Here is a 57,671-nt window from a genome sequence, read left to right as displayed (position 1 = left end):
GCTCCGCTCCAGCAGCACCAGGGCCGCGGTCGCGACCACGCCGACGATCACCAGCACCAGGATCAGCACGAAGCCGCGCTGCCGCTGGTGGCGGCTGGCCCTGTCGTCTGATCGACCCAGGAGATCGCGCATGAAGAGTCAGAGCGCCAGGTCGTTGATGCTGAGGATGGCCGTCAGGATGGACATGACGATGCCCCCGACGGCCAGGCCCAGGACGATGATCAAGGTGGGCTCCAAGAGGCCGACCAGGCGCTTGACCGAGGTCTCCAGCTCCTGCTCATAGGCATCGGCCACATGGCCGGCGGTCAGGTCGATGCGGCCGGTCTCCTCCCCCACCTTCAGCATCTGCACCGCAAAGTCTGGGAACAGCCCGGTCGCGGCCAGCGGCTCGGACAGGCCGAGGCCCTGGCGCACGCCGGTGACCACGGTGTCGAGCGCGTCCGCCACCGCGCGGTTCGGCACCACGTCGCGCGACAGTAGCAGCGCGTTCGGCAGGTCGACGCCGTTGCCGGCCAGGGTCGCCAGCGTCCGGCAGAACCGCGCCGTCACCAGGATCCGCAGCAGGCCGCCCAGCACGGGCAGGCGCAGCAGCATCCGGTCCCAGGCCAGGCGCGGGCCGGACAGCGTCAACGCCTGGCGCAGCAGCAAGAGGCCGGCGAGCACGGTGAGCAGGATCAGCCAGCCCCAGCCCTGCAGGAAGCGGCCGAGGGCGACGACGATCGCGGTCGATACCGGCAGCTCCGCCCCGGCGTCGCGGAACACGGTCTCGAACTGGGGCACGACGAAGGTGAGGAGCAGAGCGATCGATGCCAACGCCACGATGACCAGCAGCACCGGGTACAGCATCGCCGAGGTGACGGTGGTTCGGATCTTCTCCGATCGCTCGCGCAAATCGGCGAGGCGGTCAAGCACCTGGGCCAGCTTGCCCGAGCTCTCGCCGGCGCGGATCATGTTGACCGCCAGACGCGGGAAGGCCTGGGCATCGACCGCGGCGCTCAGGCTGTGGCCGCCCCGCACGCTGTCGAGGATCGGCTGCGCCAGCCGGGCGACCGCGTCACCGCGTTTGCCGGTGGCCGTGCCGGCCATGGTCATCAGAGCCCGCTCCAGCGGCTGGCCGGCGGTGAGCAGGATCGCGAGCTGGCGGAGGAAGGTGGTCACCTCCTTCGCCCGGACCCGGCCGCGCCGCGGCTGCGCCCGGGCGCCGCGGACCGGCCTCGCCTCCAGCGGGAACTGGCCGAGCTGCTGCAGGTGCCGGATCGCCGCGGCCTCGTCCGCAGCCTCGAGCTGCCCCTCGACCAGGTTGCCGGCCCCGTCGGCGGCCTTGAAGGCGAAGAGCGGCATCTATCCCTCCTCGGTGACGCGGCGCACTTCCTCCGGCGTCGTCTGCCCGGCGAGGGCCTTGGCAACGCCGTCCTGGAACATGCTGCGCATGCCGGCGGCAGAGGCGATGCGGGTCAGCTCGGCGGTCGAGATCCGCTGGTGCAGCGCCTCGCGGACCGCGTCGGTCAGCTCGAAGAACTCGAAGATGCCGATCCGGCTGGTGTAGCCGATGCCGTCGCAGGAAGGGCAGCCGACGGCGCGGTGCAGGATGGTGTCGGACTCCGCCGGACGCCCGAGCTGCGCCAGCTCCTCGGCCGAAGCCCGGTACGGTTCGCGGCAGGCGGCGCAGAGCTGGCGGACCAGGCGCTGGCCGATCACGCCGCGGATGGTCGAGGTCAGCAGATAACCGTCGACGCCCATGTCGAGCAGCCGGTTGATCGAGCCGGTGGCGCTGTTGGTGTGCAGCGTCGACAGCACCAGGTGCCCGGTCAGCGCCGCATGGACCGCGATATTGGCCGTCTCGCCATCGCGGATCTCGCCGACCATGATCACGTCCGGGTCGTGGCGCAGGCTGGAGCGCAGCACCCGGGCGAAGTCGAGGCCGATCTGCGGCTGGACATTGGTCTGGTTGATGCCCGGGATCTGGTATTCGATCGGGTCCTCGACGGTCAGGATCTTCCGGCTCGGCTGGTTCAGGATCCGCAGCGCGGCATACAGGGTCGTGGTCTTGCCGCTGCCGGTCGGGCCGGTGACCAGCAGGATGCCGTGCGGATGCGCCAGGTGCCGGCGGATGCCGGCCTCCTCGGCAGGGGCGAGGCCGAGCTCGCCGAGGTCGAGCGCCATGCCCTTGGTGTCGAGCAGGCGGATGACCACGGCCTCGCCATGCATCGTCGGCATGGTGGCGACGCGCATGTCGACCTTCTGGCCGCCGGCGGTGAAGCGAGCGCGGCCGTCCTGCGGCAGCCGGCGCTCGGCGATGTCGAGCCGCGCCAGGATCTTGATCCGGCTGATCAGCGCCGGCCCCAGCTTCGCCGGCGGCGCCTTCATGTCCTTCAACAGGCCATGGACCCGGTAGCGCAGCTTGAGCTGCTCGCGATAGGTCTCGAGATGGATGTCCGACGCCTGCAGCCGCATCGCGTCGGCGATGATCTGGTTGACCAGGCGGATGACCGGCGCCTCCTGCGCCAGGTCCTTGAGCTGCTCGACATCGGGGTCGCCCGCCGTGTCGGCCTCGATCTCGGCGCCGTCGGAGATCCGCTCGACGCTGGACCGGCCGCTCTCGTACCAGCGGGCGAAGACATCGGCGAGGTCGTCCTCGGCCGCGACCACCGGCACGACCGGCCGGCCGAGCGCCATCGCCACCGCCCGCAATGCGAAGCTGTCACCGGGGTCGGCCATGGCCAGGGTCACGCCGCCCTCGCCTTCGGCCAGCGGCAGGACCCGGGAGTCCTTGAGGAACCGGGCCGGCAGCTGGTCGGCCAGGACCGGCGCCTCCGGGAAATCGCTCAGCCCGGCAAGCGGCAGGCCGTGCAGGATCGACAGCGCCTGGGCGTAGTCCCGGCCGGACACCAGCCCCAGCCGGGTGACCAGCGTCGTCGCCGGCTCGGACGACGCCAGCCGCGACAGCCGGGCGACGTCGTCGGGCCCGAGCTTGCCGAGCTCGACCAGGATGTCGACCAGGGACCGGACCTGATCCATCAGCGATCCCTCGTCATTGCAGCGACCCGCCGGGATCGGCCGCATCGCCGACCGGGCGCGGCGCGAACAGCACGTGCTTGGCGTCGCCGGCCGGGCTGGTCAGGCGCACCGCCGTCGGGCTGATGGTCTCGACATGCCAGCCGCCGGCGTCGTCGCCCTGCCGGGCGGTGACGACGGGACCGCCGGCCCGCGGCTTCAGCAGGACGAAGGGACCGTCGGGCTGCTGCACGATGCCGACCAGCACGAACTCCGTCCGCTCGACCGGCGGCGCCACCGGCTCCGGCACCGCCTCGACCACCGGGGCGGGCGCCGGCTCGGCGACCGGCTCGGGCGGCGGCGGGCGCCGGGTCGCGGCGAAGAGCGGCCGCGCGGTGGTCTCGGTCAGGGTCTCCAGTGGAACCAGCCGCGCCGGCTCTCCCGGCGAGGCCGGCGGCGGTTCCGCGAGATCCGGGACGGCCGGGGCATCGGCCCGCCCGACCGCGGCGACCGGTGCCGCGGACCCGTCGGGCAGCAGCAGGGCGACGGGAACCGCGACGAGGCCGGCGGCCAGGGCGATCCAGGTTAGAGGATGCCAGCTCACATCGCCCCTCCCGGCCGGTAGCCATAGACGTCGAAGGTGACGGACAGGACGGGGTCCGCCGCCAGATCCTCGGCCCGGATCTGCAGCGCGTCGACGAACAGGCTCGGCTGCCCGGCCTCGAGCGCATGGAGGATGCGCTGCAGCGGCCCGATCCGGGTCGACAGCGCCACCCGCAGCCCGATGCGCTGATACGCCCCTTCGGCGCGGGCCGGCAGCACCAGCGCGTTGTCGATCTGCGCCTCGGACCGGGCGGCGACGTCGGCGACCAGGCGCTGCAGCTCGGCGCCGCTGATCGCGGCGCCGGCGCCGCCGAGGAAGCGCGCGCCCTGCCCCAGCCCGGCCTTCAGCGCATCCCGCCGGGCGGCGAGATCGGGCCGCGTGGCGGCGACCGCCTCGAAGCGGGACGCGTTGTCGCCCAGTGCCACGGCCTCGGCATCGGCCCGCCACAGGCCGGACAGCGCGATGCCGAGCCCGGCGAGCGGGATCGCGACCAGGGCGATCAGCAGGGCCAGGGCCAGCCAGCGCGTCGGAAACCGGGCCATGCTCAGGGCTCCAGCTTCGGCTCGATGCGAGCGCCGACGCTGAACCGGTCGCGGCCGGTCTCCCGGTCGCGTGTGCTCGGAGCCAGGAAGCGGGTGTCGGCGAAGCGGCCGGAGCCTTCGAGCACGCCGATCAAAGCAGAGGCGTCGGTCGCGCTGCCGCCGGCCCGCAGCGCGGTGTCGGCGATCGACAGGTCGGTCAGCCACACATCGTCGGGCAGCAACCGGCTCACGGATTCCAGCACGATCGACGCCGCCGGGACGGACCGGCGCCTGTCGTCGAGAAAGCGCTGGCTGTCCGACAAGTCGGCGATCTCCTGCCGCATCTGCCGCACCTCCTCCGCCGCCGGCCGCGCCGCCGCGATCCGGGCCTGCAGCGCTATGATCTCCTGGCCGCGCTGCCAGCTCTGCCAGCCGATCCATCCGCCGGCGCCGACCACCGCGGCAGCGAACAGGGCGGCAACGGCCAGTGCCGTGCGCCGCAGCCGGCGGCGCCCCGTGGCCACGCGGTCGTCGCCGGGTGGCAGCAGGATGCGCTTGCCTCCGGGCGTGTCCAGCTCGATCGCCGCGACCGGCACGTCGAGCCCGGCCAGCGCGCGCCGGGCCGGCTCCACCGCGGTGTCCGGCACCACGGTCAGCTCGACCTCGATCTTGCGCCCGCCCTCGACGCGGCGCAGCACCTGCGCGGCGAGCCACACTTGGTCTCCCGGCCAGGGCATCAGCCGGTCCATCTCCCGGCGCAAGAGCTGTGGCAGGGACGACGTCGCCGCCGTGGGGAGAGAGAGCTCACGGGACAGGCTGCTCTCAGGTGGCAAGGACAGGACGACCGGACTCCGCCGGTTTCGCGCGGCCCAGTCGGCCAGGTTCCGAACCTTGGCACCGACCTCCACCACCCAGCCATGGCCGGCCAGCCTTGCGATCGGCAGCCGGTGGCGGTGGTCGATAACGCCGGTCAGCCGCGCGGGCAGGAAAGTGGAAAGTTCAGCCGCCCACCATCCGAGCGCTCGGCGGACCGGAAACCCGAATGACTGTGGAGCATGGGGAAATTTCATCGATCAACAGGTGCGGGCAACCCGAGGATGGGCCGATATCGTGGGAACTTTATCGCCGCGTGACGCCGGCGGATATACCGAACACGGGGGCACCTCAAGGTTTTGCCGCCAGAACACTCTAGGCCGGACAAACAGGGAACGCTGGCCGGACACGACAGCGCTGAACCTCTCAAGCCGAAGGTGCGGAGGGAGTCCACTTCGTATGAACCCTCTGGACTCGACGCCTATGCTGGGGTGGTCTCGGGCGACCGGCCTCATCCGGAGCTATTATGCCCCGGTTCAACCTGCTGGCCGATGAGAGCGGCATCGGCTCTTCGATATCCCCACCGACCGCGCTGCGCTGATCCGGCACTACCCGCTCACTCCCGGTCAGCATCCGGTGAGGACCGCAGGTGGATCTATTCGGAGGATCCGAGCTTGGGAGGAGCACGACCGGCGTCGCGTTGGTTGGCGATGATCTGCTGCAGATTGTCGATGCCGTCGCGGGTGAAGGCGGTCACACCATCCTCGCCGACGCCGTAGATGTGCAGCCGCCCATCTTCGGGTTCCATGTCGATCGAGAGCTCGTGCAGCCAGTCTTCGTCCTCGCCGAGCATCCGAGCGACATGGCCGATGGGGAAGACGGAGGCGGCGGCCACCACGGTCAGGCAGCCTGGCTCCGAGGTGCCGGCCGCCAATGCCAGGGCAGGAGCTCGTCGATCCTGCTGGCGGGATGCTCGGCGATCCGAGCCAGGACGTCGGCCAGCCAAGCTTGCGGATCGATGTCGTTCATCTTGGCGGTGACGATCAGGCTGTACATGGCCGCGGCGCGCTGACCGCCGCGGTCGGACCCTGCGAACAGCCATGACTTCCTGCCCAGGGCAATGCCGCGCAGCGCACGCTCCGCCGCATTGTTGGAGAGGCAGATCCGGCCGTCGTCGAGGAAGCTGGTGAAGGCCGGCCAGCGCTTCAGCATGTAATCCATGGCACGGGCGAGATCGTTGCCGCGCGAGAGCCTGGCGCGCTGCTCGCGCATCCAGCTTTCCAGCTCGGCGACCAGTGGCGCGCTCAGCTCCTGCCGGACCGCGCGACGCTGCTCGGTGCTCTGGCCGTTGATCGAGCGCTCGATCTCGAACAGGGCATCGATGCGCCGGACCGCCTCCAGCGCCAGCGGCGAGATTGCGCCGGGCGTCCGGCCCCGGGCCGCGCGGCGCGCGTTCTCCGCCAGATCCGCCATGGCGAAGAAGGGCCGGCGCGCATGGACCCAGCATGCAGCCTCCAGGACGGACCTGGCTTGCGGTCAGGCTCGTACAACTTGGTGTAGCCGCCGAAGGCGTCGGCCTGGAACAGCCCGGCATATCCTTGCCCGGCGCGGGGACCGGAACTGCCTCGGCGTCGCGCTGCAGCTCTGCCTGCTCCGGCATCCATGTACGTCGATGTTTAGTGTCGACACCGGGGCCTGGTCTCCGAGGGCATCCACCGCCGCCCGATGCTGGCGCTGCCGATCGCACTGTACCCGGCTGCACTCTTCGTGTTCATGGCCCTGCTGCACGCCACCATGGGCGACGGCTTCGTCTTCAGCCATTTCCAGATCGGCTGGCGACGATCCTTCGTTTATCCCGCGGCCGGATCGCCAACACCTTCACCAATCCGGACCTCGGCGACGTGATCGGCAGCAAGGAGCGCAGCCGACCTACACTGCGATCTAAGCCCTGCTCGGGGTTGTCCTGGTCGGCTGGAGCTTCTGGCGGCGCCGGATCGCCGAGGCCGTCGTCGGCGCGCTGTGCCTGGCCGTGCCGCTGGCCACCGGCGTCGACATTCTCTCGCGCTCCGTCGTCGGCTGCCCGGTGCTCAAGCAAAGCAGCGCCACGATATGTTGCGGCGCTGGCCGAAGGAAATTCAACTTCTCTGGCTGTCTCCAAGATCTTGAGTCTGAGAAAAAATTGGAAGTTTTCGAATCTCCTGGGTAAATCCAGAAGATTCGAACTCCACGATTCCACAATCGCAAGTGATCAAAAAATCCAGCAAAAACATTTTCCCAGAAGGCGCTAATTTTTTGTTTCTTATCTTAATATCATTAATAAAGGTTGCCGAATAGTCACCGAAATTCATGTCGATTCGCAATCTTGCAACATCAAAGAACTTCAATGTAGCTGGCGAGACCCAGAATCCGTGCGGAGTCCATTTGAATATATAGTCCAAGTCGAGACTCATTTGCCAATCGGCATTTGGGAAATTGATCAAGTGTAGCCGACAATCGTGCCAGCCCATCGAATCAAAGTCGGCTTCCGACCAGACCATCTTTTCGGGAGTGTACTGAGAGTGCATCATTTAAAGCCAAGCTCTCGCATAACATCATCAATGTCCTGTTGCGTCATGGGCCTGGTGCCCTGAGCAGATCGATCCTTGTTCCAGTGTGTTTGTCCGGTTTTGAGGTTCACATTCGGATAGCTTTGCTGGACATGTGGTGTAGGCACCCCCTTGTGAGCCGCGCCAACAAGATCATAGTGAGTGCGAACGGCGGGCCGTTGTATTGTCACAGTGTTCTTTGCTATCCTCTGCGCCAGTTGCTGCGCCTGTTCCGCTATTGTTCCCTGAACGGTTTGGGTCTGCTTCGTCAGTCGACCCGTTGCAGGCGGCACCCCTCTAGGAGTGAGCAGGCTTAAAGACAACAAAAATCCGGCATCGAATTTATCATCATAAACCCCATTTTCATAATCCTCCGACTTAAATGTATCGCTCAAATATTGGCCAAATGTGTAATCAGACGCGTCTTCAGAAATACCTTCCGATATATATTTTTCATAGTACTCAGGATATGCCGCTCTCTCGTCGTTCAGAGATCCCGCGCTCAGGGATTCGTAGTCAGAATAGCGATCGACCCCGTTGACCCCATCCGGTGTCCCGCCGGGATCTTTCCTTTCATCGACACCATAGCTTTGACCACCCGGGTCACTAAAATTTATCGGATCGTTATTTGAATACGCGTAGCGATTGGTCCCCACCCCCGGCAGGGTCGGGTCCCACCAGTCGGGCGAAATAAACCGGCCGATCGCCGGGTCGTAGTAGCGGGCGTTGAGGTAGACCAGGCCGACCTCCGGGTCCTCCCGCTCGCCGATGAAGCCCTTGGTCTCCTCGGTCGTCCCCGTCGCCGCCGGCGTCTGCGCGCGCTTGCCGTAGGGCGTGTAGGTCGAAAACTCCTCGTAGCCCCCGTTCCGGTTGGTCACCATCCGGACCGTGTTGAGGCCATCACGGTGCAGGTAATAGGTCGCCAGCGTGGCGCCGCTGCCCACCCGCTTCACGTCGGGATGCGGGTACTTGGTCCAGGTCTCACGCGTGGTCGCAGCATTGTTGGCGCAGGTGACATCGATCTTGCGCTCGATGTCGGGGCCAAAGCTGTCGACGGTCGGCACCGGCGACGTGTCCGGGCAGCCGGCGATCCGCGGCAGTTCTTTGCGCCAGCGCGTCCCGTCCGGACCGTACTGGAACGATACGACTGATGGACCGGTCGCCGTGGGCTTCGTCACCGAGGTAGGCCGATTCTCGCCGTCCCAGACGAAGACCCGCTCCGCGTTAGGCCCCTGCTTGAGATTCCCCGCGCCGTCCCACGTGTACGCCTTGCCGCCAATCCAGATCGGCGCATGCGGCTTCGTCGGCGTAACGTTCGGATCGGCCGCTACGGCCGGATAGGTGTAGGTCCCTCGCGGGCCGCTCGTCATCCGCCCTGCCCAATCGTACTCGAAGCTCTCGTCTCGCGCATTGTCGCTGGAATCCGCCTTGGTCAGGCGGAACATGCCGTCATAGGTGTAGGTCCAGCTCTCCGCGGTAGCCCCGTTGGAAATGTTGGCCGTGGCGATCAGTCCTGTCTTAACATCGCGGCCGTAACGGGCATAGAACCGCGTCCCTGACCCGGCCAGGGTCGTCGTGCGGTCGACCAGCCAAAGCCGCTTGGGGTTGTAGCTGTTGGTCGTGGTGACGCCGCCGGTGCTCTCGTCGCGGGCGTAGTACGTCGTCAGCGGCTGGCCCGACGCGGTGTAGGTCATGGCGACGAAGTTGGGGATTTCCCTGAGGCGACCGGCACCGTCGTATTTCCAGGCCTCACCAGTCGTTCCGATCCGGCCGATCTGGTCCCCGTCCGGATATCCGCGCCCCAGCACCCGGCCGCCGGCGTCGTACTGTGTTGTTGCGGTGACGGAGTCGGTGCCGGTCTGGTCTGTTTGGGTGCAGGTGATCGCCCTGGTCGCGCCGCTTGCCGCATTTGCCCACAGCGTCCACTTCTGCCTCAATACCCTGCCGGCGACGTCATAGTCGGTGCACAGGCGACCGACGGCATTCACCTGGCGCACCAGCTGGCCCTTGTTCGCATAGCCTGCGGCACCGCCGTCGTAGAAATAGTCTGTGACCTGCCCTCCACCCACCGGCTCGTCGCTCTTCCGGACACGCTTGCGCGTGACCCGGCTGAGGGCGTCGTAGGTATAGCTGATCGACGTGAGACGGGAGTCCTTCTGCCACAGCAGGCGATCGGCGATGTCGTAGTGATATGTCGTCACCCCGAGATCCGGATCATTGGCAGCGATCCGCCGCCCGAGGGTGTCGTAGGTGTAGACCCACTGTGCCTGGATGGGGTCGGTGATCCTGACCAGCTGGTCGGCCGCGTCCCATCTGAAGAGCGTATTAACCTGAGTGCCGTCGTCCTTGTACTGCTCGGTCGCGCGCACCCGGTCGAATGCATCATACCGCGTGGCCGAGATTTTCCGATCGTTGGGATCGTATGTCGCTTCCCAGCGGAAGGATTCGACGCCGGGGTTGAAGCCATAGAGGGTCTTGTAGATCTGACCATCCGGAAGGGTCCGGGCGGTCTGCCGGTCCAGCGCGTCATACTGATACCGGGTGCGCGGCGCCGTTCCCCATGTCGAGTAGGCGCCATGATAGACCGGCACTGACTCGGCGATCAGATTGCCTCGGCCGTCATATTCTTTTTCGACCTTGATGACGTTGGCATCGGTGCCGTCGAACGGGGACGAGGTCAGCATTCTGGTCCGGCCGAAGCCATTGTACCAGTGTGCGTTCCAGAGCTCGCCGCTGCCTGCTGGCCCCGGCTGGAACGTGGTGACCCGCTGCCAGGTTGCATTCCCGGTAGAGATATACTCCCATCGCGTGTAGTCGCTTCCGGGCTTGGTCACCTTTGTCGGCCGGCACAGCCAGTCATATGTCCACTCGGACCTCTGGCCGTTGACGTCCGTGGTCGACCAGGGCTTCAGGCATGCCGGGTGGACGCTCGCCTTGGTGATGTGCGGGGCTGCTGTCGATCCGACTTTCCTGACCACCTGCACCGGATAGAGGTGGAAGGTCGAATCATAGATGATATCGGTGCGTATTTCCTGGTCTGTCCTGGGCTTCAGCGACGAAGCGATCTGGTTGCCCCAGCCGTCGTAGCCGAACCACCGCCGCACCCAGCCCCAAGAGCCGTCTGGCAAACGCAACCCGCGCAGCTCAGCCGTCACATTGCCTCTTAGAGGCGGCGCGTCGCTGGTATCCTGATCGTCATAGCGAAACCGCGTGTCCCGCGCCGTGCCGCTGGCGCTGCGCAGCAGCTTTCTTGCGGCCAGGCTCACGATGTATCGACCGTCCGTGATCGCAGGCTTGAAGGTGAAGTCCGTGACCCTGTCGTCAAATGCGGCATCATCGGCATATTGCCCGCTGGGTACGTGGTGCCCCATCTCCCTCAGCTTGGTCACATTGCCGTAGATATCGAATTCGCGCTCGGTTCGTTTATAGTTGTAGGTATAGCTGCCGATCGTGCCCTGAACGAGAGCGGTCGTGCTCGCGATATTCAGAGATTTGTAGGGAACCCGCGCCCCCGTGACGACGGGCGACTCCTTGTATGTTTCTCTCTCCTCCCGCAGCAGCGTGGAGATGTTGCTGGAACCGGCGAAGTAGCTGATCTTCTTCACCTTCCCGGCGGACGCCACCGTCTGCACAAAATCGTATTGGACGCCCGGCGGGACCCAAGGTCCGCTGCTGCTTGCCGGCCGCACGACGAAGGCGCTGGCGAAACCGAGGAATTTCCGCTCGGCCGCGTCCCAGCGGCCGCCGGTGTATCTGAATGTGGTCTGCGCCTGCGGCCCAAAACCGTCCCACTGCTTCACCCAGCGGACGGTCTGCTGGACAAAGGGCAAGTTGAAATTCTTGAAGGTAGCCTGGTCCGAGGATGGGGTGTAGCCGATCCACGTTTGCCCGCCGATCGGGTTGATGGACCAGATCAGCAGGTCGGGCGCGGCCGTCTGCAGGTCCGATCGGACCGGCGAGTACATGACGGTCAGGGTCTTGCCGTAGCGGCGGAGGATGTCGGCCTTGCCATCGCCATTGAAGTCCGCGACGGCCTCGATGTCGTCGCCAATCTTCAGATACCCATTCGTATCGACCCACCTCTGCATCCAGCCGCCGCCTCGTGACAGCAGGATTTCCGCGCGCCAATTGGTGTAGGATGACGGGAAGCCGCCATCCGCGAGATTGGAGACAAGGAGGTCGGAGCGGCCGTCGCCGTCGAAGTCGCCCGAAAACAACCGGCACTCGATGCGGCAGCGGGAATCGCCGAACGGATATTGATTTTGATAATCGACGAGCTTGTCGCCGCCATGGGACAGCGCCGTCACGAGCAGCGGCCTGCCATCCGGCGCCTCCCAGAGCCTGGCGAGGTCGGTGGCACCATCGCCGTTGAAGTCGCCCTGGGTGCCGACGAACCGCCAGCCGCCGCCCATGACGTTGTTCGCCACCCGCTCCATGTAGAAGCGGCTGCCGATCCGGTGCTCCAGCACCGCCGAGCCGGTGCTGGTCGGCGTGATCGTCGAAACCACCAGCTCCTGACGGCCGTTGCCGTTCAGATCAGGCGTCGCGACGACCTTCTCGTTGTCGCCGATGTTGAGAGCGGTTGGCGTCGAGTCGAAGCCTCCGCCCACCCAATACCAAACTTTCCTCTTCTCGAACGAGTGGGCGACGTTGTCCTTGGCGGTGACGACAAACTCCACGCGGCCGTCACCGTCGACATCCGCCAGAACCACGTCATTGCCGCTGACCAGATCGGGCGGATCACAGTCACGATTCTCCCCGACCCCGCTGCAATGCTCGCGCATATCGGCTATGAAAAATGCGGTCCGGTCGTAGTCTAGGCCATTCGCAGTCCATTTGGAAATATAGACAACGACCTTCTGGCTCGAAACATGCGCTATGTCGGCCTTCCCATCGCCGTTGAAATCGGCGGTCCGAAAACTATAGTTTGTGCTGCTTTTTTTCCCTGGATCACAAAAGCCGTCATCAAAATCGAAGCTGGGAGAGGGCGCCCATACCAGCTGGTCTTTGAGCTGCGGACCGTCCCACTGGCGCGCCGACAGCCGGATGCTGAGATTGCAGGTCCGGACGTCGTCGTCTTCATAGTCAGGATCGTTTTTGGCCAGCTTTTCGCTGACGACAATGACGTCCTGTCTGGCGTCGCCGTTCAAATCCGCATAGGTGGCGTTGAAGTCGTCGCCGTCCCAACCGATTTCGCTTTGCGACGGCTGAAACCAGATGCTGGGGTCGGCGTATTTGAACCGCCACTCCAGCGGCTTCACATCGCCGGCGGCAATCGCGCTGGTCCCGAACTGCTTCACCGAGGCCAGTCTTGCCAGGCCGGTAGGCCCGCTGGTCAGGTACTGCAGCCCGTAGTAGCGCTGCACATTGCCGTCCGAGTAGACATTGATCTGCTGGAGCCGCTGGTTCAGCTGGGCCATCCCGTTGCCGATGGCCCGTGTCCGGGTTGTTCCCGCCGTCCGAAAAAATTCGATCCTGAACTTGCTGTCGCTGGTGGCATCCGGCTTGTTGTAGGTGATGGCGTCGGGCCAGCAGACCGGAGCGCTCGAGCACGCGTAACTGTACTCGACCTTGTTGCCATTGGTGTCGGTGACGGAGGTCAGCAACCACCGGTAGCGATCGCTGGGAACTAGAACACTTTGCGCAGCTGCGTCCATTTCCGGCTGGAGAGAAAGGGCTTCCTCCGACTGCGCCTCTGTGACGTTGGCCTCTTCGTCGGTGGGCTCGGTCTGGTCCGGCACCTCCAGGTCGTCCTCGACCACCCAGGCCTCCTCGCCGGCGGGCGGGTCCTCCGGCACCTCCGCCAAGCTCGGATCATCGCCGGTGCTCGGCTCCGGTTCGGCTCCAACCTCGGGACCGGCCTCCACCAGGTTTTCCGGCTCGGCTTCCTCGACCGGAGGGGACTCAGGCGATCCCTCCAAGGGTTCACTGGCCTCGGCCGAATCGGCAGTCGCGCTGGCGGCCGCCAGGGGTTGGGCCGCGGCCGCCGCTGGCGAAGCCGCGGCCACCTCGATCACGTTGCTGAACACCCACTGCGTGCCGTCCGGATCCTGCACCAGCCACTTGTTGTTGCCGACCTTGCCATCGTTCGGCCAATCCTCGACCAGGGTGATCTTCCGATAGCTCTCGATCCGGCTGGCATGCGTGCCGCCGGCCACGCAACTCGGCGCCCAATCCCGCCAGGGATCGGCGCAGGGGATCAGCTCCTGCCCGTCCAGGAGATAGACGTCCGAGCTGTCGAGGTTGGCGACGCCTTTCCCCGGCGACACCCGGACCACGTCCGGGAATCCGCTCAGGCGCCAGCCGGTGCCGACAAAGCCGGCATAAAACCCGCCGGCCTTCATGCCCTGGCTGGAATCGTAGACGAGGCTCAGCTTCGGCTCGATGCCCCGGAATTCGGGAACCTGGATCGGCACCGACGTGGTGTAGCTGCCGTTGAAGGACGCCGGCGCCGGCGCGTTGGCGAGCACCGGCAACGACAGCATCTGCATGGCCGGGTCGTCCGACGGCGTCCCTGCCGCCGCGGCCGCGACCACAGCGGCCGCAGGCTCCTCGGTGGCGGCTTCGGGCTCGGCTTCGACCGTCTCGGGTTCAGCCGAAGCCGGTGGTTCCGTCCCGGTCGCCCCGTCCGACGGGATCAATGCCTCGGGTCCTGCCGGTTCGGGAGCAGGCGCTTCGTCCTGGGCCCGGACGACCGGTGCCCCCGACAGCGCCGCCAGCACCAGCAGCGACACCGAAACCGCGCGCACCTTGCACCATGCCGGGCGCACGACTGCACCCGACCAGAACCGAACATCCGCCCGCATGATCTCTCCCCCACCCGCGCTACAGCGCCGCCTTGCTCCGGGGTCGCCTGCTCTCTGGCAGAATCGGGCCGGATCGGCTGGGCTGAGCGTTCGTCACCGTTTCGAGGCTGTCCGCATATCGCGCCACCGGCCCTACGGCCGAGGGGGCGCTCCGCAATCGCTTACTGGTCTGGGACTGACGCCATTTTCACAATCTCCCCCGCTCGGCATTGCCTGCCGATGCCCATAAAATTGAGGTTGTATCGAGCTTCTGCCGACTGCCCTCCCCGCGGGCGTCCGGCCAATTTCAGATGAACATGAATAAAACTTAATCCGACTCCGAGATCGCGCGCAAGCCACCCTCGCAAATATTCCTGTATGGCATCGATCACGGTCGCCGGAGGCACCGCGCTCGGGATCGCCCGTCATTCGAGACCGACAAGGGCGATGGCCCGCGAGCCTGCCGGAGCGCCCCGCCTCGGTGTGGCAGGGCGCCGTAGGAGCGGGCTGCAGGATGGGCGGTCGGTCCCTGCCCAACCAGCGCATGAGGGTTGCCGGTTGAGTGGGCTCGCCGGCACCTCGCCCGCCGATCGGGCTGATCGCGTTCGGCGGCTCAAGCCTGCCTGAAGGAGCTCCGACGCCGGCCGGTCCATCGTGTCGATCGGCCCGTCCTACATTGTCGAGGTCGCCAGCACGGCACCGTCCCGGCCGTCACCGACCCAGTCACCTCCTCGCCCACCGCGCAACAAGCTTTCCAATGCGCGATAATCGCCCTTATCGTCGCAAAATCATATGCTTAGATGAATTCTGTAATCTGAGCGGCAGGCCGGATTGTTGACGTCGGGGTCGCCCGAGGCGCTGACCTCATCAAGACGCGCGGTTTCGGCGCGCGCGTATTCGCAAAGGGCGAATCGCGGTTGGCCATGCCCATGCAGGCAACTCGAGAGGCGACGCACCCTCGGCGCAAGAATGAGGCCCTGACTCGATTCCGCCGCGAACGGTCTTTCGACCCATGCATTCAGATGACGGCTTCAACCGCACACCAGCCACCTAGGTCGACATCTGCGCGGGCGGCGGATTAACCCCGAATCTCGTCCGTCGCATACTGCGCGAAGACGAAGCATCGCCGCTACATCACGAAGTCGCCGGCCATCACGCCGATGGACCCCGTGAGCTGGATGTGGAAGTCCGAAGTGCCGTCGCCGTTGATGTCGCCGGCAATGGTGGTGATGGTGCCGTTGGAGTGGTAGCGCAGCTGCCCGGCGACGCCGGTGTAGACGGCGGTGCCGATGAAGCTAAAGGCTTGGTCGCCCGCAGTCCCGGTGTCGGCGTCGATCGCCGACAGGTCGATCTTGTCGCCCTGGGCATGGCTGAAATCTGTGATTCGGTCGGCATTTGCCCCGACTGCGCTGTCGGCGGAAGCGGTGTAGGCGAAGCGGTCCGTCCCGGTGCCGCCGGCGAGCGCGTCCTTGCCGCCGGCACCGGTGAGCACGTCGTTGCCGTTCCAGCCCTGCAGCGTGTTCATGCCGCTGTTGCCGATAAGACTGTCGTCGCCGTGGCTGCCGGAGAGGTTCTCAATTCCGGTCAGCATGTCGCCCGCGGCTTGGCCGCCGCTCCCGGTGCCGCTGACGAGGTCGACCACGATTCCTGTGGTGCCAGTATAGTAGCTGGCGGTGTCGCTGCCGGTGCCGCCATCGAGCGAGTCGGCGCCGAGATAGCCATAAAGCACATCGTTGCCGCCGCCGCCGTTGAGCAGGTCGTTGCCGCCGTTGCCGGTGAGCGTGTCGTTGCCGTACCAGCCTTGCAGCGTGTTCGCGCCGCTGTCGCCGATGAGGCTGTCGGCGCCCTGGCTGCCGGAGACATTCTCGATGTCGACCAGCCTGTCGCCCTCGGCCTCGCCGCCGCTGCCGACGCTAGGGACGTCGTTGACGACGATGACGCTGACCACGACCCCGGTGGCGCCGTTATAGTAACTGGCAGTATCGTTACCGTAGCTACCGGAGAGTATGTCGGCCCCAGCGCCGCCGCGGAGCACGTCGTCGCCGGAGTAGCCATGCAAGGAGTCGTTGCCGTCAAGGCCTGACAGCGTGTTGGCGCCGCTATTTCCCGAGATCGCGTTGCCGGACGCATTGCCGGTTCCGTTGAGGTTGGCGAGGCCGCTGAGGCCGCCGAAGTTGAGTTCCTCGAAATTATCGGTCAGCGTGAAATTGGTGGAGGCGAAGACTCGGTCATAGCCTTCGCCGGCATACTCGATCAGGATGTCGCCGGCGGAGTCGACCGTCACCCAATCGTCACCGGTGCCGCCAATCAGGATGTCGTCGCCAACACCGCCATACAGGTGATCGCCGCCGGTGCCGCCGATCAGGATGTCGTCGCCAACATAGCCATCCAGCACATCGTCGCCGGCGCCAGCCTCGACGAAGTCGTTGCCGTCGCCGGCGCCGATAAAGTCGGAGCCATCGAATCCCCGCAGCTCATCGCTCGCGCCGCCGCCGATGATCACGTCGTCCGCTATGGTGCCGGCGACTATCTGCGGCGTGGTGTCGTAGGCGACGCTGAACACGTTCCAGCTGGCCGCCTGCCCTTGTCCCATAATATTGCTTGCGGAGATGTCGATGACATACGTCTTCAGGCCTGGCCCGGTTTCCACCGCGAGATCGGCGAAGGTCAGGGTCGCCGGCGAGTCTGCCTCGCCATTCCAGTGCCCAAGGAGCGGCCCCCCAAGGCGGGAATAACTTACGCTCCACGTAGTGTCGTCGATCCATTCTAAGGTCAGCGGGTCCATATAAATTGCAATTTCGTAGCTGATGACGACGTCGAAGGTGCCGGTCGATTGGTCAATGCCGACATAGAGAGAAAAGGACATGGATATTCTCCTGAATCTTGTGTCGAGCGTACCGGTTGCGGAACGGGACGAAGCGTTGCTTCTTCGCGGCCGCTCGCGTTCCAAATCGTCGCCTGAACAGAAAGAATATCGGCAAACGCGCGTCTTGAAACGTCGACGGTATACCACAAGGCGCGGCGCCGCGGAATGACCCGATTGCGCCGGCCGGCCCGGCTCACGGCTCCGCCCGACAAAAGCTTTAGACTATCTGGAAGCTCAGCCAGTCGACGTCGAGCTCAACCCGGAGCGCTCTCATTGCTGCCGACCGCTTCCCGCCGGCGAACGAACCCGCTCTCGCGGGAGGATGAGCGTTGCAGGCGGACCATTTTGGCGATGGTGGTGGGTGAGTGAGCGGTAAGGCGTGACGACCAGAGCATCCGATCCCGAGCATCGAAGGTCCGGCAACCTTCGGCTCGAGAGAGGAGCACCCCCGATGACCATCCATCCGTCACATCGTCCCGTCAGCGCGCTGCGCGTGCGCGGCTTCACCGAGAAGACGCGCAGCGGCGTCCGTTCGTTCGCGGCCTTCATCGGCCGGTCGCCGGACACGGCGACGGCGGAGGACCTGCGCCGTTTCCAGTTGCACCAGACGCAGACCGGCGAGCAGCCGCAGAGCGTCATCAGCGCGGTCTCGGCCCTGCGCTTCCTTTTTTACCGTGACGCTGGATCGGCCGCGCTTTGCCCGGCGGCTCACCGTCGTGTGCGAGCCGCGCCGGCTGCCGGCCTTGCTGAGCGTCGAGGAAGTGACGCTTCTGCTCCGGGCGGCGCCGGGGCCGAAGTACAAGGCAGCGCTCGCGGCAGCCTACGCGCCTCAAGGGGACGAACCGGACTTCGGCTACTCGCTCAACAGCTTGTCGGTAAAATTCCCCTGCCACAGGCTGGAGTGCCGGCGGTAGCCGCGGGCGGTGCGCGCGTCCTTCCAGCGCCCATGCTGCATCGCCGCCTCGAGCGGCACGCCCTTGCGGTCGGCCGCCGTCATCATACCGGCGCGCAGGCTGTGCCCGGAAAACTCCCCCTCCCCCACCCCGGTCCCCTTGATCACACGCTTGACCAGCCGGGCCACGGTCTTGCTGTCGATCGGCTGCAGCCGGCCGTCGACGCCGTAGGTCAGGTGCCCACCACGGTCGATCCGGCAGAACAGCGGCCCGGGTGCGTCGCCGCGGGCGGCGAGCCAAGCCGAGACCGCGGTGACGGCGCAGAGCGGCGAGCGCGCCACCGTCTGGACGCCGACCTCCTCCCCTCGCCTTTCCTGGTCGGTCTTGGAGCCGGCGACGAACAGCACCAGCCCCTCGGCGGTGAAGCTGACGTCGCGCAGGTCAAAGCCGGCGAGCTCGGAGCGGCGGAAGCCGCCGGCGAAGCCGGTCAGCAGCAGCGCCCGGTCACGCAGGCACCGCTTGGGCGCGGGTGCGGTCTCCGGGTCGAGCCACAGCATCGCCGCGCGCAGATTCTCCTCGAGCAGCGCCGCCTTCTTGTCCGGACGGGCGTCCTTGGTCCGGCGCAGACCGGCGAGGAAGGCCCGGAACTGGGCATCGTCGAGGTGCAGCGGCAAGCCGAGCCGGCGCCGGATCTCCAGCACCGCAGCGCGGCGCAGCTCGAGGGTGGAGAGCTTCCGGGTCTCCGATAGCGCGGTCAGGTGCATTGCCAGCCACGCCGCGTCGGCGCGCTGCGGATCGAGGCCGAAGCCGAGGCACCATTCGCTCCACTGCCGCCAGGCCGCGCCATAGGCCTTCCGGGTGTTGGCCGAGAGCGAGGCCTCGACCAGGGCGTCGGCGCGCTCGGCCAGGCGGCGGATCTCAGCGATCTGCGCCTCGGTGAGGGCGGCGTCCGGCAGCACCGTCATCGTCGCGAGCGGATCCGTCGCGGCACGATCGTCCAGCATGGCCCCCTCCCCTCCCCCGTTCACGGACCCACCAAGGCCTTCGACCACAGCACCTCGTCCGGATGGAACCGGACGAGGGAGATCTTGTGCAGCACCGCCGGCCGCGGCTGCCAGGCCGCGATAGCGTTGCCGACCGCCTCGGGATCGGCTCGCTCGACGGCGTCGATCAGCGGCGCGATGGCGCCGCCGCCGTGCGGATCGAGATCGAGTGTGACGGCGAACGGCACGGAGCCTCCGGGGCGGGCGACCGGACGAGTCTACCCGGGGTCGTGACAAGAACTGTCCGTGGGCCTCCGACATCTGAGTTCAGAACAGGAACGTCGAAGTTGGGGCATCAGGTCTGCTGTTCGTGTGGCTGTCACACCCGATGCCGTTGAGCTCTCGTCGGCGACCGCCGATCTGGCCGTAAGTCCGAGCATCTCAATGACCGCTGGTTGCGACACCCGGTCCGACCCGACGGCGGTCTGCCGCAAGCCTCTACCGGAATTGATCTGGATGGTCAGCGCCTATTCAAAGTGACTCAGTGCCCTGGCCCGAATCTCGGCTACGGTCGCGCGTCCATCGCTGAACAGAGATCGATCGTGTCGCGTCGTCCCTTGCTGAAGGCTGATCGCTGGAATGCGCTGTTCGCAGCGCCGAAGGACGAGAAGGAGTTGATCCGGCACTGCACGCTGGATCCGGCTGACCTCGATCTCGTGATGGCGAAGCGGACGTCGCACAACCGCCTTGGTCTCGCTCTCCAGCTCTGCTTGATGCGACATCCCGGTCGAGCTTGGCTTCACGACGAGGTGCTGCCGGAGGCGATGGTTGCCTTCGTTGCCGAGCAGCTCGGCGTTTGTCCCGAACACCTGGCCGAGTATAGCCGCCGGGAGCAGAATCGCTGGGAGCATGCCGCTGAAGCGCAGCGCTATCTTGGGCTGCATGTCGCCGGCCGCGACGATCGCCGCGCGGCACTGGCGGCGGCTCTCGATGCCGCCGACACCACCGATCAGGGGCAGCCGATCGCCGCGGCAATGATCACGGCCCCGCAGGACCGGCGCGCGGTGCTGCCGGCGGCGGACACGCTCGACCGCATCGGCCGCGCCGCCCGGGTCCTGGCCCGCCGGCGCATGGAGGCGGCGCTGCTCGACGGCTTGCCGGCGGAGCGGCTGGATGATCTGGACCGGCTGCTTGAGGTCGATCCCGCGATCCGGATCACCCGCTTTGCCTGGCTCAGATCCCCACCCGAGGCCCCGGGCGAGAAGAACCTGCTGGCGCTGCTGGAGCGGCTGCGCGTCGTTCGCAACTTCGGCCTCGATCCCCGGCGCCGCGAGCGCATCCATCCCGACCGCTGGCGCCAGCTGGTGCGCGAGGGCGAGGTGACGCCCGTCCATCTCGCGGCCGATCTGAACGCCGGTCGCCGTCGCGCCACGGTCGCGGCCCAGCTGATCGAGCTCGGCTTCCGCCTGACCGACGCGGTGGTGGCGATGTTCTGCCGGCTCGTGGGCCGGCAGTTCGCGAAGGCCCGATCGCGCCGCAATCAGCGCCATCTCGAGACCGGCCGGGCCGCTGGGGAGCTGCTGCGGCTGTTCCGCGACACCCTGCGCGCGCTCAGCGAGGCCAATGATACCGACAGCGACGCCATCGGGCTGTTGCACGAGCGGATCGGATGGCACCGCCTCATGCAGGCGCAGGCGGAGCTGGAAAGTTTCGAGGCCGCGGCCGAACCCGATCCGCTCCTCGATGTCGCCGGGCGGTCGGATATGGTCCGGCGCTGCGCCAAGGCGTTGATCGAGGCCTTCGTCTTCCGATCGGCTCGGCGGCGTGATCCCCTGCTGGCGGCCCTGGAGCTGTTGCGGCAGCTGTACCGCGAGGGCCGCCGGGGAATGCCCACCAAGCCGCCGGTCGGGCATCTGGCAGGCCAGGTCCGCAAGGCGATGCTCGCCGCCGGCAAGCCCCGCAAGCTGTACGAGGTCGCGACCCTGGCGGTGCTGCGGGACCGGCTGCGCTCGGGCGACGTCTGGGTCGAGGGCGGCCGCACCTTCCGGCCGCTCACCGCCGACCTGGTGCCGGCGTCGACCGTCGCGGCCCGCAAGGAGGCGGACGATCTGCGCCTCGGCGTACCGCCCGATCCTGTCGCATGGCTCGCCGAGAAGCGGCAGGAGCTGGCCCTCAAGCTGCAGCAGCTGGCGAATCGTGCCCGCGCCGGCAAGCTCACGGGTGTCCGCCTGGCCGATGGCAAGCTGGTGGTCTCCCCAGACCGGACGGCGGTGCCTAAAACGGCCGAGGCCGTCAAATGGCTGATCCTCGACCGGATGCCGCAGGTCCGGATCACCGAGCTGATCGCCGAGGTCGACGGCTGGACCGGCTTCTCCGACGCGTTCACCCATCTGCGCACCGGCGGCCTGCCGCGCAATATCCAGGCGCTCCATGCCGGCATCCTCGCTGACGCCACCAATCTCGGGCTCAAGGGCATGGCGGCGTCACCGCTCGGCAGATCGGCTGGTGCCGCCAGTTCCATGCCCATGATGCGGCGTTCAAGACCGGCCTCGCCCGAATCATCGACGCGCAGCTGGCCCATCCCTATGCCCGGATCTGGGGCGATGGCTCGACCTCCTCCTCCGACGGCCAGTTCTTCGCCGCCGCGGGCCGGGCCGGCAAGCGCAGCGACATCAACACCCATTACAGCCATGGCCCCGGCGGCAAGTTCTACACTTGGGTCTCCGACCAGCGCGGGCACTACCATATCCTGCCGATCGGCGTGACTGAGAGCGAGGCCGCGTATGTGCTGGACGGGATCTACGGCCATGCGTCCCAGCTCGACATCGCCGAGCACTATGTCGACACCGGTGGCGCCACCGACCACGTCTTCGCCCTGTTCGCGGTGCTGGGCCGGCGCCTGGTGCCGCGGCTGCGGGACCTGAAGGACTGGTCTCTATACATTCTCGCCGACGCCGACCCGCTGCTGCGCCAGCACATCGGCGGCCGGATCGACGAGCACGCGATCCGCGAGGCCTGGGACGAGGTGCTGCGCATCGCCCTGTCGATCGAGGACCGCGAGGTCGCGCCGTCGGCGGTGTTGAAGAAGCTGGCGGCGATGCCGAAAACCAACCTGCTGGCCCGGGCGCTGCGCGAGATCGGCCGGATCGAGCGCACCCTGTTCATGATCGAATGGTACTCCAGCCCGGCGCTGCGAGCCCGCTGCCGGGCTGGGCTGAACAAGGGCGAGGCCGGGCACAAGCTGACCCGGGCGGTGTTCTTCCATGAGCGCGGCGAGGTCCGCGACGCCTCCTTCGAGAGCCAGGCGTTCCGGGCCTCGGCGCTCAATTTGGTGGTTAGCGCCATCATCCTGTGGAACACGGTCTATCTGTCGCGGGCGGTCGTTCAGCTGCGAGCCGAAGGCCATGAGCTGCCGGACGAGATCCGGCGCCATGTCTCGCCGCAAATCTGGGAGCACATCAACCTGATCGGCACCTACGACTGGAGCCACCAGGATCTGCCGCCTCTCGGCGCATTCCGCCCACTTCGCAGAGCTCCCGCCGACTTCCGGACCGCCGCGTGATCCGAGCGTGTTGCCAATCCGTTCTCGGATGTCGGAGGTCTACGGACAGTTCTTGTGTTCACCCCGGCCTGGGTAGTCCGGGAACACCGATGCCATGCCGGAAAAGATTGCCGAGGTCGACGTCTAACGCGTCGGCCAGGCGGCTCAGTTCTTCCTGCGTGGTGTTCACGGCATACAGATTGCACATCGCAGCGGCTCTACGAGCAGACCTCGGTCGCCGTCACCACCAACCTCGCCTTCGGTGAATGGCCCAACGTCTTTGGCGACGCCAAGATGACCAAGGCCCTGCTGGATCGACTGACGCATCACTGCGACATCGTCGAGACCGGCAACGCCAGCTGGCGCTTTAAACACCGCGCCTGATCCCCCCGCCCCGGACCCCCCGCGGATTCCCCCGGTGGGTGCACAGGGACCTCCCTCTGTGCCGATTGACACCAGGATTTTTGAGGGGACCAGGAGGCCTGGGCTGCAGGCCTCCCGGGCCTCCGAGCTACAGCACGAAATCCGCGGCGGTCAGCGCATGGTCGGAATAGACGGTGATGACTGCGTCCTCCACCCTGTTGCCGGTTGTCTCGAGATAGACGCCGTAGCGGTTGTCGGCGAAGGCCAGGACCCGGATCTGCCCGGCGGCCGTGAAGGCGCCGGCGCCGAAGCTGAAGGCGGTGTCGCCGTTGGCCGCGTTGCCGTCGGCATCGAGCGCCGACAGGTCGATCCGGTCGCCGGCCGCGAAGTCCCGGATCGTGTCCTTGCCGAGGCCGGAGACGGCGCTGTCGGACAGGGCGGTGTAGACGAAGCGGTCGTTGCCGACCCCGCCCTTCAGCGCGTCGCCGCCGCCACCGCCGGTGAGCACGTCGCCGCCGCCCATGCCCCACAGGGTGTTGGCATTGGTGTCGCCGGTCAGGGTGTCGGCGAAGCCCGAGCCCTGCACCTGCTCGATGCCGGACAGCGTGTCGCCCTGGGCGTCGCCGCCCGAGACAATACCCGTCGCCAGATTCACGCTCACCCCGGCGGCCGAGCCGGTGTAGCTCGCCGTGTCGATGCCAATGCCGCCGGTCAGCGTGTCGGCCCCCGCCGCCCCTGCGAGCGTGTCGTTGCCGTCGCCGCCGTCGAGCCGGTCGTCGCCGGTGCCGCCATAGACGTTGTCGGTCCCGGCCTCGCCGAAGACCTGGTCGTTCTCGCTGCCGGCATCGATGCTGTCATCGCCGATGCCGCCATGGATGGTGTCGGTCCCGGCGGCGCCGACCATCCGGTCGGCGCCGTCGCCGCCGGAGAGCGCGTCGTTGCCGGCCTCGCCGGAGAGCACGTCGTCGCCGCCATTGCCGACGATGGTGTCGTCGCCCAGCTCGCCGCCGACGACGTTGCGGCCGTTGTCGCCGGTCAGCTGGTCGGCGTTGCTCGACCCATACAGGTTCTCGATCCCGCTCAGGACATCGCCCGCCGCGTCGCCGCCCGAGATCGCACCGGTCAGCAGGTTGACCGACACCGCGGCCGTCGAGCCCTGGTAGTTGGCGAAGTCCGACCCGGCGCCGCCGTCGAGGACGTCGGCGCGGGCACCGCCGCGGAGCGTGTCGTCGCCGTCGCCGCCGCTCAGCGCATTGGCGCCGCCGTCGCCGTACAGCCGGTCGTTGAAGTGGGAGCCGCTGAGGTTCTCGATCCCGGTCAGGGTGTCGCCCTGGGCGTCGCCTCCCGTGCCCGTCCCGGTCGCCAGGTTGACCGTGACGGCGAAGGAGGACGCGACGTAGTAGGCCGTGTCGCTGCCGGCCCCGCCGCGCAGCGCGTCGGCCCCAGCCCCGCCGTCGAGTACGTCGTCTCCATCGGCGCCGTTGAGGGTGTTGGCCCCGGCGGCGCCGACCAGGGTGTCGGCGAAGGCCGAGCCGATCAGGCTCCCGATGATCAGCAGCGTGTCGCCCTGGGCATCTCCGCCGGACGTGGCACCGGTCAGCAGGTTGACCGAGACCGCCGCCGCCGAGCCGGTGTAGTCGGCTGTGTTCGAGCCATTGCCGCCGTCGATGTAGTCGCTCCCGGCCCCGCCGCGAAGCGTATCGTCGCCGAGGCCGCCAAAGATATTGTTGGACCCGCCGTCGCCGATCAGGGTGTCGGCGAAACTCGAGCCGATGAGGTTCTCGATGTTGATCAGCGTGTCGCCTTCGGCATAGCCGCCCGTGGCGGTGTGGGCGTGAAGGTCGACTAACACCGCGGCTGTCGAGGCCACATAGCTGGCGTAGTCATCGTCCCCGCCACCGCCATCGAGAATGTTGGCCACGGTATTGCCGATCAGGGTGTCGGCGAAGTTCGAGCCGGTGACGTTTTCGATGCTGTCGAGGGTGTCGCCGTGGGCATCGCCGCCCGTGGCGGTGCCCGTCGCCAGGTTGACCGTGACGGCGAAGGAGGACGCGACGTAGTAGGCCGTGTCGCTGCCGGCCCCGCCGCGCAGGACGTCCGCGCCGCCGCGGCCCGCCAGCCGGTCGTCGCCGGCCCCGCCATCCAGGGCATTCGCCCCGGCGCTGCCGTTGATGTCATCGGCGACGGCCGAGCCGATGACGTTCTCGATGCTGCTGAAGCTGTCGCCCGCGGCGTCGCCGCCCGAGGTGTTGCCGGTCGAGAGGCTGAGCGCCACGCCCGCGGTGGAGGCGGTGTAGGAGATGGTGTCCGTGCCGTTGCCGCCCTGCAGCGTGTCGGCCCCGCCGCCACCCTGGAGCGTGTCGTTGCCGTCGCCGCCGACCAGCACATTCACCCCGGCATCGCCGGTCAGCGTATCGTTGAGGGCCGAGCCGGTCAGGTTCTCGATGCCGGTCAGGATGTCGCCCGCGGCGTCGCCGCCCGAGGCCGCGCCGTTGACCGTGACCACCACCGCGGCGGATGAGGCGGTGTAGCTCGCCCGGTCGATGCCGGCGCCGCCATCCAGCGTGTCGGCCCCGGCGCCGCCCTGGAGCGCATCGTCGCCATTGCCGCCGGCCAGCACATTGGCCGCGGCATTGCCGGCCAATATGTCGGCGAAGGCCGAGCCGGTCAGGTTCTCGATCGAGTTCAGCGAATCGCCTTGCGCGTAGCCGCCGGTGTTGACGTTGGTCAGCAGGTTGACGCTGACCGCCGCGGTGGACGCGGCATAGGTCGCTGTGTCGATGCCCGTGCCGCCACCCAGCACGTCGGCCCCGGCCCCGCCGTCGAGCACGTCGTTGCCGGCACCGCCGTCGAGGACATTCACCCCGGCATCGCCGGTCAGGGTATCGGCGAAGGCCGAGCCGGTCAGGTTCTCGATACTGATCAGTGTGTCGCCCGCGGCATCGCCGCCCAAGGCCGCCGCGCTCTGCAGGTTGACGGCGACCGCCGCCGCCGAGCCGGTATAGTCGGCGGTGTCCGTGCCGTTGCCGGCGTTGAGGACATCGGCCCCGGCCCCGCCACGGAGCGTATCGTTGCCGTCGCCGTTGCCGCCGCCGAGTATATCGGCGCCGGCGCCACCGTGGAGAACGTCGTCGCCGCCAAGGCCCTCCAGGCTGTTGGCCCCGCCATCGCCGGTCAGGATGTCGGCAAAATGCGAGCCGGCGAGATTCTCGATCCCGGTGAGGGTGTCGCCCTCGGCATCGCCGCCCGTGCCGGTGCCGGTCGCCAGGCTAACCTGCACGCCGACGGTCGAGGGGTTGTACGAGATCCAGTCGGCGCCGGCGCCGCCGACGAGGACGTCGGCGCCGGCGCCGCCGTTGAGATCGTCGTCGCCGGCGCCGCCGTTCAGCACATTGGCCCCGGCATTGCCGGTCAGCACGTCGGCGAAAGCCGAGCCGGTGACGTTCTCGATCGAGTTCAGCGAATCGCCTTGCGCGTAGCCGCCGGTGTTGACATTGGTCAGCAGGTTGACGCTGACCGCCGCGGTGGACGCGGCATAGGTCGCTGTGTCGATGCCCGTGCCGCCACCCAGCACGTCGGCCCCGGCCCCGCCGTCGAGCAGGTCGTTGCCGGCACCGCCGTCGAGGACATTCACCCCGGCATCGCCGGTCAGCGTGTCGTTGAGGGCCGAGCCGGTCAGGTTCTCGATGCCGGTCAGGAAGTCGCCTGCGGCATCGCCGCCCGAGGCCGCGCCGTTGACCGTGACCACCACCGCAGCGGCCGAGGCGGTGTAGCTCGCCCGGTCGATGCCGGCGCCGCCATGCAGCGTGTCGGCCCCCGCGCCGCCCTGGAGTGCGTCGTCGCCATTGCCGCCGGCCAGCACATTGGCCGCGGCATTGCCGCCCAATATGTCGGCGAAGGCCGAGCCGGTCAGGTCCTCGATGCCGGTCAGGATGTCGCCCGCGGCGTCGCCGCCCGAGGCGGCGCCGTTGAGCGTGACCACCACCGCGGCGGCCGAGGTGGCGTAGCCCACCCAGTCGATGCCGGCGCCGCCATCCAGCGTGTCGGCCCCGGCGCCGCCCTCGAGCGCATCGTTGCCATTGCCGCCGGCCAACACATTGGCCGCGGCATTGCCGGCCAATATGTCGGCGAAAGCCGAGCCGGTCAGGTTCTCGATGCCGGTCAGGATGTCGCCCGTGGCGTCGCCGCCCGAGGCGGCGCCGTTGACCGCCACCACGACCGTGGCGGCCGAGGTGGCATAGGAAGCGGTGTCGATGCCGGCGCCACCATCCAGCGTGTCGGCCCCGGCGCCGCCCTGGAGCGCATCGTCGCCATTGCCGCCGGCCAGCACATTGGCCGCGGCATTGCCGCCCAATATGTCGTTAAAGGCCGAGCCGGTCAGGTTCTCGATGCCGGTCAGGATGTCGCCCGCGGCGTCGCCGCCCGAGGCGGCGCCGTTGACCGTCACCACGACCGCGGCGGCCGAGGCGGTATAGCTCGCCCGGTCGATGCCGGCGCCGCCATCCAGCGTGTCGGCCCCGGCGCCGCCCTGGAGCGCGTCGTCGCCATTGCCGCCGGCCAGCACATTGGCCGCGGCATTGCCGGCCAATATGTCGGCGAAGGTCGAGCCGGTCAGGTTCTCGATCGAGTTCAGCGAATCGCCCTCGGCATAGCCGCCGGTGTTGACATTGGTCAGCAGGTTGATGCTCACCGCCGCGGTGGACGCGGCATAGGTCGCCGTGTCGATGCCCGTGCCACCACCCAGCACGTCGGCCCCGGCCCCGCCGTCGAGCACGTCGTTGCCGGCACCGCCGTCGAGGACATTCACCCCGGCATCGCCGGTCAGGGTATCGGCGAAGGCCGAGCCGGTCAGGTTCTCGATACTGATCAGTGTGTCGCCCGCGGCATCGCCGCCCGAGGCCGCGCCGTTGACCGTCACCACGACCGCGGCGGCCGAGGCGGCGTAGGAGACCGTGTCGATGCCGGCGTCGCCCTGCAGCCCGTCGGCGCCGGCACCGCCCTGGAGCGTGTCGTTGCCGTCGCGGCCGACCAGCAGATTCACCCCGGTACCGCCGGTAAGCGTGTCGGCGAAGCCCGATCCGATCAGGTTCTCGATGCCGGTCAGGATGTCGCCCGCGGCGTCGCCGCCCGAGGCGGCGCCGTTGACCATGACCACGACCGCAGCGCCCGAGCCGGCGTAGACCGCCCAGTCGATGCCGGCGCCGCCAACCAGCGTGTCGGCCCCGGCGTCGCCCTGGAGCACGTCGTCACCATTGCCGCCGGCCAGCACATTGGCGCCCGTGTTGCCGAACAGCCAGTCGGCGAAGGCCGAGCCGGTGGCGTTCTCGATGGAAATCAGCGAATCGCCCTCGGTATTGACGTTGGTCAGCAGGCTGATGGTGACCCACGTGGTGGACGCGGCATAGGTCACCGTGTCGATGCCGTCGCCGCCATCCATCAGATCAGCGCCCTCGCCGCCGTCGAGCAGGTCGTCCCCGCCGGCGCCGGACAGCTGATTCTCCCCGGCATCGCCGGTCAGAGTGTCGTTGAAGGCCGAGCCGGTCAGGTTCTCGATACTGATCAGTAGGTCGCCCGCGGCATCGCCGCCCGAGGCCGCACCGTTGACCGTCACCACGACCGCGGCGGCCGAGGCGGCGTAGGAGACCGTGTCGATATCGTTGCCGCCCTGCAGATTGTCGGCGCCGCCGTGCCCCTGGAGCGTGTCGTTGCCGTCGCCGCCGCCCAACACATTCACCCCGGCATCGCCGGTCAGGGTGTCGGCGAAGCCCGATCCGATCAGGAACTCGATGCCAGTCAGGATGTCACCCTCGGCGTCGCCGCCCGAGGCGGCGCCGTTGACCGTGACCACCACCGCGGCGGCCGAGGCGTCGTAGCTCGCCCAGTCGAAGTCGGCGCCGCCATCCAGCGTGTCGGCCCCGGCGCCGCCCTGGAGCGAATCCTCGCCATTGCCGCCGGCCAGCACATTGGCCGCGGCATCGCCGGCCAATATGTCGGAGAAGACCGAACCGATCAGGTTTTCGATGCCGGACAGGGTGTCGCCGTTGGCATCGCCGATCGCGGCCGCGCCGTTGACCGCCACCCGGACCGCGTCGGTCGAGGCGGCGTAGGAAGCGGTGTCGATGCCGGCGCCGCCGCTCAGCGTGTCGCCGCCGGCGCCGCCGGCGAGCAGGTCGTTGCCGTCGCCGCCGGACAGCAGATTCACCCCGGCATCGCCGGTCAGCGTGTCGGCGAAGCCCGATCCGATCAGGTTCTCGATGCCGGTCAGGATGTCACCCTCGGCGTCGCCGCCCGAGGCCGCGCCGTTGACCGTGACCATCACCGCGGCGGATGAGGCGGTGTAGCTCGCCTGGTCGATGCCGGCGCCGCCATCCAGCGTGTCGGCCCCGGCGCCGCCTCGGAGCGTGTCGCTGCCGTCGCCGCCGGACAGCAGATTCACCCCGGCATCGCCGGTCAGCGTGTCGTGGGAGGCCGAGCCGATCAGGTTCTCGATGCCGGTCAGGGTGTCGCCGTCGGCATCGCCGATCGAGGCAGCGCCGTTGACCGCCACCACGACCAGGAAAGCCGAGGCGGCGTAGGAGACGGTGTCGATGCCGGCGCCGCCACCCAGCACGTCGGCCCCGACGCCGCCGATGAGCAGGTCGTTGCCGTCGCCGCCCTGGAGCGTGTCGTTGCCGCCGCCGCCATTGAGGGTGTTGACGCCGGCGTCGCCGGTCAGCGTGTCGTTGAAGGTCGAGCCGGTCAGGTTCTCGATGCCGGTCAGGGTGTCACCCTCGGCGTCGCCGCCCGAGGCCGCGCCGTTGACCGTGACCACGACCGCGGCGGATGAGGCGGTGTAGCTCGCCCGGTCGATGCCGGCGCCGCCATCCAGCGTGTCGGCCCCGGCGCCGCCCTGGAGCGCGTCGTCGCCATTGCCGCCGGCCAGCACATTGGCCGCCGCATTGCCGACCAATATGTCGGCGAAAGCCGAGCCGGTCAGGTTCTCGATCGAGATCAGCGAGTCGCCCTGCGCGTAGCCGCCGGTGTTGACGTTGGTCAGCAGGTTGATGCTCACCGCCGCGGTGGACGCAGCATAGGTCGCCGTGTCGGGGCTGAAGCTGCCGTTCAGCACGTCGGCCCCGGCGCCGCCGTCGAGCAGGTCGCTGTTGCTGCCGCCATTGAGGGTGTCGTTGCCGCCCAGGCCGCTGAGCGTGTCGTTCCCGCCGCCGCCATTGATGATGTCGATGCCGTCGGGGTTGGCCGGATTGCCCGGGTCGGTTCCGGTGAGGGTGTCGGCGCTGGAAGTACCGTTCAGGGTCTGAGTCACGAAACATCCTCCACTATCTGTTCGGCACGCGGTTCCTGCAGGCGGCCAAGCTTTGCAAATGCCCCCGGAGACGCCGGGTGGTATGGGAATAGAATGAATTTAAGCGAAGCGCTGCATACCCGGTTAGTTCAAATTGCACGGCTTATGGCTTCGGGTGAAAATTTTTTGCCCCGATGAAGGCCGTGTTCCTGAAGGAGCTCGCGGCCAAGACCCATCGCGGCATCCGCGGTCGAGTGGAAAAGGGCGATCGGGCGGCGGCCTTTGCTATGGCTGGGGCGGCTCGACGGGCCGGACCAGGCTGAGCCGCTGCTGACTGAACGCGAAGCGGTCGACGCGATGCCGGGATCGCGGGATTTTCGGTAGCGGGAGGAATCCGCCTGCCCCCCGCTCTAAAGACGGCGCGCGTGTCCAGGGGGCGAGTCCGGCCTAACAGCGTGCGAAATCAGATCAGCGATGCCACCGCGGTGCGGCCACCGGCCAGGCGCTGGTATTCGGCATCGTAGACCGCCCTGCAGCTCCTCACTGTCGCCCTTCGGACCGACCCGGGCGACGTGAAGCTGGTCGTCGGCCAATCGCAGCTGCATCGCCACGGGATCCGCAGTGGTGAGCCAAGTCTCCATTTGTCCGGGGCCAGGATCACCGGTATAGCCGTCTCGTGGATCGGCTTCACGATGCTGTTGGGCTCGGTGGTCGATGGGCACGTTGCCCGAGAAGGGCTGCCTGGTGGAGGTGCGGTATCTGCCGAGCCCGACATGTCCGAACGACGATAAATTGAGCTTTGCCGCTGGCGCTTACCGCCGAGCAGGCGCGCGAGCTGGCCCAGCATCTGCTTCGGGTGGCAGGCTGGGCGGAAGCGCGGACCGACTCGATGCCGGAGACGATGCAGTGAGCATTGCCAGATCGGTCGCCTTTAGTCCAACGACGGAACAGGACTCGGTCGCCTGCGTTCATGGCAGAGGACGGCATACCTTGATCTGATTTCATGAACACTGCGATCCCGGCTCAGCGCCACGCCAACGACAACCAGAATCCGGAGGGACTCTGCGATCAGCGGATTGCGGAGATGAAGCTCCGGTTCCGCGCCAGAATCGCAGTCGCTGCAGGTGTCGTTGGGCCTTCGGAAGCGGGAAGCGGGCGAGTGCCCGGCCCGAGGGCCGGGCACCGGGCTCTGTTGCGCTAGGCGCCGGCGGCGCCAAGGTCCACCGAGCCGCCGATCGGCGTCTCGGCCCTGTGGGTGACGATCCCTTCTGTAGTCAGATGAGCGCCGTCAAGGGCGTCGACGATAAACCCGTGGCATTCGTCTGAGGCGACGGCGGACGGGCCGGATTCGGTCATGTCCGCTTTCCGGTGCCAAGCGGGATGGCCCGTTTCGGGCAGCCGCATCCGGCCTGGCCGTCCGGGAAGCGCGGAAAGCGGAAGCTCGGCAGTCGGCCATGCAGCGGCTAGCGGGCTATCAAGCCAGCGGCTCGTCGCTGGGCAACGGCTCAGCCTGACGCGGCCGGCATTGCACAACTCCGCTGCATGGTTGACAGCGCCCCTGGGAACACACCTCCCTGTCTAGCTCTTAGCGCAAATGAAGAGCATTCTCTCACCAGCGGCTGAGCCTTGATTGGCCCGAACCGCTCCGATCGGGAGGACGGGGAAGGCTGATGAATCTCGTGGACATCTACCGCCTGATGCGCAATGCGCACATTCAGGCGCAGAGCATTGTCGATACCATTCCCGAGCCACTGCTCGTTCTCGACAACCATCACTGCGTCGAATCCGTCAGCCGAAGCTTCTATGACACCTTCCAGGTGGCCCAGGACGAGACCCTTGGCCGGCCGATCTACGATCTGGGCGATGGCCAGTGGGACATTCCCGATCTGCGCCATCTGCTCGAAAACGTCATCACCAAGAGCATGGCGGTCATCGATTATGAAGTCGTGCACGAATTCCCGAACATCGGCCGGCGCACGATGCTCGTTTCCGCTCATCGGCTATTCCAGCCCGACAGGTCCAGCCAGAGCATGCTGGTGTCAATTGTCGATGCCACGCTGAGCCGGCAGCGCGAAGCCGAGTCCGACATGCTTGTCGGCGAGCTGCGGCATCGGATCAAGAACCTGCTCGCCATGGTCCAGGCGATGGCGCGACAGACCGTGGCAGAGGGCCGTTCCGGAGTGGAGTATCGGGACGACTTCCTTGGCAGGTTCAAGGCGCTCGTGACCGCTCATGATCTGGCGTTCGGCCAGCCCGGTGAGATCGGGCTGCGCACACTGATCGAGAAGACCGTCGCGCCCTACGCCGCCGGTGAGAAGAAAATCATCGTTGAACCCGGCCCGGCCGTTACGCTCGCACAGGTTCAGATTGTGCCCATTGGCCTGATCCTGCACGAGCTCGCAACCAACGCCGTGAAGCACGGCGCCCTTTCGGCGCCCGAGGGCCAAGTCCGGATCCTCTGGGATGTGTCCAAAGACAGCGCTCCGAAGCTCGGGCTTCGCTGGCAGGAACGCGGCGGGCCCCCGGTGACGCCGCCGGCCACCGCCGGCTTCGGCACCCGTCTCATCGATTTCGTCGCTACGCGCGAGCTCGGTGGTCGAGTGGAACTCGAATACCTGCCTTCCGGTTTAAGCTTGGAGATTGTGGTTCCAATGCCGTGATCTGAGATCCAGGTGAGCTTGTGGCTGGGGCGAGAGCGGTTCTCATCGTAGAGGACGAGTTCCTCATCGCCATGGATCTCGATCTGATCCTGAGCCGGCATGGTTGGGCCGTCATTGGACCCGCTGCCACTGTCGCAGAGGCTCTGCGCCTCTTGCAATCCGAGCAGCCTGCCGTCGCGGTTCTCGATGTCACCCTGAAGGACGGGGCGGTATCGCCTGTCGCGGCGGCTCTACGAGAGCGAAACGTGCCCTTCATCGTGGCGAGCGCCTATGACCGGCGGGAGCTTGTTGGCGGAGAGGTGCTGGCGGGAGTACACAACATCGGCAAGCCAATTGACGAACACCGGCTCCTGGCGGCCTTGCGTGAGGCTATCGGGCCCTGAACGCTGGGGTTACGGGCGGCGTCGAGAATGGGCCGCATTGGGTCGAATCGGGTCGTGTCCGCTCTCAGGCGCGAATCGGGATGGCCGCTCTTGAGCGGCCCCCGCCCGCCCAGCTGACAGCGAAGGGCGGAACGCAAAAGTGCGGGGCTCAGATCGCAGACAGCTGTTCTCGGTACCCGGCCAAGCGCGCTAACGGCACAAATCCTCTTACCGTGCGTTTCTGCTCCGGCCACCCAGGAGGGGCCGTCGGATGACAACGACCTTGATCGCGGAGGACGAACCCACAATCCTCGCGTTAGCGGAAGGATTAGTCGCCTCCCTGGGACACTCGACCTTAACCGCACACAATGGCGTTGAGGCTCTTGCGCTTATCGAGAGCGAGGCGCCGATCGATCTTCTTTTTACTGATCTCAACCTTGGAAGGCCGCCGGACGGATTTGATCTGGCACGCACCGCGCGCGAACGGCGACCGAAGTTGAAGGTGCTCTACACCTCCGGGCAGGCAATGACAGATGGGATGCAGGCGTTAATGGTTGAGGGCGGAGCGTTCCTTCCCAAACCATACACTCCGGAGGAGCTCATGGCCTCTATCACCTCTTTGCTACCGATGCCGAACTAGGCCGACGGTCGGATTTAGCCTCCGCATCGGACCGCTTGTTCCGGAAGCCGTGATAATCGACGACGCGCGTGGTGTCGGCTTTGAGTCGGGTGCGGTCACGTCCGGTCTAGGTGCGTACCGGCCGTAGAAAGCAATCGTGTGGACGACCGTTCCTGGCGCGCTCCCGCCAGGTCCGACCGTAGGCTCAGCTCGTCGTAGGTAAAACTACTCTCTTGCCGGTCGCAATGTTGCTGTCCGACATTTCCTGTATGACATGGCATGTCCAATATAAGAGCGACGCTGTTGAGCACGTCGTCAGGCTTCCCAGCCCAGAGGAAGCGATCGCGGCGGCCTGCCGTCTCATTGACGACGGGTGCGACGTTTATGGCATTGGCACCGGGCCGCTTACCGACTCGATTGGACGCGGCGAGATTGCGAAAATCTATGCGATATGGGTGAGGGAAAGATATCCGTTCGGACACGTCAAACGCTGAATGTGGTCGGATGCGCAGTAGATAAACGAGCCTGTTCGTGATGGGCGCGCTGGGATCGCCACTACCGGTCGACTGTGGCCGATTAGGTGGGCATCCGCTATCGGGACGCCGCCGCGATGACCGCTCTTGGCGCTCCCGGCCCGGTCGCGCTGGCGGGAAAGGGCGGTAAGCCTTCGTTCGCCGGATGGCATGCGGCCCTTCAGTGTCGTGCCGTTGAGAGGCATCGCGACAGCGGGTCAGGAGGGGACATTTGCCAGCAGCTTGAATTGCTCGGAAACTGACGATCAAGCTTTCTTGGAACGCACTGGGCGCCGACACCATGAGCGGCGGTGCCGGCGTCGACACGCTCAGCTACGCCAAGGCCACCGAGGACCTCGGGGTGGCCCCCTCCACCGCGGCCTCGTCGGCCTTGGGCTGGGTGGCACGGGCCTGCGCTTCAATGGCGCGGGTGCCTTCGGCCTCGGCCAGCTGCATGGCGATCTCGGCCAGGCGGGTGAGCATCTGGACCTGCTGCAGCGCGAGGCCGTGGCATTAGGCCTGGATATCGAGAGCTGCGGCAGCCACGCTCATGGAATAAATGTAAGCCTCCGCCGTAGGCCGCCTTTCCGCGTTTGTCGGGTTGACGGAAGCTGGAGCATTGGTTGACGGCGGGGAGTGGTGGAAGTGTCCACGAATGCAGTTATGGACACAAGTTTGGGTGAGCGGCGTCGGAACCGGTTGTGGCCGGAGGGGCTGAAGCGGGAGATCGTGGCGGCGTCGCTGGAGCCGGGCTCGTCGGCGTCGCTGGTGGCGCGACGCTACGACGTGAACGCGAACCAGGTGTTCGCCTGGCGGAAGCGCTACGCCGCTGAGGTGGCCGAGCCGACGGAACTGCGCCTGATGCCAGTGGCGGTGACGCCGGATCCACCGGCCGAGCCCGCGCCGGCGCGGGCCGACGATCTGATCGAGATCGAGTTTGGCGGCTATCGCCTTCGGATCGGCAGCGGGGTCAAGGCGGCGACGCTACGGCTGGTGCTCGACGTGCTGGAGCGGCGATGATCCCGGTCCCGAGCGGCGTCAGGGTGTGGCTGGCGGTCGGCCGGACCGATATGCGGCGCGGCATGAACGGGCTGGCGCTGCAGGTGCAGGAGGCGCTCGGCCGGGATCCGCATGCCGGTGATCTGTACGTGTTCCGCGGCGCCAGAGGCGATCTGATCAAGATTCTCTGGCATGACGGGCTGGGCATGTCGCTCTACGCCAAGCGGCTGGAGAAGGGCCGCTTCATCTGGCCATCGCCGGCCGACGGCGTGGTCGGCATTTCGGCATCGCAGCTGGCCTATATGCTCGACGGAATCGACTGGCGGAACCCACGCCACACCTTCCGGCCGGAGCGCGCGGGATAGGGGTCGAGGTCCGCATTTTGGGCGAGCCAGCGGCGAGGATTTCTGATGCCATCCTGGTATGGACACTGCTCCCGAGGCCCTGCCGGATGATGTCGACGCGTTGAAGGCGGCGCTGGCCGCCGAGCGGCGGCAGCGGCTCGAGGACACGGCCCGGGTCGAGGCGGAGCTGGCGGTGGCCCGGGCTCAGGCCTCCGACGACCAAGCCCTGATCGCGCACCAGCAACTGCAGATCGAGAAGCTGAAGCGCCAGCTCTACGGCCAGCGCTCGGAACGGACGGCGCGGCTGCTCGACCAGATGGAGCTGAGCTTCGAGGAGCTCGAGAGCACGGCCGCCGAGGACGAGGTCGCCGCCGAGGCCGCCGTCGCCAGGACCACGTCCGTGGCGGCGTTCACCCGCAAACGGCCCGCACGCAGGCCGTTCCCCGAGCACCTGCCGCGGGAGCGTGTGGTCGAGCCGAGCCCGGCCGCCTGCTCCTGCTGCGGCAGCGAGCGGCTGCGCAAGCTGGGCGAGGACGTCACCGAGACGCTGGAGGTGGTGCCGCGGCAGTGGAAGGTGATCCAGCATGTCCGCGAGAAGTTCACCTGCCGGGACTGCGAGCGGATCAGCCAGGCTCCGGCACCGTTCCATGTGATCGCCCGGGGCTGGGCCGGCCCCAGCCTGCTGGCGATGATCCTGTTCGAGAAGTTCGGGCAGCACCAGCCGCTCAACCGCCAGGCCGAGCGCTATGCGCGGGAAGGCGTGCCGCTCAGCCTGTCGACCCTGGCCGACCAGGTGGGCGCCTGCTGCGCGGTGCTGGCGCCGCTGATCCGGCGGATCGAGGCGCACGTCTTCGCGGCCGAGCGCCTGCACGGCGATGACACGACCGTGCCGGTCCTGGCCAAGGGCAGGACCGATACCGGGCGGGCTTGGGTCTATGTGCGCGACGACCGGCCGTTCGGCGGACGGGATCCGCCGGCGGCGATGTTCTACTACTCGCGCGATCGGACCGGCGAGCATCCCCAGGCACATCTGGCCGGCTATGCCGGGCTGTTCCAGGCCGACGCCTTTGGCGGCTACACCAAGCTGTACGAGCCCGACCGCAAGCCGGGTCCGATCCTGGAGGCGGCATGCTGGGTCCATGCGCGCCGGCCCTTCTTCGCCATGGCGGATCTGGCGGAGAGCGCCCGCCGCGCGGCCCGGGGCAAGACGCGGGCCGTGATCTCGCCGTTGGCGCTGGAGGCGGTCCGGCGCATCGATGCCCTGTTCGAGATCGAGCGCTCGATCAATGGCCAGAGCGCCGAGCGGCGTCGCGCGGTCCGGCAGGGATCGAGCGTGCCGCTGGTCGCCGAACTGGAGGGCTGGATGCGCGAGCAGCGTGCCAAGCTCTCCCGTGGCAACGATCTCGCCCGGGCCATCGACTACATGCTGAAGCGATGGCCGGCCTTCACCCGCTTCCTCGATGACGGCCGGATCTGCCTGTCGAACAATGCGGCGGAACGAGCCCTGCGCGGCATCGCTCTCGGCAGAAAGTCATGGCTGTTCGCAGGGTCCGACCGCGGCGGTCAGCGCGCCGCGGCCATGTACAGCCTGATCGTCACCGCCAAGATGAACAACGTCGATCCGCAGGCCTGGCTGGCCGACGTCCTGGCCCGCATCGCCGACCACCCCGCCAGCAGGATTGACGACCTCCTGCCATGGCACTGGCGGCCGACGCCCCGCAGCCAGGCAGCCTGACCGTGGCGGCCACCGCCTCCGTCTTCACCATCGGCCATGTCGCTCGGATGCTCGGCGAGGACGAGGACTGGCTGCACGAGATCTCGATCGACATGGAACCCGAAGATGGGCGGCTGCACGTCTACGGCGTCGGCGAGGATGGTGTGACCGCCTTCACCCGCGACGGCATCGAGAATCTGCAGCAGATCATCGCCGACCAGCGCGCCGCCGGTCACGCCCGCACAAGCTCGGATTCTCGCAATAAATCCCCTGCGGTCCTCACCGGAGGCTGACGAATAAATCATACTAGCCCGCATTTCTCACGGCTGCGAGATGATGCGGCGGTGAGAGTGAGCAGGGCGAGGAGAGAGTGTGAGGGGACGAGCGAGATCGGCCGCATTTGCGGTTAGGGAGGCTCGGCGGTGAACTCGTTGTTGCGGTCGGGGCGGAAGGCCGGATCAGGCGGCGGCGTTGCGCAATCGGGCGTGTGCGAGGGCCCATTCGGGCTGGAAGGGGCATCCCGATGCCATGGCGAAGCTGACGCGCCTGACCGAGATGCGGACAAGCGCTCCGATCTTGAGGAGCTTGAGCCGGATGGTGCCGCAGGTGGCCTCGGCGAACTGGGTGTGAGCAAGGCCGATGCGGCGCAGGGCACAGACCAGCACGTAAGCCATCGAGGCGAACCACAGCCTGAGCTGGTTGGCCCGCATGGTGGCGGCGGAGGTGCGGTCTGCGAAGAGATCGGCTTGCGCCTCCTTGATCCGGTTCTCCATGTCGCCCCTGGCGCAATAGACCTGTTCATAGAGGGAGCGGCCGGAGACCGCCGTGGACTTGAGCGAGGTGACGATGAAGCGCGGATTGGCCTCGCCGCCGGTCCACTCCGCCTTGGCGATCACCCGGCGCCGGCGTGACCAGCTGTCCCGCGTCGACCACATGAACTCCTTGAAGCGCCGGGCCGGCTGGCCGGTCTGCCGCGCCTCCTCTCCGGCTTGCGCCAGTTCGGCCTCGATCTCGCCGACGAGGCGGGCGTTGCGGGCCAGACCGAACACATAATCGACCCGGTTGCCGTCGCACCAGGCCATCAGCGCCTCGCGGGCGAAGCCGCTGTCGGCCCGCAACAGGATGCGGGTCCTGGGCCAGCGGCTGCGGATCTGAGCCACGATGCGGGCGACCTCCTCCTCCGCTCCTGCCGAGGCATCGATGTCGGCGCGCCTGAGCTTGGCGGCCAGAAGATGCCGGCCGCAGAAGATGTACAGCGGCAGGTAGCAGTAGCCATCGTAATAGCCGTGGAAGAACCTGCCCTCCTGATGCCCGTGCAGCGGGTCGTCGGTGGCGTCGAGATCAAGGATGATCTGCCGGGGCGGGCTCTTGTGCGCCTCCACGAACAGGTCGACGAAGAGCCGCTCGATCGCCGCCCCGTCATGGCCGATCTTGTGATAGCGGCTCGGCTCGCCCCGGGACAGCTCCAGCCGGTTGAGCGTCGACTTGCCGGCCACCGGCGCGCAATCCGAGCGCCGCGCCTGAAGCTTGCCGTGTGCTCGATCAGGTCCGGACGGCGGACGTCCCTGAAGCACGAGGCGAACCGGCCGATCAGACCGATGGCCCGATCCGTCGCCCCGAGCAGCAGCGCTCCGGCGTCGGAGGTGATCGTCCCGCCGTCGAACGCCGCCTCGACACGGCGGCCTTCGACGGGTGCAAATCCGAACAGATCTGCGCTACACTCTGTCGGCATCGGGGAACTCCTTTGATCCAAAGTAAGTCGTTCTCGCAAAACAACTTTCTCAGATCCAAAGCCCCGATGCACCTCCCCAGTGTGAGATATACAGGCTAGGCTATCTGGCCGAGCTGCGCCAAATGCGGCCATTGCTCCGGCGTCCCCATAGCGGTCACCAGCCAAAGCCACCGGATCTACCCCTTATCGGCCAACTCAGCACGAGTTCGGGCGCGAAGCTGGCCATGGAGCTCGGCTCGGGAAAGCGGACGTGACCGGAGGCGACCTCCAGTGGTCTTCGGCCGATGGCATGTCGGGAGACTTTCCTGGCGAACCAGTCGAGCCCGGGCGCATTCGCAAAGCTTTTGTGCTAAGGTCAATCGAAGGCAACTGGCGCGATGAGCGAGACGCGGAAGATCGCGGCGATTCTGGTCGCGGATGTGGTCGGTTACAGCCGTCTCACAGGCGCAGACGAGGATCGCATATTGGCGCGGCTGCGGACGCTGCGCAGCGACCTGATCGACCCGACCATTGCCGTGCACAATGGCCGCGTGGTCAAGCGCACCGGGGACGGGAGCCTCGTCGACTTCCGCAGCGTGGTGGACGCCGTGCGCTGCGCCATCGAGGTGCAGACCGCAATGGTCGAGCGGAATGCCGGCGTGCCGCTTGAGCTTCGCATCGAGTTCCGCGTCGGCATCCATCTGGGCGACGTCGTAGAGGAGGGCGACGGGGATTTGATGGGCGACGGCGTCAATATCGCGGCGCGATTGGAGGGAATTGCTAAGCCCGGCGGGATCTGTCTTTCCGAAGATGCCTACCGCCAGGTGAGAGCGCGGCTCGATCTCGCCGTGACCGATCTCGGCGAGACCCAGCTCAGGAACATCGCCCAGCCGATCCGGGTCTATTCGCTTCAGGTCGGAGTCGCCTCACAGGCGAAGCCGGCGATCCCAGCGCAGACCCGTGCGCCGGAAGGACCTTCGGCGCGGCCGTCCGTCCCCGATAAGCCCTCCATCGCCGTGCTCGCGTTCAACAACCTGAGCGGCGATGCCGAACAGGAATACTTCTCCGACGGCATCAGCGAGGACATCATCACGGATCTGTCGAGATTGTCCGAGTTGCACGTGATCGCCCGCAACTCGTCCTTCGTGTACAAGAAGGCCGCGGTCTCCATTCCGGACGTCGCCAAGGCGCTTGGCGTCCGCTATGTGCTCGAGGGCAGCGTACGCAAGGCGGGCAACCGGGTGCGGGTCACGGCCCAATTGATCGATGCGAGCCACGGCGGGCATGTCTGGGCCAGCCGCTTCGATCGCGACCTCACCGACATCTTCGCGGTTCAGGACGAACTCACGCAGGAGATCGTGACTGCGCTCAAGCTTAAGCTCACGAGTGGCCCCGATCGGTTAGCCGGGACGCGCGCAGTCAATGTCGAGGCGTACGAATTCTTCTTGCGTGGCCGGGAGCAGGCGTGGGCGCACACCCGAGCCGGAAATATCGCGGCGCGCGGCATGGCAGAAGCCGCCATCGCGATCGATCCGGACTATGCGGCGGCCCTTGCTCTCACCGCCTTCACCCACGTGCTCGACTACATCAACGGCTGGAGCAGCGATCAGGAGCACTCGCTGCGAATCGGGCGAGAACTCGCGCAGCAGGCGGTGGGGATGGCCGAGGACGAGGCCAACGGCCACTTCGCGCTGGGCTTGGCTTGCCTGTGGAGCCGTGAGCTGGACCGGGCGTGGGCAGAGACGCAGCGGGCCCTCGAGCTTTCGCCCAACTCGGTCCAGCTCCTCATGTCGATGGCCCACATCCAGATATTCTCTGGCGATCCTGCAGGCGCCCTCGAAACGCTTGATGCTTCGATGCGCCTGGACCCGCACTATCCAGATCTCCTGCTCCAGTTCGTCGCCGATGCACACTTTTCCCTCGGCGGATATGAGCAGGCGATTGTCGCGATCGAGCAGCGGCTCGCACGAAATCAGCGATCAGACACCGCCTTCGCCCTGCTCGCGTCATGCTACGGCCACCTCGGCCAGCCCGAGGAGAGCCGACGAGCGTGGCAGCGCGCGCTCCAGATCAATCCCGGCTTCTCTGTCGAGCGCCGCCGTCGCGTCCTTCCCTTCCGCAACCCCGAGGACTTTGAGCGCCGCGTTGAAGGCCTCCGCAAGGCGGGGCTGACAGTCTGACGATTGGTTACAATCCAGCGTGCTGGTCGCGACAAGACCGTAGCTTGCAGGCCGCCAACCGTCAGGGCGCCAAGCCCGACTCCCCGCCCCGGCTGAACAGTATCGCGGACCAGATTGCATTAAAGCGAGGCGGCGGCGGCCGTGCCTTCGGCATCGGCGTCATAGTTCCAGACCCAGGCGCGTTCCTGCTGCTGAGCGTCGAGCTGGCGGTCGCGGACATGCAAGTCGCCGCTGGACGCGCCATAGCGAGCACCGCTCACCCGCGACATGCGCTGGACGCCGGCAGTCCGCTGGCGCCGCAGCTGCTCGTAGATCAGCAGCGCCCGTGGGGCTGAGTTGCGGTCTGCACGGCTCAGCACGGTCGCCAATGCACCGGCGTCTTCGATGGCCTGATTGGCTCCTTGGCCGACGTGCGGCAGCATCGGGTGGGCGGCGTCTCCCAGCAGGGTCAGGCGCCCGCGGGTCCAGGTTGCGAGCGGCTCGCGATCGAACAGGCCCCACCGAAAGGTGGTTTTCATCTGGGCAATGATCGTCTCAACCATTGGGTCCCAGCCGGCGAGCTCCCGAGCAAGGGCGGAGGGATCGCCCCGTGCCGACCATGACTCCCTCATCGGCTCATCGGTCGTCACAAAGCCGACGTAGTTGATGAGCAGGCCGGCGCGCACCGGAAACACGAGAAAATGCCTGCCTGCACCGTGCCAGTTGCGCATCTCCTGGCGGCCACGAGACGCTCGCCGCCGAGATCACGCCGCGATAGGCGATGGAATCCCGAATAGAGCGGGTCGGACGGGGCGACCACGAACTGCTGAAGGGTTGAATGGATGCCGTCAGCCGCGATCACGACGTCAGCCGTGGCGCGCGCACCATTGGCGAAGGTGATGACGGCCTGCCGATCATCCTGTTCGAAGCCGATGCATCTGTGGCCAGCCTTCACGATGTCGGCAGGCGGCCGGTCGACGAACATTGCCAGCAAATCGGCGCGGTGCATGCCGTAGAACTCGATTTCGCTGGCGAGCTCGGGGGGCCACATCGCCGCGGCATAGGATCCATCGGCGCGACGAAACTGTGGGTCGATCTATCTGGCCCCCGAGCGGTTCAGCTCGTCTCCGAGGCCGAGCCGCCGCAGCATCCGGACACCGTTCGGTTGGATCGCGACGCCGGCACCGACCTCGGCCAGAGCTGCCGCCTGCTCGTACAGACGAACGTCCATGCCGCGTCGAAGCAGGGCGTGAGCCGTGGCGGCGCCGCCGATGCCGCCGCCGACGACCGCCACGCGCAGTGGGCTCGTGCTCATTGCTCCGGCTCCTCAAGGAACAGTCAGTTCCCTGGCGCGTGCCAGCACCGGGGCCGCCCATCAGTGTGGGCAGTCTAACGTCGGAGCACAGCGCCGGCAATCGGCTGCCGCATTGCAAGGCGTGTCGCAGACCAAAAGGCCCGCTTGTAGCGACTTCTGGCGACAACGACTCGTGGTCGCTATTCGTCCGCCAGCAGCTTGCCGGTGAAGTTCCCCTGCCAGAGCGACGAATGCCGCCGATAGCCGCGGGCGGTGCGCGCATCCTTCCAGCGGCCGTGCTGCATTGCCGCCTCGAGCGACACGCCCTTGCGATCGGCCGCGGTCATCATGCCGGCGCGCAGGCTGTGGGCGGAGAAGTCCTCGGCGCCGAGACCGGTGCCGGCGATCACCCGCTTGACCAGCCGGGCGACGGTCTTGGTGTCGATCGGCTGTAGGCGGCCGTCGGGTCCACAGGTGAGATGGCCGCCGCGGTCGATCCGGCAGAACAGGGCCCCTGGCGTGTCGCCGCGGGCGGCGAGCCAGGCCGAGACCGCCGTCACGGCGCAGAGCGGCGATCGCGGGACCGCCTGGATGCCGACCTCCTCGCCCCGGCGCTCTTGGTCGGTCTTCGAGCCGGCGACGAACAGCACCAGGCCATCGGCCGTGAAGCTGATGTCGCGCAAGTCGAAGCCGGCCAGCTCGGAGCGGCGGAAGCCGCCGGCGAAGCCGGTCAGCAGCAGCGCCCGATCGCGCAGGCAGCGCTTCGGCGCGGGCGCGGTGTCCGGATCGAGCCACAGCATCGCCGCGCGCAGATTCTCCTCGAGCACCGCCGCCTTCCGCGAAGGGCGGGCACCCTTGGTCCGGCGCAGGCCTTGCAGGAACTCCGGGAAATATCCGTCGTCGAGATGGATCGGTCGGCCGAGGCGGCGGCGGATCGCCAGGACGGCGGCGCGGCGCAGCTCGATCGTCGACAGCGACCGGGTCTCGGACAGGGCGGTGAGGTGCATCGCCAGCCAGGAGGCGTCGGCGGCAGTCGGGTCGAGATCGAAGCCGAGGCACCAGGCGGTCCATTGCTGCCAGGCGGTGCCGTAGGCGCGCCGGGTGTTGGCCGAGAGCGAGGCCTCGACCAGCGCGTCCGCCCGCTGGGCGAGCCGGCGGATTTCGGCGCGCTGGAGGTCGGTCAGGCCGGTCGCCGCGCCGGCATCCGGCAGCACCGCCGTCGGGCGCTCGGCCGCCGGCGCGCCCTCCCCCGCGCCCGGCATGGTCTCGTCGATCATGGCGCGGTCACCGGCGTCAGGTGCCTGGAGTCCGCCGGCGCCAAGCGGTCGCGAACGGCCAGCAGATGCGCTTCGATCGCCACGGCGGCGTCGGCGGCGGCGAGACGGGTGGTGTCGAGGTCGAGCCGCTCGGGCACGTCGGGCTTCAGCAGCCGGTCGGAGCGGATCATCGCCGCCAGGACGTTCGGGTCCGTCAACTTGCGTCCCTGGCGCTCGAGCCTCTGGACCCGGGAGCACAGCACGGTGTCGTCGGCCTCGAGCACCACCGGCACCAGCGGCACCGCCCGCGTCTCCGCCAGGGCAACGACCTGGCGCCAAGCCTCGCGTTCGCGTGGCGAGCCGATGCACAGGGCGTTGGTCATGACGAAGGTTTCCGATCGCGGCCGGTCGGCCAGCACCTGGTAGGCGGCGGCGCGCACCGTCTCGTAGAGCGGCCAGCGCGCCGGGTCATCGATGCCGGCGCAGCGGATGGCGACGTCGTGCAGCAGGTGATTGTCGATCAGGCGGGCCTGGAGCCGCGGCGCCAGCAGGCGAGCGACGGTGAGCTTTCCGACCCCGGGCCAGCCGTTGAGATGCACGATCACCCTCCCCTCCCCTACTCACGGGTGCGCCGGCGCGAGCGCCGTCGACCACAGAATCTCGACCGGATGGAACCGGACCAACGAGAGCCGGTGCAGCACCGCCGCGCGCGGATGCCAGGCGGCGATGGCGTTGCCGATCGTCGCCGGCACCAGAGCCGGCCTCATGCCCTCGCCGAGCGTGACATGCGGCACCCAGGCCTCGGGCAGGTAGTGTGCCCAGCAGCGCGGGCCGGCGGCCCAGGTCGCTTGGTGATAGGCGCGGTGCAGAGCGAGGAGTTCGAGCGAAACCACTGGGGCGGCGAAGAGGACAGCGGGCGGACCCGGAAACACGCCCAGGCTTGCCAGCTGGATGGCGAGCGCGGGCTGGCCGTCGGCGAAGCGCTCCAGCGAGACCGTCACGGTCGCCGCGGCCAGCCGTTCATACACGGCGAGCGAGAGATGCGGCGCGACCCTGGCCCGGCGCGGCGTCATCGCGTCCAGGTCGGCGCATTCCACGGCGTCGATGAGCGGCGCCAGGGCGGCGGCGCCGTGCGATCGAAATCGAGGTGGACGGCGAACGGCACAGGGCCTCCTGGGCGGACGACCGGACAAGTCTACCCATCGATCGCCCCCTCTGGGAAGCCCCAAGGCCCGATAAGCCCCTTATCATGCAGTGAACTCAAAGGCTTAAGCGAAGACCAATTGGGACGGCGCCGATCGGTCGCCGCTGCGCGAGCTGGGGCGGATCGACAGCCTGGATGCTGTCGGGCAGGAGGCGTCAGAGCGGGGAGACTGGCGTAGGGAATATGCTGCCCGCATCCCGGGGATTTCAGATGACCTGATGCGAGCTCGGCCTGTACCGCCACGCCGATCTGACCTTCGGCGTTCGTCGCCGACGAGGGCTGGGCTCGTCGTCGGACCACGGTACGGACCTGAGCGGTGGACGAGCCATTCTCCTAACCGAGAGGTGAGGTTGCAAAATCGATCCGAGCAGCGTTGAGCATCGCTCGGTAGATCCGCCAAGCGATATCGGGGGTTACGTCGCCAGCTTTGGCGCCAGCCGCCAACATATTGCTGGTTGGCTTAAAAGGAAGTGGCACCGCTTCGCTTCGTTTACTTACTTCCAATGCATGTGAGTTAGCCGAATGCAAATTGACGAGCACGGTGTACACGCCAAAGCCTCCCGGAGACATAGAAAGTTATGCGCGGAATCTATACAGAATGTTCTCGCGGCGCGAAATATCTTTCTGCGCCCCTTTAAAGATCCTGCGTTCCTCCGCTCTGGAATGATGACTGGTGTGGCGCCGGCGCCACAGTCGGATCGCGTTAGGAGTTGTAGGAGCGAGACCCGGCGAACGCCGAGAGCCGCTGAGAGCTAAAATCCAGCCGCCAGACGACGTCGCAACGATGCTGCGTTGGTGGGCGCTCGGCTGATCGAGACCTGCAAGTTCATCGCTGTCGAGCCGCAGGCCTATCTCGCCGACGTGGTCGGCGGTATCGCTAATGGTCACCCCAGAGCCGGCTCGACGATCTCCTCCCCCGGCCCTATATCGCCAATATCGACTTCGGCGCCTCAGCGAGCCGCATTTCTGCCGGCGAGGGTGATGACGATAACCAATTCGACCGCGACATGGCGGCAGGACGGTATCGATCCGGTTGGTTCTTCGCCGAGAGCATCGGATCGGGGAGGAGCAGCAAAAGCTACAATCGGCCGGGTGGCTCGTGGTTCCTGCCGGCCTGGCTGCCCGACATCGAAGAGCACGACATCGGCCCGTTCCGATCCAAAGCTCTCGCCCTCAGCCAGACCGCGCACCTCATCGCCGAGCACCAACACCAGAGCTTAGTAAGTGGGCGCGTCCTTGGCGAGCCAGCGGATTCTGCTAAACCAGCCCTGAGGCCGACCTCGGGCGCGCCTTGGTCGCGTGCAGCTTGAAGGCGACCTCGGTCCTGTTCCGAGCCTGCAGCTTCCGCATGATGCTGCGAGTGTGCACCTTCACTGTGCTTTCGCTGAGGTTCAGCTCGTAGGCGATGATCTTGTTCGGCGTCCCGCGGGCGATCGCCTCGGCGACCGCAGCCTGCCGCTCGGTCAGGCCGAACACGGTTCCGGCTTCCGGACTCTGCCGTGGCGCGGGGCCCGTGTCGAGGAGCGCGCTGGCGGGCACGAACACGCCGCCGGCGATCGCAAGGGACAGCGCTCCAATCGCGACACTCAGGCTGACGCTGGTCGGGATATAGCCACGCGCGCCATAAGACAGGATCTCGAGGACGTGGGAAGGATCCTCGCTGTCGCCCATCACGATCATCGGGATCTGCGGATGCTCCCCCGTCAGGCTTCGCAGGTCCGTCGCCAGCTCCGGATCGTCGCTACTGGTTCCACCGATCCCGATCAGGACCGCCGAAGTCTCGTGCCGGTTCTCGTCGGCCAGCCAGTCGCCGATCCCGGCATACCCCCGGCTGCTAAGACCTCCCTGTGTTGTCCGAAGGGCGGTCGTCAGCACCTCCCTACCCAGAGCACGGCGATCGACGATCGCAATCAATGAAGTGGCGGGACGGCCCTCCGCGACGGCCTGAACGCACGAGCTTCCGTTCGATGGAAGACCCCGAAGGCCTTCCGCCTCGGCCTGAGGCGTCGGGTCCACTACCCAGGTGGTTTCATCTGCACCATGATCATCTTGTCTGTATGCAAGCATAGCCTCTCCTGTTCCGGCAGTGGGCCTGCCTTGGCGAGTGTTTCTCTACATCTCCTCGGATTCGATCAGCACGGCCAGAGTCAACCCAAATGGCCGCTCCGCCGATCGATAATGCTCGGCAAATTCCGAGCCGGGTTTGCCCCGACGGACCTTCAATTGCGTTCGGTTAGTTCATAGCGATCTATGCAGTAACTAAAAGCTAAACGAGACGCTGCGGTCAAGCGCGAATCATAAAATTTTAAGCTGACTCGTTTGATTGAGCATCCGCCTTTCGGATCAATGGACGACCCCAGGAGAGGGCTGGGAGCTCGTCAGAGCCTGCGGCGGAGAGGCCAAAATCGAACTCGATCTCCTTTGATCCGAAGGTTATAACTTGATTATCTGGACTTTTATGCCTCAAATACTGGCATACACAGCACCAATTTGCTCGGTTGGATTTTGTCATAGCGAGCCCTGTGCGCTGTTCCGAAGCGGCTATCAGGCACGCCCAACAGAGATTATTCGTCGTCCTCCGCCAGCGGCTTGATTGCAGGTGCGTTGAGCACCTGGCCGTCCGGTGCGAATTGCGACCCATGGCAGGGGCAGTCCCAGCACTTCTCGAACCGGTTCCAATGGACGAGGCAGCCCATGTGTGTGCAGACAGCAGAGCGGCGGATCACCGTCCCGTCCTCTGCCTTGTAGACCGCGATCTTCCGTAGCCCCTCGCGGATCAGCGCGCCTTCGCCCGGGACGAGCTCGTCCGCCGAGCTCACCTCGCCCGGCGCCACATATTCAGCGAAGTTCTTGACCGCGCCCGCCTGTCCCCTGACGAACTCGGCTATCGCGGCAAGCGCAGCCGGCTTGCGGGCCGGGTCGAGCACCGGGGCATAGCGGCTCTCCTCCCCGACGATCAGCGGCAGGATCGTGAGACTGCCGGCGACGCCGTTGGTGATGCCCTGTCCGGAATCGCCGGAGTGGATGTAGATGTTCGGGGTTCCCGGATTGCGCCCCGAGAAGGGCATGAAATCGACCGGCTCGAGCACCTGGCCGGACCAGCGATAGTCGACCTCACCAAACCCCGGATAGCGCTCGCGCGTCCATGTTTCGAGCCGGGCGACGCGCTCCTCCATGTCGTTCGCCTCGCCCGATCGATGATCCTCTCCGCCGACGATCAGCAGATCCGCGTCGTCGCCGAGCGGCTGGATGCGAACGTAATGATAGGGATCGAGCGTGTCCCACAGCAGCGCGTCGGGAACGGCGCCCTTCCGCACCCGGCCGGCGATCACATAGGTGCGGTTCGGAACCTGTTTGGTGTGAATCGCAACCTTGTCATTGGTCGGCGAGTTCGTCGCGAACACCGCGGCCCTGGCCCGGATCCTGTGCCCTGCCTCGGTCTCGATCTCGACGCCGCCATCCATCTCCTTTTGGCCTAGATAGGCGGTGTCGCAATGAAGACGGCCGCCGCGGGCCGTGATGGCGCCTGCGAGACCGGCGAGATATTTGGTCGGGTGGAAGCGACCCTGGTTGGGGAAGCGAAGCACACGTCCGGAGTTGAGGCCGGGCATGGGCGCTCGATTGGCCCACTCGACATCGACCCCGATCGACCGACAAGCCTCATATTCCTCCTGGAGATCAGCGCGGTGACTTTCCTCGGCGGGCACGAGATAGCCGTCGATGCGGGCGAAATCCGCGTCGATTTCCTCTTCGCGGCAGATCGCCTCGATCCGGTTGACGGCGGCGACCTGGCTGTCGTGATAGAGCCGTGCCTCATCCTCGCCGCGGACGCGGATCAGCTCGAAATAGAGGTCGTCGAGTTCGGTTGCCAGATGGGCGGTGGTGCGTGCGGTCATTCCGCGACCAATGCGCCCCCGGTCGATCACGATCACCTGTCGGCGGCAGCGGGCAAGCTCATAGGCGGTCGAAAGCCCGGCGATGCCCGAACCAACCACGACCACATCGCATTCGGCATCGACGGCGAGCGGCGGCGCCTCGATTGGTGGCGCCGTTTCCAGCCAGAAGGGCCGGCTCGCTTCGTCGGCGACGTTCATCCTTCGTCTCCGCCTGTCGCAAGGCGAACATCAGATCAGCCGGGTTGGTTCCTCACGATGCTCGAGGAACAGCGTGGCGATGTTCACACAGGAGGAAAGCGGCACAGCAGTCGGGCGATTGAAACTCGTTGACCCACCGGCCTGTTTGCCTCGGGTGCGGGATGATCCGCGGCAACAGGAAGGGCTCGGGCATGCTGGTCAAATCTCCGCTCAGCGAGGAGATCAGCGGCGAGGTGATGCATGACGTGCTCAAGGCCGTGGTGGCGCGGGTCAAGCGGGTGGGCCGCGATCACGACATTCCCTATGTTGCGGGCTACAGCCAGAACGGCGAGACGATCTACATCGACCGGCACATGCCGCGGTCACACGAATTCGCCGGTCGCAGAATCGAGACGGACGATTTCCTGGTGCTGCACGAGACCGTCGAGAAGGCCCTCCTGGACGAGCTCGGCCTCAACTATATCCACGCCCACCAGATCGCCTTGCGTAGCGAGCGGGCCGCGGTAGAGGCGCAAGACATCGCCTGGCGCGACTACGACCGCTTCATCAAGCAGCACGAGAAACAGATTGCCGACGAGCGGCTGACGAAGGTCCCGAACGACCTCGACCTGACACCGTACCGCGACGAGCGGAATGTCACTAAACTGCAGCACCTCATGCCATCCGGGTCGATGAGGAGTGAAGTCGGGGTCCAGCCCCGCCGCCGCGAAACTCGCGCTTACTGGAAGCCGTCGACCGGCGGCCATGCCGGCGATCGACAGTGTCGCGAGAACCAGCGGCAGGGCGATCGACCCGCCGAGGCTGGCGGCCATGGAGGCGGCGACGCTGCAGATGATGCCGGACCAGCACGATTGCAGAGGGAACGTGCGGATCAGAAGACCGCCCGGGGGTCCGAGCCGTCGCCCCGGCCAGGTCGGGCCTTGGCTGTCAGCGGTGCCTCCTGACAGCCTTGGCTGTCAGCGGTGCCTCCTGACTGCTCGGCACAATCTTGTCTCGCGATGCCATCCACAGGGCCTCGCGCTCGAAGTCCTCGGGACAGAGCGTGCGGTTGAACGCCATGATCCCCACGGTGTAGGTCACGATACAGGCGCCGTTCTCGTCGAAGACGTCCACAACCCGCTCGGCCATATCAGTCCACCTGCACGAGGCGAGCTTGCGCAGCCCCAGTCCTTTCGCCACGGCACTACTGCGCGGCATCAGGGGATCGGCAGGCCGTTGATGGTGCCGCGGACGCCTGCGATCAGCTGCAGCACGCTGGCAAGTCCCCTTTCTCGACCGGCCGATCCAGGAGCTCAGAAGACCATGTCAGCCTGACCGTCCGCCTGGTGCCTACCTGTTCACCACGACCTCGGATCAGCGTGACTACCCCGGATACTCGAACTTGGGGGCGTCGTTCAGCTGCTGTTTGGTCATGGTGATGCGGCCGTGATCAGGGTACATCCGTTTGGTCTCGACCATCGCCGGTGTGGTGGTTCCTTCGGCAGCCGGCGGTGCCGTGCCGGTAGCCGGAGGAGTATTGCCGGCAGCGGGAGGCGTGGTGCCCGCCGCCGTCGACGGCTCGACTGGAGCCGGCTGCGTGCCGGCAGGCGCGGCCGGAGCGGGATTGACGGGCTGATCGCTCCACTTAACCTCGCCGAACGGGATGGCGACGTCCTTCTCGCCGATGCCGAGAAAGCCGCCGACGCCGACCACAATCGCCTGCATCTGGCCGTTGCGGTCGACGAGGACCTCGTTGACTTCCCCGACCCTTTGATCATCGGGTCCGTAGACGTCGACGCCGATCAGCTTAGAAGCCCGCCAAGTCTCGGCGGACACCTTGTCGACCGTAATGACTTCGGAAGTCGCACCGGCAGCCGTGCCGGATTGCGCTGGCGGCGCTGCGGGCTGGTTGGTTTGCGCAAGCGCCGGACCCACGCCGAGCGCAGCTATGGCGACGCATGCGATCAGATGCTCCTTGAACATGGGAGCCCTCCTTTTCGTGATTTCAGGACGGGTCGGATCACTGCTCTTGCAGACCGCGGGATCGCGGGGGACCTCAAAGGCCGCTGACGGCCTTTCGGATCGATGCCTGTCCTCGACGCGATCGCATCAGCGACCATGAGAATGCCTCCGGCACTGTGGCCGGGACCGACCCACTCGGTCACTACAGCAACGACGAAGAATGGCGGCCGGTTCCGATTCGCCGCGCTATCACGCAAGAGCGCGATAGGTGACCAACCGTTGGCGCAGGCTGAGGGCGCCATAGGACATTGCCTCAGCTCCTCTAAACAGGACGTCTCCGGATCGGGCGGCGGCCGCGCCGCGTAACCGGTTACTCCGAAAGCGGTGTCGGTGTTGGTAGCGGCGCCCCGATCGCGGAACCCACGAGACGCCATTCACGAACAAGCGGTTATCCGCGCGACGCCGTCCAGCCGATCCGCGAAGATGAGTTGCTCACCGGCCCGCTCGAGCAGACCAATGAGGGGTATGCGATCGCGAAGATCACCGGCGTGAAGCTGGTCGAAACCTATGCGTGCCAATACGGGTGCCGCTTCGTCTCGGTGATGCCCGAGCGACCTTTATGGCCCGAATGACAATTGCGATTTGGAAACGTCGCATGTGCTGCCGGCGCTGATCCGCCGGATCCATGAGGCGAAGATCCAAAGCCAGCCCATCGCTACGCTGTGGGGCTCGGGCCGGCCCCGCCGCGAATTTCTCCATGTCGGTGATGTCGCCGACGCCTGCATTGCGGTCATGGAGCGCTACGATCAGCCGACCCCGTTAACATCGGCGCTGGCTCCGATATCACGATCGCCGAGTTGGCCGCGCTGATTGCCGAGATCGTGGGCTATGAAAGCGGGTTCAGCTCGACAGCGGCCGACCAGACGGCACACCACGGAAGCTCCTCGACATCAGCAAGATGACGTCCCTCGGCTGGTCCCCCACGATCGGTCTTGCCGAGGGCATACGGGCGACGTACGAGCACTGGATCGCGGTCGAGGCGGCGAGCGCAGCACACCTCAGCGCATTCCAGGCCCGGCCGATGATCACCGCGATCGGGTAGCGACCCTTTCCGACCTCAGCGGTGCAGTTGGAAGCCAAGGGACTCCTGGCCCGACGACGAGAATCCTGCGTCATCCGACGTCGGGCGCGGCGTTTGGCAAGAAAGAGCGCTATCAGCCCTCGGGAAAGGCCGTGCGATGCCCGCCGATGATCGCATTGAGCAGTCCTCGGAGACGATCCTCTTCCGATCTCGTCATGGGTTGGGCCGAAAAGGGTCCTTGGCTCACCTCATTCCTGCGACTGGCTGGCAGAAGCATGGCGTTCCAGTTGGACGCGGCTCCCCGGGCCATCCCACGAGCCAGGAAGCTGCACCCGCGACGAAAGCAATCCGCCTCCCAATCGTCGAACTCCTGATCCAGCCGTGCCAGGTAGCGACATGCCCAATCCGAAGTTGGGCCAATCGGAGAGTTAGCCATTCCCATGTCTATCCCCCATCGAAGCGAAGCTGACCCGCCGCCTCCGACAACTCGTTTCTTGGTCATAAACGAACTATCGTGGCGTGGCGGGCGAACGATCCCCCAATTGGAGGATGCCGGGCCCAGGTCGCACGACGGAGCCTCCGGGTGCCCATCGTCGAGTGTGAATCGGCTCCAGGTCGTGACTCCTCAATGTCGCGCGAAATCCGGCACTTGCCGTGCCGACCGGCGTCGGGACTCCTCGCGGATTTACAGACTGACCTCCCCTCCCTTGGCGGAGGTACGGACCGGATCGCCATCTCCAACTCCTCCAGCGAGAAGGGTTTGGCGAGCTTCGGCAGGTTCGCCCGACCCCCATCGGCAGCTCGGCATAGCCGGTGGCCAGGATCACCGGCAGCCCCGGCCATTCCGCCGCGATCGGGTCGGCCAGCTCGGCACCGGTCATCCGCGGCATGGCATGGTCGGGGATCACCAGGTCCGCGGCGTCGCGGCGGAGCGCATCGAGCGCTGGTCGGCCGCGGTCGCGCCGACGGCGGCATGGCCCAGCTCCTCCAACATCGCGATCGTGTTCATCAGCACCAGGCCGTCATCGTCGACCGCCATGATGTGCAGCCGGCCCAGTGCCTCCGTCGCGTCCGGGGCCGCGGCCTCGTCCGCCGGCGGCGGCAGCTCGGCCTCGGCGGATGCCACCGGCAGCCACAGCTCGATCGTTGTGCCGATCCCCTTCCGACTGGCCAGCACCATCCGGCCGTGGGACTGCTCCATCAGCCCATGCACCGTCGACAGGCCGAGCCCCGTCCACTTGCCGACGCCTTTGGTGGTGAAGAACGGTTCCGTCGCCCGGGCCAGCGTCTCCGGGTCCATGCCCTCTCCGGTGTCGGTCACCGACAGGCAGACATAGCGGCCCGGGAGCGGTCCTGCGACCGGCAGGAGCACGAGGTGCTCACCTTGGCGAGCGGGCTGGCTGCGACGTGGTCGACGTGTCCCGTGAGGCCAGCTCGTGCGCTGGTTTCGGGACCGGGGCAAAGCATCCTGCTGAAGATCTGACACAGTTCTGAACGTGCAAGCGCAGGGGCGTTCTCGGTTTGTCCCCTAGCGTGGTTTTCTGCCCGTTCTATGTCGTCACCCCAAAACGGCTTTGTGTGCATCCATACCCCTTTCGGGCATGCTCCAAAAAGGGTATCTAGCTCATGCAAATGAAGTAAATGAAATGCGGATTCGGCCTTGGACTTGACATCCAATTTGTGGTTATTTATTTATGTCTAGGCAATCTCAAGTCGAGCGAGGCAAAATTTCAATTCATGCTGGGTTGTCGTGTTGCAAGGCTCGGCACCGGCGCTTCAGGCCATGAATTTGGGCGGCTGTTCCGTCGACGAGGCAGAGGTGCCCCGAGCTCGGAAGCTGGCCATGGTTTGCGAGTTTCGCGAACCTGGCGGCGGCGCGTAGACATCGGGGCGCAGGATCTAGTGCGCGCTCGTCGAGAGCAGGTGAGAGCGGCGTGCGAGCCAGCGATGCTCGAAGAAGCTTCATTCTAACGTCTTCAATCGGGCAGCGCTGTCAGCCAAACCCATCGCTTCGCCCGGGACCGCCGAGATAGAGCGATTTCGCTACCCATCGATCGCCTCGCGCTGGCGACAACTTTCGGCTCGGCCGCGCCAGTCACGCATGACGCACGCCAAGTTCGGGTGAACGCTCATGAAGGTCAACTGCCAATACAGCGTCGCTCGGTGCGGGCATAGGTCGACCATCGCTCGCAAGGCAGCCTCCGGCGGAGTGGTCGCCATGCTGCTTTTCTTCACGGGCAGTGGCTGGTGCGCCGCGGAAGGGGTGACCGCGAGGCGAGGCGAGGCGGCGTCCTTCTCGGTGACTGAGGAGGTCCAGCTGGAGGGCGGTGCCATAGTCGCTCCGGCGGACAATTCGGTGGGCCAGGCGCTAATTCGGGACGACGTCTCACCTGAGTTGCAGGCCATAACGCGCGATGCCATTGCCGGACGAGCTGACGCCGAGCATCTTCTCGGCACTTTCTTTGCTCTGGGCAGGGAGGTACCTCAAAATTATGAGAGCGCCGCCTACTGGTATCGTCGCGCCGCCGACCGAGGGTTTATCATCGCCAGCTATGATCTTGGCGTGCTGTTGGAGCTGGGGCTGGGTGTGCCGCGCGACCCGGCAGGAGCAGCAGCGCACTTTCGTGAGGCGGCAGATGCCGGCCACGCGGAGGCACAAAATGCTTTAGGGCTCGCCTATTCCAGAGGCTCCGGCGTCGTGCGCGACCCGCGAGAGGCGTTGAACTGGTTCCGCCGGGCGAACGCCAGCGGCAATCCGCGTGGCGCCTACAACATAGGCAAGCTCTACGAGGATGGCGACCTCGGTGCGCTCGACCGGCGCGCCGCCGCCGACTGGTATCGGGTCGCAGCTGATGCCGGCTATGCTGAGGCCAAGGCCGCATTGGAACGGCTGCAGGTGACCGCGCATGCCCGCCCGCCCGGTACGCCATTCGCCGGTTTCATCATCCTGTCACCGGATACCCCTGTTGTCGTCCCGACACAGAGTACGGCGAGTGCAACTCGCCCGGAGCCGCTCCTCGATAGTCCGGAGACACGGATCGCGACGCCCGAAACGGGGGTACCTGTCGTGGCTCCTCAACCCCCGGCGGCGACTGCCGAGCCGACAACGACCGCTGCCCAGATCAAAGAAATTCAACAGCTGCTCGGACAGCTGAACTTTGATGTTGGCCGCGCTAATGGTTGGATGCGACGCAAAACCAGCACCGCCATCGCTGCATTTCAGGAAAGCCGGGGGTTGCCCGTGACGGGGCGGCCGTCGGCAGAGCTTCTGGAAGCGCTACGCACTGCCGTGCAGTCGACTCTCTGGAACTGAGACTGGCAACCGGCACAGCCTGGAGCGATGGCAATCGCTACGCCTCTCGCGGATAGCCTTAGAGGCCGCTAGGGTGACTGTCCGCTGATCAGGTGGAGATTCGGCCGGAGACTGATCAATGGAATCCGGAGCTGAAAAAAAACGCGGGATTGGAGTTAGTTTTCTGAATGCACTATGGAGACACGGCCCTCTCGGCACCGCTAAACGTGTCAACATGGCCTTGAGCCGCTATAGTTGCGGGTTGCCCGGCTGTCAACGCCTATTCAACTCAATTGATGCGTGCCTTCAAAGAATTCATGACCATCTTGATGGTCGCTTTGATCGAATGTTTGGTACGGATACGTCAGGCCATATTTCCCTCACCCAAATGACGATCGAAAGAGGGAGCATCCAAGAGGGAATTTGGTATGAACCAATGTCGCCCAAGATATTTGCGCAGATTATGGATGATCTAGATATTAATTGCGGTGAGTTCGATTTTATAGACTTCGGGTCTGGAAAAGGCCGTGTTCTGCTGCTTGCATCGAGCTATGGATTTAGGAATGTTGTTGGCGTGGAATTTGCCGAAGAGCTTCATGAAACAGCCAAAAGGAATATTGAGCTCTGGCTTCAAGATAGCCGCCGGAGCGCCCGCATAGAGTCCGTCCATATGGATGGAGCGGAGTACCCAATACCCGACGTGCCTCTTGTTGTCTTCTTCTTTAGTCCGTTTACGGATAATACAATGGCAAGGGTTCTTGGGAACATCAGAACGTCCTTTCAGATTGGCGACCGAAATATCAAGATTATTTTTTATGGTGAAAATCCAAAAACAATTCGACTATTGAAGGAAATGAACTTTCAATCGAAAGAACTTAATCTTCATGCGGATTGGTCACAGTTTAATAAATATCGAGCCTTCATATTTACCGGTCTGCAGGATGGCCGGACCAATCTGAATGCCTTCCTGGCCCCGATCCTGACTTCCGTGGCACTTATGGGATGAAGCGCGATCGGACTAGCTCGCCTGCTCAACAGGGGTCGTTTGCAGGAGCGACACCAGAAACCACAGGGAATCCGCCTATATCTGTTCTGTCGGTTCGCCTTGCACATTGGAGGAAGACATGATCGAGGATCGTTCGGAACGGATCCGGCAGAGGGCCTACATCATCTGGCAGCGGGAAGGCCGGCCAGAGGGCCGTGAACAGGAGCAGTGGCGTCAAGCGGAGGCGGAAATCGAGGCCGAGGATGTCGCGGGCGGCGAGACACCGCCCAATGACGTCGGTCCTGGCGGGATTGTCCCGCCAAAAAGCGTTCGAAAGAGGCGCGGTAGCAATCGTCTCCGGCGCGGTACTCTCGTGGAGGCGAACGCGCTGCCCCGTTCGCGCGAGACTTGCCTCTGCCGTTTCCAGTCTCGACGCTGATGGCTTAGAACCGGCATCTGCTCCCAGAGTCAATTGCCCATTGCATCTTCCTGGCGCTCGGCGCGCTCTAGTCTCAGCGATGCCGCGCTCCGCTGCCGCCCGGACGGCCCGTCGCCAGCATGTGAGAATGGCTTTGGTGATGGCACGCAACCGACGGTGAAGAGTGCAAGGGCACGGTTCGATGTTGGTGACTTGGCGATGGTTGAACTGAGGGATAGGAAGCCCCTTCGCTGGAGGATTCAGCTCGATGCGACGGGTGCGGAGCTAGCGCGATCAAGCGTCGCCAGCCAAACCGATCGCCCGTGTGGGTCGGCTGTCGAGTCGCCGGGACTATCTGCGGGTCTCGCGTCGCCACGCTATTCGGCCGCGGCATAAGAGACCCCGAGCAGATCGTTTTGCTCGTCATCCCGGTTGGAAGGTGCAATCCGCGAGGGCGCATTCTCCGGGCAGTCGGCCCACCATCATCGTCTCATGGCATCGCCAGGTCGATCTAATCGAATGCTGCAGGCGCATCCGTGTCACAGGGGGTATCACATCGCCTTTTGCATGTGGTGTCGGCGCCGATCGAGAAAGCTAAAATAAATGAGCAAGAAAATGTGTGACGATATCTTAATTCTCATTCTCAAATACATGCACAGGGAGAGCGATGGAATGTCGAGCACGGCGGCCGGCCAGCAGATGGAGCTGCGCGGCAAACGCGTCTGGGTCACTGGTCACAGCGGCATGGTGGGCTCGGCCTTGGTGCGACGGCTCGCCCGGGAGGGTTGCGAGCTCC

45 protein-coding genes and 5 pseudogenes (2 of these 50 only partly in view) are annotated in these 57,671 nt (G+C 66.3%); 19 read left to right on the top strand and 31 right to left on the bottom strand.

Annotation, left to right across the window (positions count from 1 at the left end):
• The 8 genes and pseudogenes from QFZ27_RS08165 to tnpC (QFZ27_RS08130) all read right to left on the bottom strand — a co-directional run.
• Positions 1–132, bottom strand: the 5' portion of a protein-coding gene (locus QFZ27_RS08165) for a hypothetical protein (RefSeq protein WP_429225649.1). Its footprint begins 735 nt before the window's first position; the window shows 132 of its 867 coding nt (coding positions 1–132); its start codon is at positions 130–132; its stop codon lies off the left edge, out of view.
• A gap of 6 nt (positions 133–138) precedes the next feature.
• Entirely contained in the window at positions 139–1,341 is a 1,203-nt protein-coding gene (locus QFZ27_RS08160) for a type II secretion system F family protein (protein WP_429225648.1), read from the bottom strand.
• Positions 1,342–3,018 carry a GspE/PulE family protein gene (locus QFZ27_RS08155; RefSeq protein ID WP_429225647.1) on the bottom strand — a complete coding sequence of 559 codons (1,677 nt, stop codon included), beginning with the start codon at positions 3,016–3,018 and terminating at the stop codon, positions 1,342–1,344. It abuts the gene before it with no gap.
• A gap of 13 nt (positions 3,019–3,031) precedes the next feature.
• A complete protein-coding gene (locus QFZ27_RS08150; protein WP_429225646.1) occupies positions 3,032–3,598 on the bottom strand; it encodes a hypothetical protein in 567 nt (188 codons plus the stop codon).
• The gene (gene gspM / locus QFZ27_RS08145; protein WP_429225645.1) at positions 3,595–4,140 is read right to left on the bottom strand and encodes a type II secretion system protein GspM; all 546 of its coding nucleotides are present in this window, start codon (positions 4,138–4,140) and stop codon (positions 3,595–3,597) included. The genes QFZ27_RS08150 and gspM overlap by 4 nt, the downstream gene beginning before the upstream one ends.
• A 2-nt stretch (positions 4,141–4,142) precedes the next feature.
• Positions 4,143–4,856: a PilN domain-containing protein gene (locus QFZ27_RS08140; RefSeq protein ID WP_429225644.1), complete on the bottom strand. Its 714-nt coding sequence runs from the start codon at positions 4,854–4,856 to the stop codon at positions 4,143–4,145.
• A gap of 731 nt (positions 4,857–5,587) precedes the next feature.
• Positions 5,588–5,830, bottom strand: a complete 243-nt coding sequence (locus QFZ27_RS08135) for a hypothetical protein (protein WP_429225643.1) — start codon at positions 5,828–5,830, stop codon at positions 5,588–5,590.
• Between the two features lie 2 nt (positions 5,831–5,832).
• Positions 5,833–6,563, bottom strand: a pseudogene (tnpC, locus tag QFZ27_RS08130) (IS66 family transposase); the annotation flags it as partial.
• 94 nt (positions 6,564–6,657) lie between these two features.
• Here tnpC (QFZ27_RS08130) and QFZ27_RS08125 point away from each other — a divergent pair.
• Positions 6,658–6,837 carry a hypothetical protein gene (locus QFZ27_RS08125; RefSeq protein WP_429225642.1) on the top strand — a complete coding sequence of 60 codons (180 nt, stop codon included), beginning with the start codon at positions 6,658–6,660 and terminating at the stop codon, positions 6,835–6,837.
• A gap of 230 nt (positions 6,838–7,067) precedes the next feature.
• On the opposite strand, the gene QFZ27_RS08120 is transcribed toward QFZ27_RS08125, so the two are convergent.
• The 6 genes from QFZ27_RS08120 to QFZ27_RS08095 all read right to left on the bottom strand — a co-directional run bounded on the left by QFZ27_RS08120 (position 7,068) and on the right by QFZ27_RS08095 (position 19,292).
• A complete protein-coding gene (locus tag QFZ27_RS08120) occupies positions 7,068–7,499 on the bottom strand; it encodes a hypothetical protein (RefSeq protein WP_429225641.1) in 432 nt (143 codons plus the stop codon).
• Complete coding sequence (locus QFZ27_RS08115; protein WP_429225639.1) at positions 7,496–14,323, bottom strand: RHS repeat-associated core domain-containing protein; 6,828 nt, start codon at positions 14,321–14,323, stop codon at positions 7,496–7,498. Before QFZ27_RS08115 ends, QFZ27_RS08120 begins: the two co-directional genes overlap by 4 nt.
• A 1,108-nt stretch (positions 14,324–15,431) precedes the next feature.
• Entirely contained in the window at positions 15,432–17,252 is a 1,821-nt protein-coding gene (locus QFZ27_RS08110; RefSeq protein ID WP_429225638.1) for a calcium-binding protein, read from the bottom strand.
• Positions 17,253–17,634: 382 nt separating this feature from the next.
• Positions 17,635–17,970 carry a hypothetical protein gene (locus tag QFZ27_RS08105; protein WP_429225637.1) on the bottom strand — a complete coding sequence of 112 codons (336 nt, stop codon included), beginning with the start codon at positions 17,968–17,970 and terminating at the stop codon, positions 17,635–17,637.
• Between the two features lie 51 nt (positions 17,971–18,021).
• Positions 18,022–19,065 (bottom strand): site-specific integrase, encoded by a 1,044-nt coding sequence (locus QFZ27_RS08100; protein WP_429225636.1) that lies wholly within the window; start codon positions 19,063–19,065, stop codon positions 18,022–18,024.
• Positions 19,066–19,085: 20 nt separating this feature from the next.
• Positions 19,086–19,292: a hypothetical protein gene (locus tag QFZ27_RS08095; RefSeq protein ID WP_429225634.1), complete on the bottom strand. Its 207-nt coding sequence runs from the start codon at positions 19,290–19,292 to the stop codon at positions 19,086–19,088.
• Positions 19,293–19,580: 288 nt separating this feature from the next.
• On the opposite strand from QFZ27_RS08095, the pseudogene QFZ27_RS08090 reads away from it, so the two are divergent.
• Both QFZ27_RS08090 and QFZ27_RS08085 read left to right on the top strand, forming a co-directional pair.
• A pseudogene (locus QFZ27_RS08090) lies at positions 19,581–22,606 on the top strand (Tn3 family transposase).
• A 192-nt stretch (positions 22,607–22,798) separates the two neighbouring features.
• Positions 22,799–22,969: pseudogene (locus QFZ27_RS08085) on the top strand (ATP-binding protein); the annotation flags it as partial.
• Between the two features lie 127 nt (positions 22,970–23,096).
• On the opposite strand, the gene QFZ27_RS08080 reads toward QFZ27_RS08085, so the two are convergent.
• Positions 23,097–30,251, bottom strand: a complete 7,155-nt coding sequence (locus tag QFZ27_RS08080; protein WP_429225633.1) for a beta strand repeat-containing protein — start codon at positions 30,249–30,251, stop codon at positions 23,097–23,099.
• A 1,176-nt stretch (positions 30,252–31,427) separates the two neighbouring features.
• Positions 31,428–31,586 carry a hypothetical protein gene (locus tag QFZ27_RS08075; protein WP_429225632.1) on the bottom strand — a complete coding sequence of 53 codons (159 nt, stop codon included), beginning with the start codon at positions 31,584–31,586 and terminating at the stop codon, positions 31,428–31,430.
• Positions 31,587–31,900: 314 nt separating this feature from the next.
• Here QFZ27_RS08075 and QFZ27_RS08070 point away from each other — a divergent pair, with 314 nt between their 5' ends.
• From QFZ27_RS08070 to QFZ27_RS08060, 3 genes are all read left to right on the top strand, one after another.
• Positions 31,901–32,890 carry an HWE histidine kinase domain-containing protein gene (locus tag QFZ27_RS08070; RefSeq protein WP_429225631.1) on the top strand — a complete coding sequence of 330 codons (990 nt, stop codon included), beginning with the start codon at positions 31,901–31,903 and terminating at the stop codon, positions 32,888–32,890.
• A 20-nt stretch (positions 32,891–32,910) separates the two neighbouring features.
• A complete protein-coding gene (locus QFZ27_RS08065) occupies positions 32,911–33,273 on the top strand; it encodes a response regulator (RefSeq protein ID WP_429225630.1) in 363 nt (120 codons plus the stop codon).
• A 250-nt stretch (positions 33,274–33,523) separates the two neighbouring features.
• Positions 33,524–33,892 carry a response regulator gene (locus tag QFZ27_RS08060; RefSeq protein ID WP_429225629.1) on the top strand — a complete coding sequence of 123 codons (369 nt, stop codon included), beginning with the start codon at positions 33,524–33,526 and terminating at the stop codon, positions 33,890–33,892.
• 824 nt (positions 33,893–34,716) lie between these two features.
• Here QFZ27_RS08060 and QFZ27_RS08055 read toward each other — a convergent pair.
• Positions 34,717–34,866 (bottom strand): hypothetical protein, encoded by a 150-nt coding sequence (locus QFZ27_RS08055; RefSeq protein WP_429225627.1) that lies wholly within the window; start codon positions 34,864–34,866, stop codon positions 34,717–34,719.
• Positions 34,867–35,046: 180 nt separating this feature from the next.
• On the opposite strand from QFZ27_RS08055, the gene tnpA reads away from it, so the two are divergent.
• From tnpA to QFZ27_RS08035, 4 genes are read left to right on the top strand one after another with little or no spacing between them, the layout of a single operon-like run.
• Positions 35,047–35,403: an IS66-like element accessory protein TnpA gene (gene tnpA / locus QFZ27_RS08050; RefSeq protein ID WP_429225625.1), complete on the top strand. Its 357-nt coding sequence runs from the start codon at positions 35,047–35,049 to the stop codon at positions 35,401–35,403.
• Positions 35,400–35,747, top strand: a complete 348-nt coding sequence (tnpB, locus tag QFZ27_RS08045) for an IS66 family insertion sequence element accessory protein TnpB (RefSeq protein WP_429225624.1) — start codon at positions 35,400–35,402, stop codon at positions 35,745–35,747. The genes tnpA and tnpB overlap by 4 nt, the downstream gene beginning before the upstream one ends.
• Before the next feature lie 58 nt (positions 35,748–35,805).
• Positions 35,806–37,461 (top strand): IS66 family transposase, encoded by a 1,656-nt coding sequence (gene tnpC / locus QFZ27_RS08040; RefSeq protein ID WP_429225622.1) that lies wholly within the window; start codon positions 35,806–35,808, stop codon positions 37,459–37,461.
• Positions 37,422–37,733 carry a hypothetical protein gene (locus QFZ27_RS08035; RefSeq protein ID WP_429225621.1) on the top strand — a complete coding sequence of 104 codons (312 nt, stop codon included), beginning with the start codon at positions 37,422–37,424 and terminating at the stop codon, positions 37,731–37,733. Before tnpC (QFZ27_RS08040) ends, QFZ27_RS08035 begins: the two co-directional genes overlap by 40 nt.
• Before the next feature lie 165 nt (positions 37,734–37,898).
• Here the strand turns inward: QFZ27_RS08035 and QFZ27_RS08030 are convergent.
• Positions 37,899–39,172: pseudogene (locus tag QFZ27_RS08030) on the bottom strand (IS1380 family transposase).
• A 377-nt stretch (positions 39,173–39,549) separates the two neighbouring features.
• Between QFZ27_RS08030 and QFZ27_RS08025 the strand changes: the two are divergent.
• A complete protein-coding gene (locus QFZ27_RS08025; protein WP_429225620.1) occupies positions 39,550–41,331 on the top strand; it encodes an adenylate/guanylate cyclase domain-containing protein in 1,782 nt (593 codons plus the stop codon).
• Between the two features lie 119 nt (positions 41,332–41,450).
• Here the strand turns inward: QFZ27_RS08025 and QFZ27_RS08020 are convergent, their stop codons facing one another.
• From QFZ27_RS08020 to QFZ27_RS07990, 7 genes are all read right to left on the bottom strand, one after another.
• Positions 41,451–42,041 carry an FAD-dependent monooxygenase gene (locus QFZ27_RS08020; protein WP_429225619.1) on the bottom strand — a complete coding sequence of 197 codons (591 nt, stop codon included), beginning with the start codon at positions 42,039–42,041 and terminating at the stop codon, positions 41,451–41,453.
• Positions 41,957–42,361: a hypothetical protein gene (locus QFZ27_RS08015; RefSeq protein ID WP_429225618.1), complete on the bottom strand. Its 405-nt coding sequence runs from the start codon at positions 42,359–42,361 to the stop codon at positions 41,957–41,959. The genes QFZ27_RS08020 and QFZ27_RS08015 overlap by 85 nt, the downstream gene beginning before the upstream one ends.
• A gap of 45 nt (positions 42,362–42,406) precedes the next feature.
• Entirely contained in the window at positions 42,407–42,625 is a 219-nt protein-coding gene (locus tag QFZ27_RS08010) for an FAD-dependent oxidoreductase (RefSeq protein ID WP_429225617.1), read from the bottom strand.
• 179 nt (positions 42,626–42,804) lie between these two features.
• On the bottom strand, positions 42,805–43,881 hold the full coding sequence (locus QFZ27_RS08005) for a site-specific integrase (RefSeq protein WP_429225616.1): 1,077 nt from the start codon (positions 43,879–43,881) through the stop codon (positions 42,805–42,807).
• Entirely contained in the window at positions 43,878–44,465 is a 588-nt protein-coding gene (locus QFZ27_RS08000; RefSeq protein WP_429225614.1) for a P-loop nucleotide/nucleoside kinase family protein, read from the bottom strand. Before QFZ27_RS08000 ends, QFZ27_RS08005 begins: the two co-directional genes overlap by 4 nt.
• A gap of 15 nt (positions 44,466–44,480) precedes the next feature.
• A complete protein-coding gene (locus tag QFZ27_RS07995; RefSeq protein ID WP_429225613.1) occupies positions 44,481–44,957 on the bottom strand; it encodes a 2'-5' RNA ligase family protein in 477 nt (158 codons plus the stop codon).
• A gap of 440 nt (positions 44,958–45,397) precedes the next feature.
• Complete coding sequence (locus tag QFZ27_RS07990) at positions 45,398–45,613, bottom strand: hypothetical protein (protein WP_429225612.1); 216 nt, start codon at positions 45,611–45,613, stop codon at positions 45,398–45,400.
• A 252-nt stretch (positions 45,614–45,865) separates the two neighbouring features.
• On the opposite strand from QFZ27_RS07990, the pseudogene QFZ27_RS07985 reads away from it, so the two are divergent.
• Positions 45,866–45,996, top strand: a pseudogene (locus QFZ27_RS07985) (transposase domain-containing protein); the annotation flags it as partial.
• Between the two features lie 325 nt (positions 45,997–46,321).
• Here QFZ27_RS07985 and QFZ27_RS07980 read toward each other — a convergent pair.
• Complete coding sequence (locus QFZ27_RS07980) at positions 46,322–46,939, bottom strand: response regulator transcription factor (RefSeq protein WP_429225610.1); 618 nt, start codon at positions 46,937–46,939, stop codon at positions 46,322–46,324.
• Between the two features lie 689 nt (positions 46,940–47,628).
• Positions 47,629–49,158: an FAD-dependent oxidoreductase gene (locus tag QFZ27_RS07975; RefSeq protein WP_429225609.1), complete on the bottom strand. Its 1,530-nt coding sequence runs from the start codon at positions 49,156–49,158 to the stop codon at positions 47,629–47,631.
• Between the two features lie 161 nt (positions 49,159–49,319).
• Between QFZ27_RS07975 and QFZ27_RS07970 the strand changes: the two genes are divergently transcribed.
• Complete coding sequence (locus tag QFZ27_RS07970) at positions 49,320–50,102, top strand: hypothetical protein (protein WP_429225607.1); 783 nt, start codon at positions 49,320–49,322, stop codon at positions 50,100–50,102.
• Here the strand turns inward: QFZ27_RS07970 and QFZ27_RS07965 are convergent.
• Positions 50,086–50,286, bottom strand: coding sequence for a hypothetical protein (locus QFZ27_RS07965; RefSeq protein WP_429225606.1), 201 nt, complete (start codon positions 50,284–50,286; stop codon positions 50,086–50,088). The genes QFZ27_RS07970 and QFZ27_RS07965 overlap by 17 nt on opposite strands.
• A gap of 234 nt (positions 50,287–50,520) precedes the next feature.
• Positions 50,521–51,120 (bottom strand): PRC-barrel domain-containing protein, encoded by a 600-nt coding sequence (locus tag QFZ27_RS07960; RefSeq protein ID WP_429225605.1) that lies wholly within the window; start codon positions 51,118–51,120, stop codon positions 50,521–50,523.
• A gap of 320 nt (positions 51,121–51,440) precedes the next feature.
• On the opposite strand from QFZ27_RS07960, the gene QFZ27_RS07955 reads away from it, so the two are divergent.
• Positions 51,441–51,731, top strand: a complete 291-nt coding sequence (locus QFZ27_RS07955) for an NAD-dependent epimerase/dehydratase family protein (protein ID WP_429232427.1) — start codon at positions 51,441–51,443, stop codon at positions 51,729–51,731.
• Positions 51,732–51,756: 25 nt separating this feature from the next.
• Positions 51,757–51,969 (top strand): NAD-dependent epimerase/dehydratase family protein, encoded by a 213-nt coding sequence (locus QFZ27_RS07950; RefSeq protein WP_429225603.1) that lies wholly within the window; start codon positions 51,757–51,759, stop codon positions 51,967–51,969.
• A 720-nt stretch (positions 51,970–52,689) separates the two neighbouring features.
• Here QFZ27_RS07950 and QFZ27_RS07945 read toward each other — a convergent pair.
• Together QFZ27_RS07945 and QFZ27_RS07940 are read right to left on the bottom strand one after the other, a co-directional pair.
• Positions 52,690–53,088, bottom strand: coding sequence for a hypothetical protein (locus QFZ27_RS07945; protein WP_429225601.1), 399 nt, complete (start codon positions 53,086–53,088; stop codon positions 52,690–52,692).
• The gene (locus QFZ27_RS07940; protein WP_429225599.1) at positions 53,085–53,552 is read right to left on the bottom strand and encodes an ATP-binding protein; all 468 of its coding nucleotides are present in this window, start codon (positions 53,550–53,552) and stop codon (positions 53,085–53,087) included. Before QFZ27_RS07940 ends, QFZ27_RS07945 begins: the two co-directional genes overlap by 4 nt.
• An 846-nt stretch (positions 53,553–54,398) precedes the next feature.
• Between QFZ27_RS07940 and QFZ27_RS07935 the strand changes: the two genes are divergently transcribed.
• From QFZ27_RS07935 to QFZ27_RS07920, 4 genes are all read left to right on the top strand, one after another.
• Positions 54,399–55,493, top strand: a complete 1,095-nt coding sequence (locus QFZ27_RS07935; RefSeq protein ID WP_429225598.1) for a peptidoglycan-binding protein — start codon at positions 54,399–54,401, stop codon at positions 55,491–55,493.
• A 118-nt stretch (positions 55,494–55,611) separates the two neighbouring features.
• Positions 55,612–56,478: a class I SAM-dependent methyltransferase gene (locus QFZ27_RS07930; RefSeq protein WP_429225597.1), complete on the top strand. Its 867-nt coding sequence runs from the start codon at positions 55,612–55,614 to the stop codon at positions 56,476–56,478.
• A 118-nt stretch (positions 56,479–56,596) separates the two neighbouring features.
• A complete protein-coding gene (locus tag QFZ27_RS07925; protein ID WP_429225595.1) occupies positions 56,597–56,896 on the top strand; it encodes a DUF2934 domain-containing protein in 300 nt (99 codons plus the stop codon).
• Between the two features lie 651 nt (positions 56,897–57,547).
• Positions 57,548–57,671: the beginning of a GDP-L-fucose synthase family protein gene (locus QFZ27_RS07920; protein WP_429225594.1), read on the top strand. It continues 944 nt past the right edge of the window; only the first 124 of its 1,068 coding nucleotides appear in the window; its start codon is at positions 57,548–57,550; the stop codon falls past the right edge of the window.

Origin of the sequence: Inquilinus ginsengisoli (genome assembly GCF_050434925.1) — a bacterium.
In the GTDB taxonomy this organism is placed as follows: Bacteria; Pseudomonadota; Alphaproteobacteria; order DSM-16000; family Inquilinaceae; genus Inquilinus; species Inquilinus ginsengisoli_B.
This window is presented reverse-complemented; position numbering and strand designations above follow the sequence as displayed.

Excerpts from the sequence above, each read along its gene's own strand:
- QFZ27_RS07970 (WP_429225607.1), top strand. The coding sequence starts at position 49,320 with ATGATCCGCGGCAACAGGAAGGGCTCGGGCATGCTGGTCAAATCTCCG.
- tnpA (WP_429225625.1), top strand. The coding sequence starts at position 35,047 with ATGGACACAAGTTTGGGTGAGCGGCGTCGGAACCGGTTGTGGCCGGAG.
- QFZ27_RS08060 (WP_429225629.1), top strand. The coding sequence starts at position 33,524 with ATGACAACGACCTTGATCGCGGAGGACGAACCCACAATCCTCGCGTTA.
- QFZ27_RS08025 (WP_429225620.1), top strand. The coding sequence starts at position 39,550 with ATGAGCGAGACGCGGAAGATCGCGGCGATTCTGGTCGCGGATGTGGTC.
- QFZ27_RS08100 (WP_429225636.1), bottom strand. The coding sequence starts at position 19,065 with ATGCTGGACGATCGTGCCGCGACGGATCCGCTCGCGACGATGACGGTG.
- QFZ27_RS08140 (WP_429225644.1), bottom strand. The coding sequence starts at position 4,856 with ATGCCCTGGCCGGGAGACCAAGTGTGGCTCGCCGCGCAGGTGCTGCGC.
- tnpB (WP_429225624.1), top strand. The coding sequence starts at position 35,400 with ATGATCCCGGTCCCGAGCGGCGTCAGGGTGTGGCTGGCGGTCGGCCGG.
- QFZ27_RS07935 (WP_429225598.1), top strand. The coding sequence starts at position 54,399 with ATGCTGCTTTTCTTCACGGGCAGTGGCTGGTGCGCCGCGGAAGGGGTG.
- gspM (WP_429225645.1), bottom strand. The coding sequence starts at position 4,140 with ATGGCCCGGTTTCCGACGCGCTGGCTGGCCCTGGCCCTGCTGATCGCC.
- QFZ27_RS07960 (WP_429225605.1), bottom strand. The coding sequence starts at position 51,120 with ATGTTCAAGGAGCATCTGATCGCATGCGTCGCCATAGCTGCGCTCGGC.
- QFZ27_RS08010 (WP_429225617.1), bottom strand. The coding sequence starts at position 42,625 with ATGAGCACGAGCCCACTGCGCGTGGCGGTCGTCGGCGGCGGCATCGGC.
- QFZ27_RS08015 (WP_429225618.1), bottom strand. The coding sequence starts at position 42,361 with ATGTGGCCCCCCGAGCTCGCCAGCGAAATCGAGTTCTACGGCATGCAC.
- QFZ27_RS08020 (WP_429225619.1), bottom strand. The coding sequence starts at position 42,041 with ATGCGCAACTGGCACGGTGCAGGCAGGCATTTTCTCGTGTTTCCGGTG.
- QFZ27_RS08120 (WP_429225641.1), bottom strand. The coding sequence starts at position 7,499 with ATGATGCACTCTCAGTACACTCCCGAAAAGATGGTCTGGTCGGAAGCC.
- QFZ27_RS08115 (WP_429225639.1), bottom strand. The coding sequence starts at position 14,323 with ATGCGGGCGGATGTTCGGTTCTGGTCGGGTGCAGTCGTGCGCCCGGCA.
- QFZ27_RS08070 (WP_429225631.1), top strand. The coding sequence starts at position 31,901 with ATGAATCTCGTGGACATCTACCGCCTGATGCGCAATGCGCACATTCAG.
- QFZ27_RS08155 (WP_429225647.1), bottom strand. The coding sequence starts at position 3,018 with ATGGATCAGGTCCGGTCCCTGGTCGACATCCTGGTCGAGCTCGGCAAG.
- QFZ27_RS07965 (WP_429225606.1), bottom strand. The coding sequence starts at position 50,286 with ATGGCCGAGCGGGTTGTGGACGTCTTCGACGAGAACGGCGCCTGTATC.
- QFZ27_RS08125 (WP_429225642.1), top strand. The coding sequence starts at position 6,658 with ATGCTGGCGCTGCCGATCGCACTGTACCCGGCTGCACTCTTCGTGTTC.
- QFZ27_RS07930 (WP_429225597.1), top strand. The coding sequence starts at position 55,612 with ATGGAATCCGGAGCTGAAAAAAAACGCGGGATTGGAGTTAGTTTTCTG.
- QFZ27_RS08160 (WP_429225648.1), bottom strand. The coding sequence starts at position 1,341 with ATGCCGCTCTTCGCCTTCAAGGCCGCCGACGGGGCCGGCAACCTGGTC.
- QFZ27_RS07975 (WP_429225609.1), bottom strand. The coding sequence starts at position 49,158 with ATGAACGTCGCCGACGAAGCGAGCCGGCCCTTCTGGCTGGAAACGGCG.
- QFZ27_RS07925 (WP_429225595.1), top strand. The coding sequence starts at position 56,597 with ATGATCGAGGATCGTTCGGAACGGATCCGGCAGAGGGCCTACATCATC.
- tnpC (WP_429225622.1), top strand. The coding sequence starts at position 35,806 with ATGGACACTGCTCCCGAGGCCCTGCCGGATGATGTCGACGCGTTGAAG.
- QFZ27_RS08005 (WP_429225616.1), bottom strand. The coding sequence starts at position 43,881 with ATGATCGACGAGACCATGCCGGGCGCGGGGGAGGGCGCGCCGGCGGCC.
- QFZ27_RS08035 (WP_429225621.1), top strand. The coding sequence starts at position 37,422 with ATGGCACTGGCGGCCGACGCCCCGCAGCCAGGCAGCCTGACCGTGGCG.
- QFZ27_RS08075 (WP_429225632.1), bottom strand. The coding sequence starts at position 31,586 with ATGACCGAATCCGGCCCGTCCGCCGTCGCCTCAGACGAATGCCACGGG.
- QFZ27_RS08055 (WP_429225627.1), bottom strand. The coding sequence starts at position 34,866 with ATGCTCACCCGCCTGGCCGAGATCGCCATGCAGCTGGCCGAGGCCGAA.